Annotated in this window: 49 protein-coding genes (1 of these 49 running past the window's edge); 15 read left to right on the forward strand and 34 right to left on the reverse strand. The window is 72.1% G+C overall.

The features are described 5' to 3' along the window. The 4 genes from FJ657_RS14860 to FJ657_RS14875 form a co-directional block, all read right to left on the reverse strand. Window positions 1-741, reverse strand: partial view of a class II fructose-bisphosphate aldolase gene (locus tag FJ657_RS14860; protein ID WP_141164479.1) — the 5' portion only. The gene continues 138 nt to the left of window position 1, outside the view; 741 of the gene's 879 nt are visible here — the first part of the coding sequence; its start codon is at window positions 739-741; its stop codon lies beyond the left edge, outside the window. 136 nt (window positions 742-877) lie between these two features. Next, window positions 878-2,290, reverse strand: coding sequence for an iron-containing alcohol dehydrogenase (locus FJ657_RS14865; RefSeq protein ID WP_181408998.1), 1,413 nt, complete (start codon window positions 2,288-2,290; stop codon window positions 878-880). After that, window positions 2,287-3,126 (reverse strand): HAD-IIA family hydrolase, encoded by an 840-nt coding sequence (locus FJ657_RS14870; protein ID WP_141164481.1) that lies wholly within the window; start codon window positions 3,124-3,126, stop codon window positions 2,287-2,289. The genes FJ657_RS14865 and FJ657_RS14870 overlap by 4 nt, the downstream gene beginning before the upstream one ends. Continuing rightward, window positions 3,126-4,682: an FGGY-family carbohydrate kinase gene (locus FJ657_RS14875; protein WP_141164482.1), complete on the reverse strand. Its 1,557-nt coding sequence runs from the start codon at window positions 4,680-4,682 to the stop codon at window positions 3,126-3,128. Before FJ657_RS14875 ends, FJ657_RS14870 begins: the two co-directional genes overlap by 1 nt. Window positions 4,683-4,809: 127 nt before the next feature. Here FJ657_RS14875 and FJ657_RS14880 point away from each other — a divergent pair, with 127 nt between their 5' ends. Beyond that, on the forward strand, window positions 4,810-5,892 hold the full coding sequence (locus tag FJ657_RS14880; protein WP_181408999.1) for a zinc-binding dehydrogenase: 1,083 nt from the start codon (window positions 4,810-4,812) through the stop codon (window positions 5,890-5,892). On the opposite strand, the gene FJ657_RS14885 is transcribed toward FJ657_RS14880, so the two are convergent. Continuing rightward, window positions 5,850-7,340, reverse strand: a complete 1,491-nt coding sequence (locus tag FJ657_RS14885) for an FGGY family carbohydrate kinase (RefSeq protein ID WP_141164484.1) — start codon at window positions 7,338-7,340, stop codon at window positions 5,850-5,852. The genes FJ657_RS14880 and FJ657_RS14885 overlap by 43 nt on opposite strands. A 113-nt stretch (window positions 7,341-7,453) precedes the next feature. Then, window positions 7,454-8,953: an FGGY family carbohydrate kinase gene (locus FJ657_RS14890; RefSeq protein ID WP_141164485.1), complete on the reverse strand. Its 1,500-nt coding sequence runs from the start codon at window positions 8,951-8,953 to the stop codon at window positions 7,454-7,456. Between the two features lie 258 nt (window positions 8,954-9,211). Between FJ657_RS14890 and FJ657_RS14895 the strand changes: the two genes are divergently transcribed. The 3 genes from FJ657_RS14895 (at window position 9,212) to FJ657_RS14905 (ending at window position 12,416) form a co-directional block, all read left to right on the forward strand. Continuing rightward, on the forward strand, window positions 9,212-10,159 hold the full coding sequence (locus tag FJ657_RS14895) for a DUF7973 family transport facilitator (protein ID WP_141164486.1): 948 nt from the start codon (window positions 9,212-9,214) through the stop codon (window positions 10,157-10,159). 79 nt (window positions 10,160-10,238) lie between these two features. Then, the gene (locus tag FJ657_RS14900) at window positions 10,239-11,069 is read left to right on the forward strand and encodes an HAD family hydrolase (RefSeq protein ID WP_141164487.1); all 831 of its coding nucleotides are present in this window, start codon (window positions 10,239-10,241) and stop codon (window positions 11,067-11,069) included. A 66-nt stretch (window positions 11,070-11,135) separates the two neighbouring features. Continuing rightward, window positions 11,136-12,416: a RuBisCO large subunit C-terminal-like domain-containing protein gene (locus tag FJ657_RS14905; protein WP_141164488.1), complete on the forward strand. Its 1,281-nt coding sequence runs from the start codon at window positions 11,136-11,138 to the stop codon at window positions 12,414-12,416. Window positions 12,417-12,551: 135 nt separating this feature from the next. Here the strand turns inward: FJ657_RS14905 and FJ657_RS14910 are convergent, their stop codons facing one another. Next, the gene (locus FJ657_RS14910) at window positions 12,552-12,827 is read right to left on the reverse strand and encodes a hypothetical protein (RefSeq protein WP_141164489.1); all 276 of its coding nucleotides are present in this window, start codon (window positions 12,825-12,827) and stop codon (window positions 12,552-12,554) included. A gap of 101 nt (window positions 12,828-12,928) precedes the next feature. Here FJ657_RS14910 and FJ657_RS14915 point away from each other — a divergent pair, with 101 nt between their 5' ends. Further along, on the forward strand, window positions 12,929-13,546 hold the full coding sequence (locus FJ657_RS14915; RefSeq protein WP_141164490.1) for a TetR/AcrR family transcriptional regulator: 618 nt from the start codon (window positions 12,929-12,931) through the stop codon (window positions 13,544-13,546). Window positions 13,547-13,699: 153 nt separating this feature from the next. Here the strand turns inward: FJ657_RS14915 and FJ657_RS14920 are convergent, their stop codons facing one another. Beyond that, the gene (locus tag FJ657_RS14920; RefSeq protein ID WP_141164491.1) at window positions 13,700-14,515 is read right to left on the reverse strand and encodes a triose-phosphate isomerase family protein; all 816 of its coding nucleotides are present in this window, start codon (window positions 14,513-14,515) and stop codon (window positions 13,700-13,702) included. Between the two features lie 171 nt (window positions 14,516-14,686). Between FJ657_RS14920 and FJ657_RS14925 the strand changes: the two genes are divergently transcribed. Together FJ657_RS14925 and lpdA are read left to right on the forward strand one after the other, a co-directional pair. After that, the gene (locus FJ657_RS14925; protein WP_141164492.1) at window positions 14,687-16,429 is read left to right on the forward strand and encodes a glycerol-3-phosphate dehydrogenase/oxidase; all 1,743 of its coding nucleotides are present in this window, start codon (window positions 14,687-14,689) and stop codon (window positions 16,427-16,429) included. 13 nt (window positions 16,430-16,442) lie between these two features. Next, on the forward strand, window positions 16,443-17,843 hold the full coding sequence (gene lpdA, locus FJ657_RS14930; protein WP_141164493.1) for a dihydrolipoyl dehydrogenase: 1,401 nt from the start codon (window positions 16,443-16,445) through the stop codon (window positions 17,841-17,843). Between the two features lie 3 nt (window positions 17,844-17,846). Here lpdA and FJ657_RS14935 read toward each other — a convergent pair whose 3' ends face one another. Genes FJ657_RS14935 through FJ657_RS14950 form a run of 4 tightly spaced genes read right to left on the reverse strand, consistent with a single transcriptional unit; the run spans window position 17,847 to window position 21,757 of the window. Next, a complete protein-coding gene (locus tag FJ657_RS14935) occupies window positions 17,847-19,403 on the reverse strand; it encodes a GMC family oxidoreductase (protein ID WP_141164494.1) in 1,557 nt (518 codons plus the stop codon). Continuing rightward, a complete protein-coding gene (locus FJ657_RS17445; protein WP_369407411.1) occupies window positions 19,400-20,878 on the reverse strand; it encodes an alpha/beta fold hydrolase in 1,479 nt (492 codons plus the stop codon). The genes FJ657_RS14935 and FJ657_RS17445 overlap by 4 nt, the downstream gene beginning before the upstream one ends. Then, a complete protein-coding gene (locus tag FJ657_RS14945) occupies window positions 20,875-21,156 on the reverse strand; it encodes a hypothetical protein (protein WP_255447365.1) in 282 nt (93 codons plus the stop codon). The genes FJ657_RS17445 and FJ657_RS14945 overlap by 4 nt, the downstream gene beginning before the upstream one ends. Window positions 21,157-21,190: 34 nt before the next feature. Then, window positions 21,191-21,757, reverse strand: a complete 567-nt coding sequence (locus FJ657_RS14950; protein WP_141164496.1) for a type 1 glutamine amidotransferase domain-containing protein — start codon at window positions 21,755-21,757, stop codon at window positions 21,191-21,193. A gap of 280 nt (window positions 21,758-22,037) precedes the next feature. Between FJ657_RS14950 and FJ657_RS14955 the strand changes: the two genes are divergently transcribed. Beyond that, entirely contained in the window at window positions 22,038-22,277 is a 240-nt protein-coding gene (locus tag FJ657_RS14955) for a hypothetical protein (protein WP_141164497.1), read from the forward strand. A 68-nt stretch (window positions 22,278-22,345) separates the two neighbouring features. On the opposite strand, the gene FJ657_RS14960 is transcribed toward FJ657_RS14955, so the two are convergent. From FJ657_RS14960 to FJ657_RS14975, 4 genes are read right to left on the reverse strand one after another with little or no spacing between them, the layout of a single operon-like run. After that, window positions 22,346-23,242, reverse strand: a complete 897-nt coding sequence (locus FJ657_RS14960; protein ID WP_141164498.1) for an SDR family oxidoreductase — start codon at window positions 23,240-23,242, stop codon at window positions 22,346-22,348. A 40-nt stretch (window positions 23,243-23,282) separates the two neighbouring features. Continuing rightward, complete coding sequence (locus FJ657_RS14965; RefSeq protein WP_181409000.1) at window positions 23,283-25,130, reverse strand: glycoside hydrolase family 15 protein; 1,848 nt, start codon at window positions 25,128-25,130, stop codon at window positions 23,283-23,285. Then, window positions 25,127-26,320, reverse strand: coding sequence for an NAD(P)/FAD-dependent oxidoreductase (locus FJ657_RS14970; RefSeq protein WP_141164499.1), 1,194 nt, complete (start codon window positions 26,318-26,320; stop codon window positions 25,127-25,129). The genes FJ657_RS14965 and FJ657_RS14970 overlap by 4 nt, the downstream gene beginning before the upstream one ends. 7 nt (window positions 26,321-26,327) lie before the next feature. Beyond that, entirely contained in the window at window positions 26,328-26,894 is a 567-nt protein-coding gene (locus FJ657_RS14975) for a Dps family protein (protein ID WP_141164500.1), read from the reverse strand. A 212-nt stretch (window positions 26,895-27,106) separates the two neighbouring features. On the opposite strand from FJ657_RS14975, the gene FJ657_RS14980 reads away from it, so the two are divergent. Continuing rightward, window positions 27,107-28,039 carry an SDR family oxidoreductase gene (locus FJ657_RS14980; protein ID WP_141164501.1) on the forward strand — a complete coding sequence of 311 codons (933 nt, stop codon included), beginning with the start codon at window positions 27,107-27,109 and terminating at the stop codon, window positions 28,037-28,039. Between the two features lie 34 nt (window positions 28,040-28,073). Here FJ657_RS14980 and FJ657_RS14985 read toward each other — a convergent pair whose 3' ends face one another. The 3 genes from FJ657_RS14985 to FJ657_RS14995 form a co-directional block, all read right to left on the reverse strand. After that, the gene (locus FJ657_RS14985; RefSeq protein WP_141164502.1) at window positions 28,074-28,733 is read right to left on the reverse strand and encodes an HAD family hydrolase; all 660 of its coding nucleotides are present in this window, start codon (window positions 28,731-28,733) and stop codon (window positions 28,074-28,076) included. Continuing rightward, on the reverse strand, window positions 28,726-29,577 hold the full coding sequence (locus tag FJ657_RS14990) for an SDR family oxidoreductase (RefSeq protein ID WP_141164503.1): 852 nt from the start codon (window positions 29,575-29,577) through the stop codon (window positions 28,726-28,728). The genes FJ657_RS14985 and FJ657_RS14990 overlap by 8 nt, the downstream gene beginning before the upstream one ends. A gap of 107 nt (window positions 29,578-29,684) precedes the next feature. Beyond that, entirely contained in the window at window positions 29,685-30,068 is a 384-nt protein-coding gene (locus tag FJ657_RS14995; RefSeq protein WP_255447366.1) for a DUF7882 family protein, read from the reverse strand. A 249-nt stretch (window positions 30,069-30,317) separates the two neighbouring features. Here FJ657_RS14995 and FJ657_RS15000 point away from each other — a divergent pair, with 249 nt between their 5' ends. Together FJ657_RS15000 and FJ657_RS15005 are read left to right on the forward strand one after the other, a co-directional pair. After that, window positions 30,318-30,650: a DUF7882 family protein gene (locus FJ657_RS15000; RefSeq protein WP_141164504.1), complete on the forward strand. Its 333-nt coding sequence runs from the start codon at window positions 30,318-30,320 to the stop codon at window positions 30,648-30,650. Between the two features lie 54 nt (window positions 30,651-30,704). Then, window positions 30,705-31,265, forward strand: a complete 561-nt coding sequence (locus FJ657_RS15005; RefSeq protein WP_141164505.1) for a 2'-5' RNA ligase family protein — start codon at window positions 30,705-30,707, stop codon at window positions 31,263-31,265. 85 nt (window positions 31,266-31,350) lie between these two features. Here the strand turns inward: FJ657_RS15005 and FJ657_RS15010 are convergent, their stop codons facing one another. The 6 genes from FJ657_RS15010 to FJ657_RS15035 form a co-directional block, all read right to left on the reverse strand. Next, the gene (locus FJ657_RS15010) at window positions 31,351-32,112 is read right to left on the reverse strand and encodes a hypothetical protein (RefSeq protein ID WP_141164506.1); all 762 of its coding nucleotides are present in this window, start codon (window positions 32,110-32,112) and stop codon (window positions 31,351-31,353) included. 58 nt (window positions 32,113-32,170) lie between these two features. Beyond that, window positions 32,171-33,136, reverse strand: a complete 966-nt coding sequence (locus tag FJ657_RS15015; RefSeq protein ID WP_141164507.1) for a hypothetical protein — start codon at window positions 33,134-33,136, stop codon at window positions 32,171-32,173. A 52-nt stretch (window positions 33,137-33,188) separates the two neighbouring features. Continuing rightward, window positions 33,189-33,509: a DMT family transporter gene (locus tag FJ657_RS15020; protein ID WP_141164508.1), complete on the reverse strand. Its 321-nt coding sequence runs from the start codon at window positions 33,507-33,509 to the stop codon at window positions 33,189-33,191. Beyond that, complete coding sequence (locus FJ657_RS15025) at window positions 33,506-33,907, reverse strand: DMT family transporter (RefSeq protein ID WP_141164509.1); 402 nt, start codon at window positions 33,905-33,907, stop codon at window positions 33,506-33,508. The genes FJ657_RS15020 and FJ657_RS15025 overlap by 4 nt, the downstream gene beginning before the upstream one ends. Before the next feature lie 109 nt (window positions 33,908-34,016). After that, entirely contained in the window at window positions 34,017-34,415 is a 399-nt protein-coding gene (locus FJ657_RS15030; protein WP_141164510.1) for a VOC family protein, read from the reverse strand. 144 nt (window positions 34,416-34,559) lie between these two features. Next, on the reverse strand, window positions 34,560-35,399 hold the full coding sequence (locus FJ657_RS15035; protein WP_219995937.1) for a TIGR03620 family F420-dependent LLM class oxidoreductase: 840 nt from the start codon (window positions 35,397-35,399) through the stop codon (window positions 34,560-34,562). 206 nt (window positions 35,400-35,605) lie between these two features. Between FJ657_RS15035 and FJ657_RS15040 the strand changes: the two genes are divergently transcribed. The 3 genes from FJ657_RS15040 to FJ657_RS15050 are packed head-to-tail and all read left to right on the forward strand — an operon-like array spanning window position 35,606 to window position 36,521. After that, complete coding sequence (locus FJ657_RS15040; protein ID WP_141164512.1) at window positions 35,606-35,794, forward strand: hypothetical protein; 189 nt, start codon at window positions 35,606-35,608, stop codon at window positions 35,792-35,794. After that, the gene (locus tag FJ657_RS15045; protein ID WP_141164513.1) at window positions 35,794-36,204 is read left to right on the forward strand and encodes a hypothetical protein; all 411 of its coding nucleotides are present in this window, start codon (window positions 35,794-35,796) and stop codon (window positions 36,202-36,204) included. The genes FJ657_RS15040 and FJ657_RS15045 overlap by 1 nt, the downstream gene beginning before the upstream one ends. A gap of 47 nt (window positions 36,205-36,251) precedes the next feature. Further along, entirely contained in the window at window positions 36,252-36,521 is a 270-nt protein-coding gene (locus FJ657_RS15050; protein ID WP_141162048.1) for a GlsB/YeaQ/YmgE family stress response membrane protein, read from the forward strand. Window positions 36,522-36,727: 206 nt separating this feature from the next. Here FJ657_RS15050 and FJ657_RS15055 read toward each other — a convergent pair whose 3' ends face one another. The 9 genes from FJ657_RS15055 to FJ657_RS15095 form a co-directional block, all read right to left on the reverse strand. After that, a complete protein-coding gene (locus FJ657_RS15055) occupies window positions 36,728-37,726 on the reverse strand; it encodes a site-specific tyrosine recombinase XerD (protein ID WP_141164514.1) in 999 nt (332 codons plus the stop codon). After that, window positions 37,710-38,312, reverse strand: coding sequence for an NUDIX domain-containing protein (locus FJ657_RS15060; protein ID WP_141164515.1), 603 nt, complete (start codon window positions 38,310-38,312; stop codon window positions 37,710-37,712). The genes FJ657_RS15055 and FJ657_RS15060 overlap by 17 nt, the downstream gene beginning before the upstream one ends. A 112-nt stretch (window positions 38,313-38,424) precedes the next feature. Continuing rightward, window positions 38,425-40,179, reverse strand: coding sequence for a CTP synthase (gene pyrG / locus FJ657_RS15065; protein ID WP_141164516.1), 1,755 nt, complete (start codon window positions 40,177-40,179; stop codon window positions 38,425-38,427). A gap of 120 nt (window positions 40,180-40,299) precedes the next feature. Next, complete coding sequence (recN, locus tag FJ657_RS15070) at window positions 40,300-42,015, reverse strand: DNA repair protein RecN (RefSeq protein WP_141164517.1); 1,716 nt, start codon at window positions 42,013-42,015, stop codon at window positions 40,300-40,302. Beyond that, window positions 42,012-42,932: an NAD kinase gene (locus FJ657_RS15075; RefSeq protein WP_141164518.1), complete on the reverse strand. Its 921-nt coding sequence runs from the start codon at window positions 42,930-42,932 to the stop codon at window positions 42,012-42,014. Before FJ657_RS15075 ends, recN begins: the two co-directional genes overlap by 4 nt. 64 nt (window positions 42,933-42,996) lie before the next feature. Next, window positions 42,997-43,836 carry a TlyA family RNA methyltransferase gene (locus FJ657_RS15080; RefSeq protein ID WP_255447367.1) on the reverse strand — a complete coding sequence of 280 codons (840 nt, stop codon included), beginning with the start codon at window positions 43,834-43,836 and terminating at the stop codon, window positions 42,997-42,999. 17 nt (window positions 43,837-43,853) lie between these two features. Further along, entirely contained in the window at window positions 43,854-44,198 is a 345-nt protein-coding gene (locus FJ657_RS15085) for a hypothetical protein (protein WP_141164520.1), read from the reverse strand. 37 nt (window positions 44,199-44,235) lie between these two features. Further along, the gene (locus FJ657_RS15090) at window positions 44,236-45,252 is read right to left on the reverse strand and encodes an HAD-IIA family hydrolase (protein ID WP_141164521.1); all 1,017 of its coding nucleotides are present in this window, start codon (window positions 45,250-45,252) and stop codon (window positions 44,236-44,238) included. Next, complete coding sequence (locus tag FJ657_RS15095) at window positions 45,249-46,667, reverse strand: tetratricopeptide repeat protein (RefSeq protein ID WP_141164522.1); 1,419 nt, start codon at window positions 46,665-46,667, stop codon at window positions 45,249-45,251. The genes FJ657_RS15090 and FJ657_RS15095 overlap by 4 nt, the downstream gene beginning before the upstream one ends. On the opposite strand from FJ657_RS15095, the gene FJ657_RS15100 reads away from it, so the two are divergent. Next, window positions 46,626-47,471: a hypothetical protein gene (locus tag FJ657_RS15100; RefSeq protein WP_141164523.1), complete on the forward strand. Its 846-nt coding sequence runs from the start codon at window positions 46,626-46,628 to the stop codon at window positions 47,469-47,471. The genes FJ657_RS15095 and FJ657_RS15100 overlap by 42 nt on opposite strands. The last annotated feature ends 633 nt before the right edge of the window (window positions 47,472-48,104 follow it).

A 48,104-nucleotide genomic window follows, 5' to 3' on the forward strand; every position in this document is an offset into this window, starting at 1 on the left:
GAGGTGATCGCGCGCGGAGTGCATGTAGGCGAGCTTGAGCTGGGTCGAGATGTTGATCTTCGACACGCCCGCGTCGATGAACGCGGCGAACTCCTCGGGCGACAGCCCGGTTCCGCCGTGCAGCACGATCGGGATGTCGGTGAGCGCGGCGAGCGAGCGCACCCGGTCGACGAGCAGCACCGGCGAGGCCTTGTAGAGGCCGTGGGCGGTGCCGAGCGCCGGCGCGATGAGGTCGGTCTGCGTCTCGGCGGCGACGCCGACGAGCGCCTCGTCGGAGTAGTAGTGCACGTTCGGGTCGTCGCTGCCGACGCCGTCTTCGACGCCGACGATGTTCTCGATCTCGCTCTCGACATCCACGCCCGCGGCGTGCGCCTCGGCGGTGACCTCGGCGGTCTCGGCGCGGGCGGTCTCGAAGTCGCGGTCGCTCGCGTCGAAGAGCACCGACGACCAGCCGTGGGCGATGGCCTCGGTGATGACGGCGCGATCGGGGCAGTGGTCGAGGTGCAGCGCGACCGGCACCGAGGCCTCGTCGGCGGCGGCGCGGGCCGCGTCGGCGAGGGTGCGGGCGCCGAAGTACTTCACGGTCTTGACCGAGGTCTGCAGGATGATGGGCGACCCGGCGGCGTCCGCGGCGCGCACGGCGGCGGCGATGGAGATGCCGTCGACGATGTTGACGGCGGGAACGGCGTATCCCCCGGCCCGCGCATCGAGCGCGAGCTGCTTGGTGCTGGCGAAAGCCATGAGCGGCTCCCCTTCTGTGATCGGCACGGCCGGGCGACTCTGCCCGATCTCGTTCTGTACAAGTGTTAGCAAGTGTATACGTCTTAAGACAAGTTGGATGACGCGGCGCGGCGAGCGCGGCCGACGTCCTCCGACGTCACACGCCGCCGCCCGCCTCGGCCGCGACCGTCAGCACGCGGTCGAACAGCGCGTCATTCCAGCGGCCGGCGAGCAGCAGCAGGTCGGCGAGCGTCATGCGATCGCGCATGAACGGCAGCGCCGACAGCGCCCACCGGGCCCGGGGCGGCAGCACGGGCGGATCCAGCAGCGCGAAGCGGGTGCTCGCACCCCAGAGCTCGAGCGCATCCACCGCCTGCTCCGGCGTGCCGAGCAGCCGTTCGATCGCCGCACGGTGCTCCTCGCGATCGGCGAAGAAGCCCGACACCGACCACTGCGCCGCGTGCCAGCGCTCGAACTTGCGCTCGACGGCGCGCAGGCACTCCTCGCCCAGCGCACCGCTCGGATCGACCGGAAGCCAGGCGGCGAGCACGCGCTCGCGCAGATCGTCGGGCACGCGCAGCGACGCCGGGTCGACGTCGAGGATGCGCACCTCGTCGAGGGCGACCCGCCAGAGCGCGGCCGAGACGACCGTGGCGACGCCGACCTGGGCGCCGTGCAGGTCGTGCTCCACACCCTCGGCCATCGCGGCCATGTCGAGCACGTGACTGAACAGGTGCTCGCAGCCGGAGAGCGGGGCCGTCGAACCGGCGTCGCCGAGCACGAGCCCGCCGATCGTCAGCGTCTCGATCAGACCGTCGACGCGGTCCGCCTCGCTCGCGGCCGGGTCGGCCATGCGCGGGGCGGCGTCGATCGTCGGCCGCACGAACTCGTCGTGGAACCCGCCGTTGTCGAGGCCGAGCGCGCAGGCCAGGTACCAGTCGGCCGGAGCCGTGTAGACGGCCACGGCATCCCCGACGCCCGAGCGGGCGAGACGCGACGGCGCGGCGGCCACCACCTCGGTGTCGATCACGAGCACGCTCGGCCACGTCGTCGGCAGGGTGCGCTTGGCGCCGCCCTGCACGAGCACCGAGAGCGGGTCGGCGAAGCCGTTCACCGACAGCGCCGTCTGCACGGCGACGAGCGGCACGCCCAGCTCGTGGGCGACGGCCTTGCCGAGGTCGGTGATCGTGCCCGAGCCGAGCGAGAGGATGAGCGCCGCACCCTGCGAGCGCCGCACGGCATCCGCCAGGGTCGGCTCGTCGAGTGCGATGCCGTGCGCGCCCTCGGGCACGAGCACGGTCCAGCGCGGGTTCTCAACGGCGAGCGCGCCGAGCACGACCTCGAGCGCGTCACGGTCGGAGCGGCCGGTCGCCGCGGCGTCGCCGGCCACGACCGCCTTGCGCGGCGGATCGGTCAGCACGGCGACCCGCCCGCCGGGTGCGAGCTCGGCGACGAGCGCGCCGACCCCGTCGAGCACCCCGGCGCCGACGACGAGCCGCATGGCGCCGCGCGACAGCCGCTCGGCCGCCTCGGGCAGCGCGTGGATGCCGGCGGGCGAGGTTCCGGTCACGCCAGGCATTCTGCGCCGTCCTTCACTCGGGTCCCCGCTGTTCCCAGCGGCGACAGAAGATCGTCGATGCGGTCGAGCACGAGATGCGGGCGCTGCTCGACCGGCGCCTCGGCCAGCATCCGCTCGTCCGTCTCGCCGGTCAGCACGAGCGCCGCCGTCGTGCCGGTGTTGTGGGCGAACATGATGTCGGTCGCGAGGCGATCGCCGACCATCACGGTCGTCGCCGGGTCGAGCCCGGTCTCGGCGCTGATGATCTCGAGCAGGTCTTTCGAGGGCTTGCCGAAGACGGCCTCGCACTCGATCTGGGTGCCCGCCGTGATCGCGGCGGTGATGCACGCGGCGTCGGGCTCACCGCGCCCGCCGGGGAACGGACAGAACCGGTCGGGGTTCGTCGTCACCAGGCGGGCGCGGTGGTGGAACCACAGCGCGTCGAACGCGATCTGCAGCTTGCGGTAGTCGAAGGTCCGATCGTAGGAGCTGACGACGAGGTCGATCCGCTCCGGGTCGTCCGAGATCTCGATGCCGGCAGCGCGGAGGGCGTCGTGCAGCGGCGCCTCCCCGATGGGGAAGACGGCCGCGTCGGGCATCGTGCGGCGGATCCAGCTCACGGTCGCGACGAGGCTCGTGTAGACCTCCTCGGGCGGCGTGGGCAGGCCCAGCCGGGTGAGCTTCTGCGCGTAGTCGTCGGGCGACTTGGTCGGGTTGTTGCTGCAGAACAGCACCCGCTTGCCCGCCGCGCGCAGCCCCCGGATGAGACGCTCCGCACCCGGCAGCAGCGCCTCACCCAGGTAGATCGTGCCGTCGAGATCGAAGACGTACGAATCGAACTCCCGCATCACGCCGCTCCGGCAGCCGCTCTGGTCGCGCTCTGCAGGCGGTCCCACACGGGCGACATCGACGAGCGGATGTCGCGGTAGACGCCGAAGAACTCGTCGTAGAGGGCGGTCTTCTTCAGGTCGGGCTCGTACTCGCGCACGACGTGCACGGTCGCGTCCGCGCCCTCCTCGTAGGAGTTGTAGACGCCCGCGCCGACTCCGGCGACGATCGCCGCGCCCTTCGCGCCGAACTCGGTTCCGGCGGGCACCTCGATGCGGCGTCCGAGCACGTCGGCGAAGATCTGGCTCCACACGGCGCTGTTCGCGCCGCCGCCCGCCATGCGCACCGTCTCGACATTCGTCGGGATGGCATCCAGGCAGTCGCGGATGCCGTAGGCGACGCCCTCGTAGACCGCGCGCAGCAGGTCGGCGCGGTCGTGCGTGCCCGAGATGCCGCTGAAGGAGCCGCGGGCGCTGGGACGCACGAAGGGCGCCCGCTCGCCGCCGGGGGCGAGGTAGCCGTGGAAGATCACGCCGCGCGAGCCGACCGGGGTCTTGAGCACGCGCTGGTCGAGGTGGTCGAACACGTTCGCGGAGTTGGCGGCCTCGGCCTCCTCACGGAACGGGGCGCCGAACTCGCGCAGGTACCAGTCGAGGTTCGGCGTGCACGAGTTCATGCCCATGGCGCGGATCCAGGTGTCGGGGCCGTGCGGGATCATCCAGCCCACGTCGTCGGGCAGGTAGCCTGCCGAGAGGTCGTCGGTGCAGACCGTGACGATGCCGGCCGTGCCGATGACGGCCATGCTGTCGCCGGAGCGGGCGACGCCGACGCCGAGCGACGAGGCCGTGATGTCCATCTGGCCCTTGTAGACCGGGGTGCCCTCCTTGAGGCCGGTCACGCCGGCCGCGGCCTTGGTGATCGTGCCGGAGAGGTCGGTGGGCTTGCGGATCTCGGGCAGCACCGAGGCGATGCCGTCGATCCCCCAGATCCTGTTGACGTCATCCGACCAGGCGCGCTTCGCGACGTCGATGCCCGAGAGGCTCGCGTCGGAGGGGTCGGTGGAGAGGTCGCCGGTGAGGTTGAACTCGATCCAGTCCTTGCACCAGAGGTTCACGGCGCCGTCGACGAGCTCGGGCTGGTTGAGGGCGCGCCAGCGCAGCAGCGCCGAGGCGGTGCCGGCGTAGGGGCCGGTGCCCGAGATGCCGAACTGGCTCGAGACGGTGCCGTTCGCGTACCAGTCGTCGATGATCTCGCCGGCGCGGCCGTCGGTCCAGAGGATGGCGGGGCCGCGGGGCTTGCCGGTGCGGGCGTCGACGAGCCAGCTGCCGTCGCCCTGGCCGGTGACCGAGATGGCGACGATCTGCTCGGCGCGCACCGGTCCGTTGGTGAGCGCGTCGCGGATGGCCGCCGCGGCGGCCTGCCAGACCTCGTCCATGTTCTCTTCGGCGAGGTGCGGCTGGGGGTTGGTGATCGGCACGTTGCGAGCCCCGCGGCTCAACTCATTGCCGGCCTCGTCGAACACGGCGGCCTTCAGAACCGAAGTGCCGGCGTCGATACCGAGGATGTATGCGGTCACGTGCGAATTCCTCTCCGTTGAGGTCGCGCGGGTCGGGAACCCGCGACAGTGGAGACAACTATATACAGGTATGTACTCTGGGGAAGAGGGCTAGAGAAGTTTCCTCCGCGCGATGAAGGGCGAACCCATGCGAGCACTCGTGAAGCACGACTCCTCCCCCGGCGCCGTGGGCGTTCAGGACGTGGCGGAGCCCGCACTGCAGCCGGGTCAGGTGCTCATCGAGATCGCCTTCGCCGCCATCTGCGGCACCGATCGCCAGGCCCTCGACGGATCGCACGACTTCGGCGTCGTGCCGCGCATCCTCGGGCACGAGGCCTCGGGCATCGTGCGCGCGCTCGCGCCCGACGTCGACCGCGCCGACCTCGCGATCGGCACCCGGGTGACGGTCGAGACGGATGCCGTCATCTGCGGCCGCTGCGAGTACTGCCGCGGCGAGCAGTACAACCGCTGCCCGAACCGGCGGGGCATCGGCACGACCGCCGACGGCGCGATCGCCGAGCTGCTCGCGATGCCCCAGCGGGCCGTGCACCCCCTCCCCGACGAGGTCGGGCTGCTCGAGGGCGCGCTGACCGAGCCCCTCGCGATCGCCGTGCACGCCGTCGTCGAGCAGAGTCCGTCTCTCGCCGGCCAGGTCGTCGTCGTGATCGGACCCGGCGCGATCGGCCAGCTCTGCGCGCAGGTCGCCCGCGCCGCCGGCGCCACGGTCGTGCTCGTCGGCCGCAGCCGCCACGCCGACGCCCTGCGCCGCGGCGCCGCGGCCGGGGCGCGGACGGTCGACGCGGAGAGCGAGGACCTCGCGGCCGTGATCCACGAGCTGACCGGCGGCCTCGGCGCCCACACCGTGTTCGAGTGCAGCGGCGCCCCCGAGACCGTGGACGAGAGCGCGCAGCTGCTGCGCCGCGGCGGACGCCTGGTGCTCGTCGCCTTCTTCCGCGGCGCGCCGCCGGTCGATCTCGAGCTGGTGATCAACCGCGAGCTCGAGATCGTCGGCTCCCGCGGAAAGCGCCCGTCGAGCTACCGCACCGCGCTGCGTCTGATGAGCGAGGGCCAGGTGGATGTCGGCTCGCTCGTGACCGCCGTGCTCCCGCTCGAGCAGTGGGAGGCGGGCCTCGGCCGCGTCGGCGGCGGCGAGAAGGTCGTCTTCCGCATCGCCGCCGACGCCGACGATCAGCTGGCCTTGGCCCAGCCGCGGGTCAGCTCGCGCGCCTGACGCCACCCGGCGTAGAGCGAGTCGGCCTCGTCGCGGCTCATCTGCGGCTCGAAGACACGGTCGGCCTTCCACATGCCCTCGAGCTCGTCGAGGTCCTTGTAGATGCCGGTCGACAGCCCCGCGAGCAGCATGGCGCCGAAGATCGTCGCCTCCGAGTTCTTCGGGCGGGCGACCGGGATGCCGAGGATGTCGGCCTGCAGCTGGCACAGCAGGTTGTTCTTCACCGCTCCCCCGTCGACGCGCAGCTCGGGGATCTCGAACTTCGAGCCCTGCACCGCCGCATCCACCAGGTCGCGGGTCTGGTAGACCATCGACTCGAGCGCCGCGCGGATGACGTGCAGGCGGTTCGTGGCGTTCGACATGCCCACGATCACGGCGCGCGCGCTCGGATCCCAGGTCGGCGCCGCGAGCCCGGTGAACGCCGGCACGAGGTAGACGCCGTCGGAGTCGTGCACCTGGTCGGCGTACCACTCGCTGTCGGGCGCGGCGTGAATGAGCTGCAGGTCGTCGCGCAGCCACTGCATCGTCTTGCCCATGGCGTAGACGACGCCCTCGGTCTCGTAGGCGAGCTGCCCCTGGATGTTCCAGGCGGCGCTCGGCGTGAGCCCCTCGGGCCGGAACGGGGTGGCGCCGTTGTTGATGTTGAGCACGCCCGCGGTGCCGTAGGTCATCTTGACTTGGCCCTGCTTGAACGCCGCCTGCCCGAAGAGACCGGCCTGCTGGTCGCCGAGGTTCGCCGCGATCGGAACGGGCGCGCCGAACGTCGCCTCGATCGTGCCGAAGTGGGCGTCGGAGGGCAGGATCTCTGGCAGCATGTGGCGCGGGATGCGCATCTCGCGCAGCAGGTCGTCGTCCCAGTCGACCGTGTCGAGGTTCATGAGCATGGTCTGCGAGGCGTTCGACGGCTCGGTCACGAACGACTGGCGGCCCGTGAGGTTCCAGATCAGCCAGGTGTCGACGGTGCCGGCGAGCAGCTCGCCCTTCTCGGCCCGCTCCTGCGCGCCGGGAACGTTGTCGAGGATCCAGCGGATCTTGCTGGCGGCGTAGAAGGCGTCGGGCACGAGGCCGGTGCGCTGCTGGATGAGCTCGCCGAATTCGGAGTCGACCCACTGCTGCACGATGCCGTCGGAGTGCCGCGAGGCCCACACGATGAGGTTGAAGATCGGGCGGCCGGTCGCCTTCTCCCAGACCATGGCGCTCTCGCGCTGGTTGGTGAGGCCGACCGCGGTGAGCTGGTCGGGCGTGATGCCGGCTTCGCGCAGCGCGGCGCGCATGACCTCGAGCTGGGTGTTCCAGATCTGCATGGGATCGTGCTCGAGCCAGCCCGGGCGGGGGTAGATCTGGGTGAGCTCGCTCTGGCCGAAGCCGAGCACGTTCGCGTTCTCGTCGATGACGAACGCGCGGGCGCTGGTCGTGCCCTCGTCGATGCCCAGGATGTACTGCGTCATGTCGTGTCACTCCATCGTGTCGGGTGCGGTCGGGGAGGCCGCGGGTGTCCGTCCCTGGTCATGCCGCGGGGCGGGTGCCGTGTGTGTCGGCGCCCGCCCCGCGGTTCGTGGTGTCAGGCCACTCCGGCCTTCTTGGTCCAGCCCTTCGTCAGCTCACGAGCGGCCTGCCATCCGGCGTACATCGAGTCGGCCTCGTCGCGGCTCATGTGCGGCTCGAAGACGCGGTCGACGGCCCACTTCGACTCGAGCTCCTCGAGGCTGGCGTAGACGCCGGTCGAGAGTCCGGCCAGCAGCATCGCGCCGAAGATCGTCGCCTCGGAGTTCTTGGGACGGATGACGGGGATGCCGAGCAGGTCGGCCTGCAGCTGGCAGAGCAGGTTGTTCTTGACGGCTCCGCCGTCGACGCGCAGCTCGGGGATCGTGAGGTCGCTGCCGGCGAGCGCCGCCTCGACCACGTCGCGGGTCTGGTAGACCATCGACTCGACGGCGGCGCGGATGACGTGCAGGCGGTTGGTCGCGTTCGACATGCCGATGAGCGCGGCACGCGCGTGCGGGTCCCAGGTCGGCGCCGCGAGGCCGGTGAAGGCCGGCACGAGGTACACGCCCTCGGTGCTGGCGACCTGCCCGGCGTACCACTCGCTGTCGGGCGCGGCGTGGATGAGCTGCAGGTCGTCGCGCAGCCACTGCATCGTCTTGCCCATCGCGAAGAGCACGCCTTCGATCTCGTAAGCGGTCTGCCCCTGCACGCCCCAGGCGAGGCTGGGGGTGAGTCCCTCGATGCGCTGCGGCGTCGGTCCGCAGTTGATGTTGAGCACGCCGGCGGTGCCGTAGGTCATCTTGACCTGGCCCTGCTTGAACGCCGCCTGGCCGAAGAGCCCGGCCTGCTGGTCGCCGAGGTTCGAGCCGATCGGCACGTCCGCGCCGAACGTCGCCTCGAGGCTGCCGAAGTTCGAGTCGCTGGGCACGATCTCGGCGAGCATCCGCTTCGGGATGCCGTAGTGCCCGAGCAGCTCGTCGTCCCACTGCAGCGTCTCGAGGTTCATCATCATCGTGCGCGAGGCGTTCGAGTAGTCGGTGACGAACGACTTGCGGCCGGTGAGGTTCCAGATCAGCCAGGTGTCGACCGTGCCGGCGAGCAGCTCGCCGGCCTCGGCCCGCGCCTGCGCTCCGGGCACCTGGTCGAGGATCCACCGGATCTTCGAGGCCGTGTAGTAGGCGTCGGGGATGAGGCCGGTGCGCTGCTGGATCAGGTCGCCGAGACCCTGGTCGACCCAGCCCTGCACGACATCCACCGAGTGGCGCGAGGCCCACACGACGGCGTTGTAGATGGGGCGGCCGGTTTCCTTCTCCCAGACGATGCCGGTCTCGCGCTGGTTGGTGAGCCCGGCGGCCGAGAGCTGGTTCGGCTCGATGCCGGCGTCGCGGAGCGCGGCGCGGATGACCTCGAGCTGCACGTTGAGGATCTGCATCGGGTCGTGCTCGATCCAGCCGTTGCGCGGGTAGATCTGCGTGAGCTCGGCCTGCGCGAAGCCCTTCACATCGGTGTTCTCGTCGATCACGAAGGCTCGGGCGCTCGTGGTTCCCTCGTCGATTCCGAGGATGTAGCTGACCATGTCTCTCACTTCGTCGTGGTTGAGGCGGAATCGTCGTCGATTCCAGTCGGGCTGGCGGGGTCGTCGTCGACCCCGCGGGGAGTGCTGAGCACACCGTAGGGCGAGTGTGCCTGTATAGGCAAGTATTGCTGAGTACAACCAAGCGAGGCTAGGCTCCCTCGCAATCGGCCCCGGCTCCCCGCCGCGGGCCTGCTCTGCGCCGCCGGTCACCCGTCCGGCAACGGCACCACAACGACGTGATGTTTCAGGAGTTCTTCAATGGAGATCAGTCTCATCGGTATCCTCGCCGCCGCCGGCGGCGGGTTCTTCGGCGCCGCGATCGGCGCCCTTCAAGCCTTCATCTTCACCGGGTTCATGGTGCTGGCCGGGGTCGTCGCTCTGATCGCCGACCCGAAGTCGAGCGTGCTGGGCGACATCGCCTTCGGCCCGGCCTTCGGACCGCACATCGCCTTCGCCGGCGGCGTCGCGGCGGCCGCCTACGCGGCCCGCAAGGCGCGGATCGACATGGTCGGCAAGGACATCGTCACGCCGCTCGCGAAGTGGGCCAGCCCCGACGTGCTCGCGATCGGCGCGATCTTCGGCGTCGGCGGCTACTTCGTGCAGAAGCTGATCGCGATCATCCCGTGGTTCGGCTCGCACACCGACTCGGTCGCCGTGACCGTCGTCATCTCGGCCCTCGTCGTGCGTCTCGTCTTCGGCAAGAAGGGCCTGTTCGCGAAGAACGGCAGCGGATCCTCCGGCTGGGCCGCCTACTCGCCCACCGACGAGGGCCGCTGGATCGAGGGCCAAGAGCGCTTCGTGCCGAACACGGTGCTCGGCATCTTCGTCGGCCTGCTGGCCGCCTTCGTCTCGCTGTCGCTGCTGCAGGCCCTGCCTCAGCTCGCCGGCAACGCGCAGGTCTTCATCTTCGGCATCTCCGCGGTCTCGCTGACCTTCCTGGCGATGGGCCTGCCCGTCCCGGTCACGCACCACATCACGCTGCCCGCCGGTCTCGCCGCCGTCACCTTCCTGCCGATCGTCGGCGACCCGGCGATCGCCATGATCATCGGCATGGTCGCCGGCGTTCTGGGAGCCTGGGCAGCGGAGTTCTTCTCCCGCCTGTGGCTGGCCCACGGCGACACGCACATCGATCCGCCGGCTGCGGCGATCTGGCCGGTCAGCACCCTCGTGCTGGCGCTCGGCTCGGTCTTCGCCGCCACGAGCTGAGCAGCACCGCACGAACCACAGCACCACCGCACCACCCGCACCACCCGCAAGGAGCAACGCACACGATGGGGATGCCCGCATGCTGAACGCCGAAGGACTCGACCGCGTCCGTCTCGTCGCCCTCGACGTCGACGGCACGATCGCCGGAGGCGATCACTCGGTCAGCGACCGGACCGCCGCCGCGATCCGCTCGCTGGTCGACCTGGGCATCCCCGTCGTGCTGCTCACCGGCCGCTCGAAGCCGAACACCCTCGCCGTCGCCCGCGAGGTCGGTCTCGAGGCGACCGTGGCCGCCAACAACGGCTCGGTCATGTTCGACACGGTCACCGGCGAGAACGTGCGGGTCGCGCTCATGGACCCCGAGCAGGTCGGCCGGGTCGCCGACCTCGCCGCCGAGCTCGACCTCGAGCTCACCTGGTGGACGACCGACGAGATCTTCGTCGACGCCGACGGACCCGTGAAGAAGCAGCTGCACGAGCTCGGCGAAGACGACATCCTCATCGGCGACCCGGCGAGCTTCGACCGCGAGGGCATCGCGAAGATCATGCTCTTCGGCCCGGCCGACCGGCTGGATGCGGCGAGCGCCCGCATCGACGCGGTCGCGCCGGGCGGAACCCGGTCGATGGACGTCTTCTACGAGTTCGTCGACCCGGCCGCCAACAAGTGGGCCGCCCTGCAGGTGCTGCTCGAGCGCTTCGATGTCGACCCGCAGGACGTGCTCGGGCTCGGCGACGGCGGCAACGACGTCGTGTGGCTGAGCCGCATCGGGCATCCGGTCGCGATGGGCAACGCCCGACCCGAGGTCGTCGACGTGGCGCGCTGGCGCACCGGACACCACGCCGAGGACGGCGCCGCCGAAGCGCTCGAGCTCACGGCCCAGCGCATCGCCGAAGCCCGCGCGCGACACTGACCCGGTCGGCCCCGCGCCGCATCCGCCTCGCGCTTCCGCAGTAGAGAGAACAGGAACACCACCGCCATGCCGAACGACCTGCACGCCCTGCCCGAGGCGATCGACCGCGACGACTACCTCATCGCCAGCTACGCGCTGCGCATGCCGGCCGGCGCCGACGTGCTGAAGAAGGTCGAGGGCTTCGCGGTCGGGCAGACGATCGGCACCTGGCTGCCGGTGCCCGGCGTGACCGCCGAGATGCGGGCGCGGCACGAGGGCCGCGTGGTCGGCATCCTCAGCGCCCCCGCACCCGACATGGTCGGCGGCGCCGACAGCCACGACGGCTACACCCACTGGATCGTGCGCATCGCGCTGCCGCTCATCAACTTCGGGCCCTCGATCCCGATGATGCTCACCACCCTGCTCGGCAACGACTCCTCCACCTCGGTCGAGGCGAAGCTCGTCGACCTCGAGCTGCCCGAGTCGTTCGTGCGCCGCTTCGCGGGGCCGAAGTTCGGCATCGCGGGCCTGCGCGAGCTGACCGGCGTGCACGACCGCCCCCTGCTGCTCAACATGATCAAGCCGTGCGCGGGTCTGCCGCCCGAGGCCGGCGCCGAGATCTTCCACCAGACCGCGCTGGGCGGCATCGACCTGATCAAAGACGACGAGCTGATCGCGAACCCCGAGTACTCCCCCGTCGTCGAGCGTGTGCGGCTCTTCACCGAGCGCGCCCGTCAGGCCGCCGAGGTCACCGGCGTCGAGACCCTCTACATCCCCAACGTCACCGACCGGCCCGATCGGATGCTCGACACGGCCCGCCGGGCCGTCGATGCGGGCGCGCGGGCGGTCATGGTGACCTACGCGACCGCGGGATACGGCTCGCTCGAAGCCCTGGCCGAGTCGGTCGACGTGCCCGTGCTCGCCCACTTCGCCGGCGCCGCACCGTACTTCGAGGGCGAGACCTCGGGCATGAGCGCGCCGATCGCGACCGGACTGCTGCCGCGCCTCGCGGGCGCCGACCTCGCGCTCGTGCTGAGCCCGTACAGCGGCTACCCGATCCGGCAGCTGCAGTACCTGCGCATCACGCAGCAGCTGCAGCTCGCGCGCCCCGGCCTCAACCCCACGATGCCGATCATCGGCGGCGGCGTGCATCCGGGCACCGTCGAGCGCTACCTGCGCGAGCTGGGGAACGACATCATCCTCGGCGCCGGCGGAGCGATGCAGGGCCATGCGGGCGGACCCGCCGCGGGCGTGCGCGCGATGCGCCAGGCGATCGACGCGGCCGTCGCGGGCGTGCCGATCGCGACCGCCGCCGCCGAGCACGAGGAGCTGGGCGCGGCGATCGCCGCCTGGGGCGTGCTCGACTGAGCCGCCGCTGAGCGCGGTGGATGCGGGCGGGCGCCGCCCGCGCATCCGCCTCGCCCCTTCGAGCCCGGGCCGGGCGCGCGAGTCCAGATCGTGCGCCCGGCCCGTCCTCGCGCACCGATGCCCGTGACTGCGCGCTCAGGACGTGAGCGGCACCTCGGCGATCACCACGTCCGAGTCCATCGGGATGGCGCCGAGGATGCGCGGATCGCCATCGTGCCACTCGACCGCGACACCGGCGGACCGCAAGCCGCTCACGCTGAGATCGACGCGCAGCAGTGGCAGGGTGAGGTCGGCGTAGCGCGCCGCGACGACCTCGGCGACCCGCTCGGCCACGACGGCGCGGATGTAGCCGACCGCGTCGATCGGCACCCCGCGGGTCGAGACCTCGTACTCGCCGAATCCGCGGCTCATCTCCCAATCGTCGGCGATGGCCACGTGGCAGATCACATCGGGTTGCATGACACCTCGCAATTATTGATACGGCCTAGTATCAATAACGCTAGCATCGCAGCATGACCCAGCGTTCGATCGGCAAACGCGGCCGCCCGACCCCCGCCGAGCGCCGGGCGCGCGACGCCCGCATCCTCGACGCCGCATGGGAGCTCCTCCTCGAGCGCGGCTTCGCGGAGGTCAGCCTGGATGCGGTGGCCGCGCGGGCGGGAGTCACCAAGCGCACGCTCTACACCGCATTCGGCGACAAGCTCGCCCTGCTGCACGCAGTCGTGCGCCGGCAGCACAGCTACGCCGGAGCGGGCGACGAGACGGGTCAGGCGGACGCGCTGCCGCCGGCCGACGCCGCCGCTCCGGATCCGGTGGAGACCGCTGTCGCCATCGGCGGCGCGCTGCTCTCGGACGAGGCCGTCGCCCTCCATCGGCTCATGATCTCCGAGGCCGGCCGCTCCCCCGAGCTCGCCGCCGAGTTCCACGAGGCCGGCCCGCTCGCCGCGCAACAGCACCTCGTCACGGCGGGGCTGACCCCGGACCAGGCCGAGACGGCCTTCACGCTGCTGCTCGGCGAACTGCACCGGCGTCGACTGCTCGGCCTCGACGCGGCGCCCTCGCCATCCTCGATCCGCACCCGAGCCGCCCATGCGGTCGCCACGGCCCTCGCCGCGCACCCGCACCCCTGACGCGACCGCATCCCCGACGTGTCCGCACCGCCTGACGCGACCCCGCTCCTCGCGCACCCCGTCGGCGCACCCAGGATCGATCGGTAGCAACGCGCCGATCGACCGGCACGAGAGTCGCGAGCGGGACGGGATGCGCCGCGGGCAGGAGTGCGGTCAGGCGCGGTGCTCGCGCACCTCGGCGATCGTCGCGAGGAAGCCGTGCGGGTCGACGCCCGCGCGCCCGAGGAACACCCCAGCGGGGATGCCGTCGAGACGCCCCGACGCGCGCCCCTCCGCGGCGATCGCGGCGAAGGTGCCCGGCCCGGCGCTGCCGCCGTAGAGCACGCGCGACTCGCCGCTGCGCTGCGCGAGCAGGGCGCGGATGCCGGCGACGACGCCGACGATGTGGTCGGCCGGGGCCGGCTCGGCGGCGCCGATCACCCAGGTCGGCTCGTAGGCGACGACGACCGGGGCGTCGTCCGAGACGTCGCCGAAGGCGGCATCCAGCTGGGGTCCGATCACGCCGGCCGGGTCGTGGCCGCGCTCGGGCTCGCCGACGACGAGGATCGGCGCGATGCCGTGCTCCGCTGCGGCGCGCGACTTGGCGCCGAAGTCGTCGGGCGTCTCGCCGAAGTACTTCACCCGCTCGGGGTGCCCGACCATCGCGAAGCGCGAGCCGAGGCCGCTGAGCAGCTCGGCGCTGACCTCGCCGGTGAAGGCGCCGACGGGATGCCGCGACACGTCCTGGCTGCCGATCAGCACGCCGAGCGGGCCGAGCGCGCGGATCGCGTCGGGGATGATCGGGAACGGGAGGCAGGCGAAGACGCCGTCGCCGCGCTCGGGGTGGGCGGCGAGTCCTTCGCCGACGATGCGGATCCACTCGACCGCGGCGGGCGCCGTGAGGTAGCTCTTCGGGCTCGCTCCGACGAGGGTCGTCGGCAGGCTCGAATGCTGAGTCGCGGGCTGAGCAGCGGGCGTCGTTCCGGGCATCGTCGGCCTCCTCGCCGGGTCGGATCGCTGGGGAGCCTAACAGTCGGACGGCCGCTTGTGTAATGCTGTATATACATCTTGGGTGCACCGCCGTTCCCGACGGCGCCACCACCGCGACGCCGCACTCGGCGCCGCCGCACACACAGTCGACCTCGACGAGGAGAGAGACCGATGAACGCCTTCGCCCGAGCCGGCGCCGAGCGCCTGACCGCCGAGACCTACGACCTGCTCGTCGTCGGCGGCGGCATCAACGGCGTCGCCATCGCCCGCGACGCCGCCCTGCGCGGCCTGCGCACCGCGCTGATCGAACGGGGCGACTTCGCGATCGGCACCAGCTCGTGGAACAGCCGCCTCATCCACGGCGGGCTGCGCTACCTCGAGCACGGCGAGATCCCGCTCGTCTACGAATCGCTGCACGACCGCGAGCGCCTGCTGCGCATCGCGCCGCACCTGGTGCAGCCGCTCGAGTTCGTCGTGCCGCTCTACCAGCACAATCACCTGCCCGGATGGATGTTCCGTGCCGGCGTGCTGCTGTTCGACGTGCTGTCGACGGGCAAGTCGGTTCCCGGCCACCGCGGCATGAACCTCAAGTCGGTCGCGGCCGAGCTGCCCGGCCTCAGCCGCGACGGACTCGGCGGCGCGGTGCACTACTACGACGGCCAGGTCGACTTCCCCGAGCGGCTCGTGCTCGAGACGGTGCTCTCAGCGGCGCGCGCCGGCGCCGACGTGGCCAACTACGTCGAGGCCGTGGCGATCACCCGCGGCGCCGACGGGCGCACCGTCACCGGTGTGACCGCCCGCGACATCCACGCCGACCAGACCTTCGACATCTCGGCGAAGGTCGTCGTCAACGCGGCGGGGCCCTGGGTGGATGACCTCGGCGAGGCCGTCGGGCTCGGTCGCCAGATCGGCGGCACGACCGGCACCCACATCGTGGTCGACGCCTTCCCCGGCGCGCCCGACGCGTGCATCTACTTCGAGGCGCGCGCCGACAACCGCGCGATCCTGGTGATCCCGTGGAACGGCCGCTACCTCATCGGCACGACCGACGACCGCTTCGAGGGCGACCCCGGCGAGGTGCGCGGCACGGTCGAGGAGGCCGCCTATCTGATCAGCGAGACGAACCTGCTGATCCCCGAGGCCGCGCTCACGGTCGACGACGTGCTGTTCAGCTACACCGGCGTGCGCCCGCTGCCCTACCGCCCCGGTGTGAAGCCGGGGGCGATCCCGCGCAGCCACCTGCTGGTCACGCATCCCGAGGCGCCGCAGCTGGTGTCGGTCGTCGGCGGCAAGCTGACCCCGCACCTCAGCCTGGGCCGGCAGACGGTCGACATCGTCGCGAAGCTGCTGAAGCGCACCCTCGGCACGTCGCCCGCTGCGGGCCAGCAGCTGCCCGGCGCCTTCGCGGGAGCCTGGGATGACGCGGCGAGCGCCGCGGCCGCCGTGCGCGCGAGCCTCCCCTGGCGCGGCGCCGTCGCCGCCCGCCTGGTCAAGGTCTACGGGGCGCGGGCCGCGGAGATCGCCGCGCTGGCCGCGTCCGATCCGGCCCTGGCCGAGACGATCGGCGAGGGCCGCAGCGAGATACCCGTCGCCGAGGTCGTCTTCGCGATCCGCGAAGAGGGCGCGACGACGCTGACCGACATCGTGCAGCGCCGCACCATGGTGGGCCTCGAGCCGGGGCTCGGCCTCGACGTCGAGCACGCCGTCGCGCGCGCCGCCGCCGAGGAGCTCGGCTGGGACGACGACCGCGTCGCCCGCGAGATCGCCGAGCACCACGTCTACGTCACGCGCCTGCAGGGCGGCGTCGCCCGCTACGCGAGCGCTCCCGCGGCGAACGACCCCGGGCCTGGCGCGACCGGCGGCTCGACCGACGGCGCGACGTCGAAGAACGACCCGGCCTCGGCCGCGGCCTGATCGGAAGGACCCCATGCCCCACTACGACGTCGTCATCCTCGGCGCCGGTCCCGGCGGCTACGTCGCCGCCGTGCGCGCCGCGCAGCTCGGCCTCACGGTCGGCATCGTCGAGCAGCGCTACTGGGGCGGGGTCTGCCTCAACGTCGGCTGCATCCCCTCGAAGGCGCTGCTCACGAACGCGAAGCTCGCGCACACCCTCGCGCACGAGAAGAAGCTCTTCGGCATCACGGGCGAGGTGACCTTCGACTACGGCGTCGCCTTCGACCGCAGCCGGGATGTCTCGGGCGGCCGCGTCAAGGGCATCCACTATCTGATGAAGAAGAACAAGGTCGCCGAGCATGAGGGCCGCGGCGAGTTCACGGATGCGCACACGCTGCGCGTGACCGCCGCCGACGGCGCGACCTCGACGATCACCTTCGACAACGCGATCATCGCGACCGGTGCGCGGGTGCGCTCGCTGCCGGGCGTCGCGCTCCGCGGGCGCATCGTCAGCTACGAGGAGCAGATCCTCGACCGCGACCTGCCGCGCTCGATCGTGATCGTCGGCGCGGGCGCGATCGGCATGGAGTTCGCGTACGTGCTGAACAGCTACGGCGTCGAGGTCACCGTGGTCGAGTACTTCGACCGGGTGCTGCCGAACGAGGACGCCGACGTCTCGAAGGAGCTGGCGAAGCAGTATGCCGGCTACGGCATCCAGGTCGTGACCTCGGCCACGGTGCAGAGCGTCGACGATCTCGGCGACCGCGCCCGGGTCGTGGCGGAGGTCGGCGGCGAGACCCGCACCTTCGAGGCCGACCGCGTGCTGGTCTCGGTCGGCTTCGCCCCGAACGTCGAGGGCTACGGCCTCGAGTCGACGGGCGTGGCGCTGACCGAGCGCGGTGCGATCGACATCGACGAGCGGATGCGCACGAGCGTTCCGCACATCTTCGCGATCGGCGACGTGACCGCGAAGCTGCAGCTCGCCCACGTGGCCGAGGCGCAGGGGATCGTCGCGGCCGAGACCATCGGAGGGGCGGAGACCGTGCTGCTGGGCGACTACCGCGACATGCCGCGCGCGACCTTCACCTCGCCGCAGGTCGCGAGCTTCGGGGCCACCGAGGCGCAGGCCCGCGCCGAGGCCGAGGGCCGCGAGGTCGTCGTCTCGACCTTCCCCTTCGTCGCGAACGGCAAGGCGCACGGCCTCGGCGAGCCGGTCGGCTTCGTCAAGCTGATCGCGGACGCCGAGACGCTCGAGCTGCTCGGCGGGCACCTCATCGGTCCCGACGTCTCGGAGCTGCTGCCCGAGCTGACGCTCGCGAAGAAGTGGGAGCTGACCGGATGGGAGCTCGCGCGCAACGTGCACACGCATCCCACCCTCTCCGAGGCGCTGCAGGAGGCGTTCCACGGCCTGACCGGCCACATGATCAACCTCTGAGTGTCAGCGCCCCGCCGAGCGTCGCAGCGCGTCGGCGGTGCGCAGGCTCAGCGCCATGATCGTCAGTGCCGGGTTCGCGGCGAGGGCGCTCGGGAAGACGGAGTTGTCGCAGATCCAGAGGTTCGGCACCTCCCAGCTGCGACCCTCGGCATCCACGACCGAGTCGCCTGGGTCGGAGCCCATGCGCGCGGTGCCGATCGTGTGGGCCGTGCGGTCGAGCACGATCGTCTCGCGTGCCCCCGCCGCCTCGACGAGCGCGACCATGGTGCGGATCGCGTGGGCGCGGAGGCGCTTCTCGTTCTCGCCGGCGCTGAAATCGACGCGCACGCGCGGCAGACCGTCGGCGGCGATCTCGTCGCTCAGCGTGAGGCGGTTGTCGTCGCCAGGCAGGCACTCGGCGTTGATGCCGACGCCGGCGAGGTGACGGTAGTCGCGCATCCACCGCATCAGCTCGGCGCCGCGCAGGCCGCCTCCGCGCGCGAGCGTCGTCGCGAGGGTCTGGGGCTGCACGCCGAGGCTCTGGATGAGGTACCCGCCGGCGAAGTCGGCATCGGACGGGCGCAGCAGATCCTCGGTGATGATCGACGAGGGATACCCGCGGTAGGCGCGCATGTCCTCGTCGTAGCGCCCCCACACCTGAGTGGCGCCGTGGGCGAGGAAGTTGCGGCCCACCTGCCCGCTGCCGTTCGCGAGACCGGTGTGCAGCAGCAGGCGCGGCGTCTCAACGCCTCCCGCCGCCAGCACGAGAGCAGCCGTGCGCTGGCGGCGCAGCTCGCCATCGCGACGGTAGACGACCGCACTGACGCGGCCCCGCGCATCCGTCTCGATGTCGACCACCATCGCGCCGGCGCGGATCTCGGCGCCGCGGGCGACCGCGAGCGGCAGGTAGCTCGTGTCCATCGTGACCTTCGCCCCGGTGCGGCAGCCCTGGTGGCAGGTGCCGGCATTGACGCAGGCGTGCCGGAGACCCCAGTGCTCCTGGTCGCGGTCGCGGGTGGCGACCGCGACGGGTCCGTCGGTCGCCGTGATGCCGAGGGCCTCGGCCCCGCGCAGCATCGCCGTGGATGAGGCGTTGCGCGCGACCGGCGGCATCTCGTAGCGGCGCGAGGGATCCCAGGGGTAGCGCTCGGGGCCGGAGATGCCGACGAAGCGCTCGACCTGCTCGATCCAGCGGGTCAGCTCGGCGTGGGCGATCGGCCAGTCGCGGCCGACGCCGCTCTCGCCGCGCAGCCGCAGATCTCGCGCATCCGGCCGCGGGGCGAAGGCGCCCCAGTGCAGCATCGAGCCGCCGACTCCGCGCCCCGAGTTGTTCGGACCGAAGGCTGTGGCGTCGGCGCCGCCGCTGAGTCGGTCGTCCATCCAGTTGATCTGCTGGGCAGCGAGCATCTCGTCCGGGGTGTGGTCACGCGGCTCGGTGTTGTCGCCGGCTTCGAGGGCGACGACGCGGAGACCGTGCGCGGCGAGGGAGGCGAGCAGCGGAGCACCGCCGGCCCCCGTGCCGACGACAACGACATCCGCGATCTCGTCATCGGAGTAGGTGCGCTGGTGGTCGAGCCTCATGCCTCGGCTTCCGTCGTCGATCGGCTCGCGCCGTTGGTGATGCCGGGCGGCTGCACGCCAGGGGATGACACGGCGGGGTCCGGCAGCGGCTCCCAACTCTCGGCGCGATCCGCGCGCAGCTCGGCGAAGCCCGACTGCCGGCCGGTGTCGCCGCCGGTGGCGACGCCGTCGAATCCGATGAGCGCCATGGTGGCGGGGTGCGCGAGCCACTGTCGCGCCAGGTCGACCGCCGCGTCCTCCAGCCAGGCTTCGAGGTCGCCGTCGCCCAGCCGGTCGAGTGCCTCCCCGCGGGCGTCGGCATCCGGGATGCGGGCCCAGTCGGCGAGCGCGTCGAGCCCGCGACGGTAGGCCTCGGGATCGGAGGGCGCGTCCGCCGGACGCCAGCCGTCGCCCACGCCGGTCGCCAGCTGAGCATCCACGCGGGCGGCGAGGTCGATCGCCGGACCGGGCTGCGGCACGAGGTGGTCGGCGAGCAGCCGGAGACGGCCGAGCTGCTCGGTGTCGAGCACGGTCGGCGCGTAGTCGGGGTCGTCGGCGAGGGCGCGTGCGGCGAGCGCCGCACGCGTGCGCGAGGTCGTCCTGGCCGAAGCGAGCACGCGCCCGAAGTCGCTCGGGACGGTCGGGCCGAGCCCGGCGCGTTCACGCCAGAAACGGCGCACCTCGGCGGCAAGCGCCGCGGGCTGCTCGATCGGGATGAGGTGGGCGGCGTCGGCGATCTCCCGCACCTCGGCGTGGGCGAAGTGCGGAGCCGTGAGCCGGCGCTGCGCATCGGCGTCGAGATCGCCGTCGGCGGCGCCGGCGAGGATCAGCGCGGGAACCGGCAGCGGGCTCTTGAAGTCGGACCCCGAGACGGCGACCGACCAGTCCTCCTGGCTTCCGCGATCGAGCCACGCCCGCCAGGCTTCGGGATTCGCTCGGTGCACATCGTCGGTCGCGCGGTCGAGTTCGGGGCGCGGCAGGGCGTCGTGATCGGCGGCGTCGGAGTCGGCCAGATCCGCCAGCACGAAGCTGCGGGCATGCAGTTCGCTGACCGCGCCGGCCCCGGCCCAGCCCTGCATCGCGAGGCGCCGTCCCTCATCCATGGGCTCCGGAGACGGCGGGGACGACGCCACGAGCACCACACCGGCGAGTCCGAACAGCGGGGTCTCGCCGCGGAGCGTCCGCGCGGCGACGACGGTCGCGATCTTGCCGCCCATGCTGTGGCCGAGCAGCATCCACCGTGCCGGGGCGATCGTCGCGATGCGCTCGACGACCGAACGCGCCATCGCATCCACGTCGGTGCCGACAGCGGTCCCCTCCGCATCGGAGAGATCGCCGAAGCCCGGCAGGTCGAGGCCGACGACGTCGATCTCGTCGGCCAGCTCGGCTCGCAGCGCGTCGAACTCGCGAGCGCTCGAGCCGAGCGAGTGCAGCGCGAACAGAGCAGGGCGCCCGGGGTCGGCGTCCGCCGACGGTCCGGGCGCCGTGGCGTTCAGTGACGCTCCTCAGAGCGCAGGGCGAGCCCGAGCGCGAAGAAGGTCGGCGCCCAGTGACCCACGAACAGTCCCCAGCGGTCGGACTGCGCACGGTCGTCGCCGGGCTTGGCCCGTGACGCGAGCCAGGCGAGGAGGCTCAGCGCGATCGATCCGAACCCGGCGGCAAACGCCCACTCGCTGCGGATGCCGCCGCGGTGCAGAGCGCCGATGGGGTCGAGCGGTCCGGCCTGGGCGGCTTTCTTGAGACGCTTCTTGGCGTCACGCTGGATGCTGCTCATGGTTGTCCTCTTCTCGTCGTTCGATGGATGCGGCTCAGGCCGCCGCGAAGGCGGTCACGAGCTCGCGGGTGAAGTCGTCCAGGTCGTCGGGATCGCGTGAGGTGACGAGCGTCCACCCGGCTTCGCGGTCGACGTGCACGCTCTCATCGACCCAGGTGGCGCCGGCGTTCGTCAGGTCGGTGCGCAGCGAGGCGTAGCTGGTAAGGGTCTTGCCGCTCACCCTGCCCGCCTCGACGAGCGCCCAGGGCCCGTGACAGATCGCGGCGACCGGCTTGCCGGCCTCGACGAAGTCCGACACGAAGGCGATCGCGTCGCTCTCGAGACGGAGCGAATCGGCGTTGATGGTTCCTCCGGGGATGATCAGCGCGTCGAAGTCGACGGCGTCGGCTGCGCTGACGGTCAGATCGGCGGTGAGGGTCTGGCCGGGGTCCTTATCGCCGACGAGCGTCGCGACGTCGCCGGAATCGACGGCGACGATGACGGCCTGGCCGCCCGCGTCGATGACCGCCTGACGGGGGCGGACCAGCTCGTCCTGTTCGATGCCGTAGTTGGTCACGACGATCGCGATCTTCTTGCCGTGCAGCTGCGAGGAGTCGGTCATGGAAGCCTCCGATGGGTCGAGATCATCCGGGTGGCGATGCGGATCGCACCAGTCCGGGGAGTCGCGAGCGACGCTACGAGCGCTGCGGCGGTGCCGGTGCTCGTTCCCAGCGGGCGCGCATCCGACGGCCACCTGACACGCACCCGGTGCCGCTGCACCGCGCGGAACCCGACCGTGACCCGACCGCCGCCTGTGCGCGGGCAGGGATCCCGCCCGCGCCCTGGCGCGGAGGCGTGGGATGACTTCCACGACCTGCAGACGACAACGGAAGGAGCGACTCATGAGCGACCAGAACCTGCCCGCCGGAGCGAGCGAAGGACCGGACGAGGAGCTGGAGAACAGCGAAATCGCACCGCATGGCACGCCGAGCTCGGTGCCGGGTGACGACGGCAGCAGCGGGGTGCCCGGCGCGGACGGCGACGGTGTGCAGGGCACCGACCCCGATGTCGTACCGGACGGCTCGGCGCCCGACACCGAGGGTGACGACGACCCGACCTCGGGCGGCGCCCCGCAGAGCTGAACTCGCCCCATCGCGACAGACGAACGTCCCGGTCGGATCGGCCGGGGCGTTCGTCTGTCGTCGAGCATTCAGGGCGTGATCATGCCGCCGTTCACATTGAGCGTGGCGCCGACCGTGAAGCTCGACTCCCCCGATGCCAGGTAGACGTAGGCGGGCGCGATCTCGGCCGGTTGCCCGGCGCGGCCGATCGGCGCCTCGCTCGATCCGAACTCGGGCAGGCTCTCGGGGTCGACGCCCTGGGTGACCTGCAGCACCGACCAGGTCGGCCCGGGAGCGACCACGTTGACGCGGATGCCGCGCTCGATCAGCTGCTGCGCCATCCCTTTCGAGAGGTTGTTGATGGCGCCCTTCGTGGCGGCGTAGTCGAGCCGGTCGGGTGCCGGCGAGTAGGCCTCCGCGGACGCCGTGTTGACGATCGTCGATCCGGGCGCGAGATGCGGCAGGGCGGCCTTGACGATCGCGAAGGCGGCGAAGACGTTGGTACGGAACGTCGCCTCGAACTGCTCTTCGCTGAGGTCGGCGATGTCGGGCACCCACAGCTGGCGTCCGGCGACGTTGACCACCGCATCCAGACCGCCGAGCTCCTCGACGGCGCGCGCGACGAGCTCGGCCGGAAAGCCGCGCTCGCTGAGATCGCCCGGCACGCCGACGCCGATGCGTCCGGCGGCGCGGATCTGCTCGAGCACGTGATCGGCGTCGCTCTGCTCCTCCGGCAGATAGCTGATCACGACGTCGGCGCCCTCGCGCGCGTAGGCGATCGCCACCGCCCCGCCGATGCCCGAGTCGCCGCCGGTGATCAGGGCCTTGCGGCCCGCGAGCCGTCCGGTGCCGCGGTAGGTCTCCTCGCCGAGGTCGGGAACCGGATCGGCCTGCGACTGCAACCCCGGCTCGGGCTGCTGCTGCACGGGCGGCGAGATCACCGGGTAGGCGTGACGCGGGTCGATGAAGCGGTACTGGTCGGACATGCGGGTCTCCTTCACTCGCGGGCGGGATGCGACGGCGTGATCAGCCCAGATCACGGATCTTGATGGCGGCGTCGATCAGCGCGAGATGGCTCAGCGCCTGGGGGAAGTTGCCGCGGAACGCGCCGTCGACCGTCACCATCTCGGCGAGCAGGCCGACGTCGTTCGCGTCGCCGACGAGCGAGTCCATGCGCCCGCGCGCCTCCGGCACCCGGCCGACGCAGGCGAGGGCCGCCGTCGCCCAGAAGCCGCAGGCGACGAAGGGATGCTCCTCCTCGCGCATGCCGGTGTAGCGCCAGAGCCGACCGCCGCCGGCGCCGAGCTCGGCGTCGATCGCGTCGATCGTGCGCGACATCCGCTCGCCGCGGTCGAAGCCGCTCGGCGCGTGCAGCAGCACCGACGCGTCGAGCTCGCTCGAGCCCGGCCACATGGTGTACGCGCCGCGGCGCTCGTCCCAGCCGTGCTCGTCGATCCAGCAGCGGATGCGCTCACGCTCCGGCTCCCAGCGGTCGCGACGGTCGACGATCTGGCCGCGCGCGGCGAGGTCGATCGCGGCGTCGAGCGCCTGCCAGCAGCCCATCTTCGACGAGGTGTAGTGCCGCGTCTCGGGCAGCTCCCACATGCCGCTGTCGCGGCTGCGCCAGCGGTCGCAGACCCGGTCGGCGATGTCGGCGAGCAGCTCGCCCGTGGCGATGTCGAGCGAGTTGCCTTCGGCCTCGGCGATGTAGGAGCGCACGATGCCGAAGAGGTCGCCGTAGACGCCGAGCTGCAGCTGCGCGCCGGCCGGGTTGCCGGTCACGACGGGACCGATGCCGTTCCATCCTGCGGTGTCCTCGTGCTCGGTTACCTCGCCATCCACGCGCCCGTCGAGCCGGTAGAAGATGTGCAGATCGGGCGCGGAGGCCTTGATCGAGCGCAGCAGCCACGACAGGGCGGCGTGCGTCTCCTCGCGCAGGCCGAACTGCACGAGCGCGCCGACCGTATACGCGAGATCTCGCACCCACGCGAGGCGGTAGTCCCAGTTCTTCTCCCCGGCATCCCGCTCCGGCAGCGAGGTCGTGGCCGCGGCGGCGATGGCGCCGGAGGGCGAGTGGATGAGCAGCTTCAGCGCCAGCGCGCTGCGTTGCACGGCATCACGCCAGGGCCCCTCGTAGGCGAACTCCGTCGACCAGGCGCGCCACGCGGCGATCGTGCGATCGATCGCGTCCCCCGCACGCAACGGGTCCGGCTGGTGCAGCGGCTCGTCGTCGGTGGCCGAGAGGCCGAGCACGTGCACCGATCCCGGCGAAGTGCGGAAACGAGCTCCGATGGCGTCGGTCGGCGAATGATCGACCGGATCCGGTGCGCCGACGTTGCCTGTCACGATGCCGACCGACAGGTCGCCGGCACGGATGATGCCCCGCTCGGCGTCGCGGTCGTCGATCCACGGTGAGCGCGTGCCGAAGGCGATGCCCGGCGCGACGCGCCACTGCATGACCACGCGACCCTCCACACCTTCGACCCGCCGCACGAGCTCGGCCCAGGGCAGGCGTCCGGCGACGCCGGTCACGAGGGCGTCGCGCACCCGCACGACCCCGTGCTCGGTCTCGTAGCGGGTCTCGAGCACGTTCGTGTCGGGAACGTAGCGGCGCGTCATCCGGTGCTCGGCCACGGGGGCGAGCTCGACGCATCCGCCGTTCTGCTCGTCGAGCAGCCGCGCGAAGAGGGGCGCATCGTCGAGGCCGGGCAATGGCAGCCAGTCGATCGTGCCGTGACGGTCGACCAGCGCAACGGTGCGGCCGTCGCCGAGCGCGGCGTGATCCTCGATCGGGGCGGATGGCGGCGGTGCGGACTCCGATGCCGGGCCTGTCGCCCCGGCACCGTGTCGTCGCGCGTCCCGGCTCGCGCTCACGGGCGGATCGCGCCGATGAGCTGATCACGCGTGGCGGGTGGATCGGCGAGCAGGGCCCGCGCCGCGTCTGTCCGGTCCTCGACCGCCCAGAGCAGCACGCCGACCGGCTTGCCACCGTCGTCGAGGTAGTAGACGACCGCCTGCTCGTCTGGCGTGATCCAGTCCTCGACGGTGTCGAGTTGGGCGTCGAGCGCACCGACGGCCTCCCAGCGCACCCCGAACACCTGCGAGTACAGGAACGGCGTGTGCTGATACGTCTCGTCGGCGCCCGCCATCGCACGCCCGGCGGCGCGGCCGGACTCGGTGGCGTGGTCGACGTGCTCGACGCGCGTGCGACCGAGGATCGCGTCGGGGTAGAGCGCGATGTCGCCGGCCGCCCACACGCTCTCATCGGCGGTGCGGAGGCGCGCGTCTACCACGACGCCGTCGTCCACCTCGAGTCCCGATTCCTCGGCGAGCGCGATCGCCGGCGCGACGCCGAGTCCCGCCACCACGAGGTCGGCGCCGAGAGCGCTGCCGTCGTCGAGGTGCACGGCCAGCGCATCGCCGTCGAGGGCCACCTGCTCGACGCGGCGTCCGCCGCGCAGCGATACGCCGCCGTCGACGAACAGCTTCTCGTAGATCGTCGCGACGGCGGACGGGAACGTCGATCCGCCCAGCACCTCGTCGGGGTGCACGAGCGTGACCCGCGCCTGGTTCTGCACGAGCGCAGCCGCCAGCTCGGCGCCGATGTAGCCGCCGCCGACCACCACGACGCGCGCACCCGGCGAGAGCTCGCCGCGTAGGCGCAGGTAGTCCTCCGCCGAGCGGAAGTGGATGATCCGCTCGTCATCCGGCGCATCCAGTTCGTGAGGCACACTGCCGGTCGCGAGCAGCAGCCGGCCGTAGCCGAACGAGGTGCCGTCATCGGCGGTCACGGTCTTCTCGGCGCGATCGAGGCCCGTGACCCGTATGTTCAGGCGCAGCGTGGCACCGGTGTCCTCGACGGTGTTGAGAGGAACCTGGTCCCACTCGAAATCGGGGTCCGTCCACAGTTTCTTCGAGAGCGCCGGGCGCGTGTAGGGCGGGTCGACATCGGCGCTGAGGATCCCGATCGAGCCGTCGTCGTCCAACTCGCGGATGCCGCGGGCGGCGGCATCCGCGACCATCCCGCCGCCGACGATGAGGTAGTCGAAGCGCGTGTCAGCCATGCGCGCCTCAGGCCGACGGCGTGCGGTTCTCGGCGCTGACCATCCAGGCCAGCTGCTCGAGGCGTTCGATGATGCCGTGCAGGATGTCGGCGCTGGTCGGGTCGGCATCATCGACCGTGTCGTGCACCTCGCGCATCGTGGCGACCGTGGCCTCGAGGCGCTGCGTGATCAGGTCGACGGTGTCGGCCGTGTCCACCTCGCCGTGCGGGTAGTTCGGCAGCGAAGTGGTCGCCGCGATCGTGTCGCTGCGCCCGTCGGGCACGGCGTGCAGCGCGCGGAGGCGCTCGGCGACGGTGTCGCTGAACTCGCGGGCGTCCTCGACGATCTCGTCGAGCTGCAGGTGCAGGTCGCGGAAGTTCTTGCCGACCACGTTCCAGTGCGCCTGCTTGCCCTGCAGGTGCAGCTCGATCAGGTCGACGTGCACGCGCTGCAACGAGGCGATCAGCTCGTCCGAGGCGGTGAAGCCGTGCTCGGCGTTCTCGCGCCGGCTGCTGCGGGCGCCGGCGTCACCGGGGGCTTTCGCCGAGTGGGCGTTGTCCTGGGTCTGCGTGGTCTTGTCGAGGGTGTCGGTCATGATGACACGCTCCTTCCGAGGTCGATAGCGGCCACGTTAGGAACCTGTCGACGTCTCGAAGCCGGTCGGCCAGCGGGCACACAGTCGGCGCGCATCCCGTGTTGTGGTTCGGCCGCGGTGGTCCGGCGAGTCGCCGTGCCAGGTGACCGGCGGTCGTGCGTCCGCTGGGAGTAGATGCGCGGCCGCGGGCGCTGCCGCCTACCGTCGCCGCCATGACCGACCCCACTCCGACCTCCGCCGGCGCGAGCTCGACCCGCACCCAGTTCACCTTCACCGACCCCACGAAGCTCTACGCCGACATCGACACCCCCGAGCAGTATCAGGAAGGCGCCGGCCTCGACCGCGACCTCGTGCAGAAGGCCGACCTCGGCGAGGAGAGCTACCGCGGCAGCGGGCGCCTCACCGGGCGCAAGGCGCTCATCACGGGCGGCGACTCGGGCATCGGCGCCGCGACGGCGATCGCCTTCGCCCGCGAGGGTGCCGACGTCGCCATCTCCTACCTGCCCGAGGAGCAGCCGGACGCCGAGCGCATCGCCGGCCTCATCCGCGAGGCGGGACGCACCGCCGTCACGATCCCCGGCGACATCAAGGAGCTCGAGTTCTGCCGCGAGCTCGTCGAGCGCTCGGTCGCGCGGCTGGGCGGGCTGGACATCCTCGTCAACAACGCCGGCAAGCAGCAGAACCGCCCCGACCTCGAGGACATCAGCGATGAGCAGCTCGACGAGACCTTCCGCACGAACATCTACTCGATGTTCCGCATCACCAAGGCGGCGCTGAAGCACCTGCCCGCGGGCGCGACGATCGTGAACACGACCTCGATCCAGGCCTACTCGCCGTCGCCGAACCTGCTCGACTACGCGTCGACGAAGGGCGCGATCAACAACTTCACCAAGGGTCTCGCCGCCTCGCTCGCGCCGAAGGGCATCCGCGTCAACGCCGTCGCCCCCGGTCCGATCTGGACACCGTTGCAGACGGCTGGCGGCCAGCCGCCCGAAAAGCTGCCCACGGTCGGCGAGGGAACCGGACTCGGCCGCTGGGGCCAGCCCGCCGAGCTCGCGCCCGCCTTCGTCTTCCTCGCCTCGCCGGAATCGAGCTACGTCGTCGGCGAGACCCTCAATGTCAACGGCGGGATGACCACGCCGTGATCGTCGGGCGCCGGGCGACCCGACGCCAGGTGCCTCAGCCCAGGAGCTCGTCGCGCAGGTCGGCCACCGAGTCGGCCACGCGGCGAGCTCCCGCCTCCGTCAGCTCGTCGCCGCCGATGCCGCCCGTGCGCACCGCGAGCGCCGGAACCCCCACGCGGCCGGCCGCGATCACGTCCCACACCGCGTCCCCGACCATGACCGAGTCGGCGGCGCTCGCGCCGCCGCGCTCGAGCGCGACCTGGATGATGCCCGGATGCGGCTTCGCGGTGTCGACGTCGTCGGCGTTCGTGGTCGAGATCACGCCGGTGTCGACGAGGCCGGTCAGGTCGAGCACGTCGACGAGGATGCCGAGCTCGTCCTCCGGCGCGGAGGTCGCCAGCACGACGCGGACCCCCGCGTCGAGCAGTTCGAGCACCGTCTCGCGCGCACCCGGCAGCGGGCGCAGCCGGTCGACGCTCGCGAGGTAGGCGCGCTTGTGCCCGGCGGTCGCGGCATCCCGTCCCGCCTGGTCGACACCGGGCAGCAGGTCGTCGAGCAGAGCTTCCGAATCCATGCCGATCGACCGGTGCACGCGCCACGCGGCGGCCGGGTGCCCGACCGCCTCGAGGCCGCGCATCCACGCGTCGACGTGCAGGTAGTTGGAGTCGACGAGGGTGCCGTCGATGTCGAAGAGCACCGCGCGCGGCTCAGACACGACGCCACCCGTGCGACGCGAGGTGCGAACCCGCCTGCGGGCCCATCTGGTTCATCCCTCCGTCGACCGTCCACGATGCGCCCGTGACATACGACGCGGCGGGTGAGGCGAGGAAGGCGACCACGGCGGCGATCTCGTCCACGTGCCCGGGGCGGCCGAGCGGGATGCCGGGGCGGGCGACCTCGTAGGGGTTCTCCCCGCCCGACTGCGACATGTCGGTGGCGATCTCGCCCGGCGCGACCGAGTTCGCGGTGATGCCGTGCTCGCCGAGTTCGAGGGCGAGCGTCTTCATCAGCCCGCCGAGCCCGTGCTTCGCGGCGTCGTAGGCCGAGCTGCCGACGCGCGGCTGGGTCTCGTGCACGCTCGTGATCGCGATGAGCCGACCGGGCACGCGGTGGTCGGCCATGTGCCGCGCCGCCCGTTGCAGCACCGAGAAGGCGCCGTCGAGGTCGGTCGCGATCGTCGTGCGCCACTCGTCCCAGTCCATGTCGAGGAAGGGCGTGCCGCCGCCGGCCCCGGCGTTGTTGACGAGCACGTCGACGCCGCCGAGCTGATCGATCAGACGGTCGATCGTCGCCAGCGCCGACTCGCGATCGGTCACATCGAGCCGCTCCACGATCGCGCTCGACCCGGCCTCCTCGACCTGTCGGGCGGTCTCGAGGGCGCCCTCCTCATCGCTGTGCCACGTCACGCCGACCCGCATCCCCGCTCGAGCGAGGTGCACGGCGACCGCTCGGCCGATCCCCGAGTCCGATGCCGTGACGATCGCCGTAGTCGGACGGAACTCGCGGTGGTCGATGCGGAAGGAGTCGGGTGCGTCGGAGCGCTGGGGGCTGTCGGTCATGCGGGTGACGGTAGGCACCGGCCGCCGCCGAGCGCCGCCACGCGCGGGCGCCTCTCAGGCGATGACCGGGCGGCACAGAGGCGGCGGCACGTGATGTCGGACGACGGTCAGCTCAGGCCGGCGGCGTCCCGTCGCTCGAACGGGGCCGCGGCGGGCGTCGTCACTTTGATGCGCTCGATCGTGCGTCCGCCGCCGCGCGGTTCGGGCAGCAGCTGCAGACCCGAGGCCGACGTGGCGTGCTGGCTCAGCAGATCGACCCAGCGCGGATTGATCTGCGGCTCGCGCGCGCCGTAGAACTCGAAGCGCAGCGGAATCGACGGGTGAAGCCAGACCGAGGTGTGGCCGCTTCCAGCACCGGCCGAGTATTCCCAGGTGAAGAGGAAGCTCTCATTGCGGCGCAGCTTCGCCACCATCACGGTACGCAGATGCGCCAGCACCCGGTCTTCGAACTCGACGGTCAGGGGCGGTGCACCGTACAGAAACCGCCCCACCCACGTCCCCTCGACACCGTGCCCGCCAACCGAACCCCCTGACTGTGCCAGCCGCCGCCGCGACACGGCAGGCCGTAGCGAGCGACAGCGGTCCGCGATTAAAATCCGCCCTGCGCACTCGCTGGCAGTCGTGCGGACGTCGAATCGCCCGCGCCACGCTGGAGTCACGGACGCGTCGCGATCCCGACCGTCTCGGCGGAGGATCGACGAGCGCACCGACCTCGTCACCCTGCGAACGGAGGTTCACAGATGGGTCGCTTCAGCTACGACAACTCGCTCAGCGTCGATTTCGACGACCGGGTGCTCGCTCACCTGCAGGTGGTGATCGGAGCGAAGCTGCGCCGCGGAGAGTCGTTCCACTTCACCTGGATCGACGATGAGGCCTCGGGCGACGGCCGCACCACGGTCTGGGTCCACCCGCACGCCAATCTGGTCTACAAGTACTTCGGCAAGCGCGCCGCGGTGCTGAACCGGGCCTGGATCGACGCGCTCATGTTCACCGCGAACTCCGTCAGCGGGCTTCATCTCATGGCCGAGCCGCCCGACCGCGAGACGCGGGATCGCGGCGACGACCTGGGCTGACTCCGGGCGCTCCCGAGCCTGCCGCCGTCGCACGGGTCCGGCTAGCGTCGAAGCATGGTGCAGAGCCTCGAGCTGACGCTGGACGCCGCGAGCGACGCCGCCGTGAGAGTCGAGTGGGATGCGCTGGCCGCCGCCGGCCTGCCGAGCCAGGCCGCGCACCGTCATCCCGGCAACCGCCCGCACGTGACGCTGCTCGTGCGGCCCGCGTTCGACCGGCCGCCGCTCGCCGATCCCGCCCTCGCGCCGGTTCTCGCCGGGCTGCCGCTGCCGCTCCGGCTCGGTGCCCCGGTGCTGTTCGGCCGCGGCGAACGCCGCGTACTCGCTCGCCTCGTCGTGCCGAGCGCCGAGCTGCTCGGACTGCACGGCGCCCTCCATCACGCCATGGGGCCGGGCGATGACGCACCGAACACGACGCCGGGCGAGTGGACGCCGCATGTGACGCTCGCCCGCCGCATCCCGCTCGACCGGCTCGGCGAAGCCCTCGCGGTGCTCACCCGGCTCGATGAGCACGTCGAGGGCGGGAGCGAGCCCATCACCGCCGAGCCGATCGCCGCCGTGGCCGAGTCGCTGCGCCATTGGGACGGCGACGCGCGGGTCGTTACCCCGCTCGACTGACGCGGTCCGCTCGGGGTGCCCACGACGCCTGCGACGTCCGAGCCGCCCGCGCCACCACGACCCGCCCGGGCCCTCCGCCGTGGGCTCAGGTCTCCTCGATGCTGATGCCGTCGGACCGCACCGCGATGCGGTAGCTCGGCAGCCGCAGCTCGGCGACATCCACGCCGACAAGCGGCCGTCCGCAGCGGGTCGCCGCCGTCGTGGCCTGACCGACCGCGAGCTCCACGGCCATGTAGCAGTCCCCGCCCGACGCCGTGGTCGTCATCCAGAGCCGCCAGGCCGGGGCAGCAGCGCCTCGCTGCGGATCGGGCTGGGACGAACCGATCAGCGACCAGTCGTTGCCGACCTCCGCGACGATCCGGCCGGTGGTCGGGTCGACATCGACCGACGACCCGACGCCGTCGAGGCGCACGACCGCGGGATCGTCCGCGTGTCCGCCGCGCGTCGACGAGCCCGGGCTCGGGCTTCCCGCATCCCGCACCGCCGAGTTCTCCGCGTCTGAGTTCGCGGACGCGGACGACGCGCCGGACGGATCACCGCTGTCGACCGGGCCCGAACGTGGGGCCAGCGTGACGAACGCGATCGCGACGAGAGCGGCGGCCCCGGCCCCGCCGAGCATCCCGAGCCAGAACGGCCCGCCGATCCGCATCCGCCTCGATGGGACGAGCTCGGCGTCGATGTCGGCGTCGATCTCGGCCTCGCTCGGAGGCCGTCCGGCGGTCGCGGGGTCCCGTCGCTGCGCCTCGAACGCCGCGCGCAGCGCCTCGACGTCGGCCGCGGTCGCGTCGCGGCGGAACGCTGCAGCGGTCAGCTCGTCGAGTGGGGTCGCGGCGCGGGACTGTCTCACACCGGCAAGCATGCCCGGATCCCGACACGACGCAAGGTTCAGCCCCGCTCGGCTGAGATCAGCCCTGCGGCCCCGGCACCGCCGGCGCGACTCCGATCTCCGACCCGGACGAGTTGGCCTTCACGGTGACGATGTACGCCGGCAGATTCAGCTGCACCTTCTCGTCGACCCGGGATCCCGAAACGCAGCTCGTCACCGCCGTATCGACGTCGTCGTGCTTCTCGACGGCCATGTAGCAGCGAGCGGCGCCGCGGGTGGTGGTCGCCCACACCGCCCACGCGGGGCCTCCGGGCACCGGGCCGTGCTGGTCATCAGCGATGCCGTAGCTGAGCAGCTGCCAGGTGTTCTCGATGCGGGCCGCGTATCCCGAGGTGCTCGGGCCGGGGATCACGCCGACGCCGTCCGCCTGGTGCGGCAGGGCGCCCGGCGGAGTGCCGACGTAGGCGTCGAGCGGCGGGGCGCTCGGCGAGGTGTCGGGCACGACGGCAGGGTCGGCGCCGTGCCCGCTCGGCGCGCCGTCGCCCTCCGAGGCATCGTCATCCGCAGCACGCGGCCCCGACGTGCTGCCGCCGGTCGCCGGCGCGGAGGAGGCGCCGTCGGCCGGCGTTGCGCCGGCCAGCGACACGAGGGGATGCCCGGCGACCGCCGGCACCACGAGCGCACCTCCCGCCGCGATCACTGTGAGAGCAGCCCCGCCCGCGACGCCGAACCAGAACCGGCGCGAGCGGAGACCGGCTCGGATGCCGCCGCTCGGCTCCGCAGCGGCCGTGCTCGTCGCGTCCCCGGAGGACGCGCCCACCGGGCCGCGCCCGCTGGACTCGGCGCTTTCGCTGACCTGGCCGCCCTCGCTGCCCCGGTCGCCCGCGCCGCCGCTCTCCGGCCCGGCGCTGCTGGCCCGCTTCGACGCCCCCTGCCCGATCGCCGACCTCAGCGCCGCCACATCCTCGGCCGTCGCGTCGCGGCGGAACGCCGCTGCCGTCAGAGCCTCGATCTCATCGCGTCGCCGCCCTCGCGCATCTCCCATTCCGCGAGACTGCCTCACGATCGATGCCGCGACAAGCTCCTCGGCCGTGTCGTCAGTGGTGCGCGCCGAGCTCCACGAGCAGCACGCCGCCGATGATGAGTGCGACGCCGAGGCCCATGACCCAGGAGAAGGGCTCCTTGAACAGGATGCGGCCGGCGAGTGCCGTCAGCGCGACCCCGACGGCCGTCCAGATGCCGTAGGCCACACCGACAGTCATGCCCGACTGCAGCGTGAGCGACAGCATCGTGAACGCGAGCGCGTAGCCGACGACGACCGGCGGGATCCACTTCCAGCCGTGGTGCGCGGCCATGCGCAGCGACAGCGTGCCGCCCACCTCGAGCACGATCGCCAGGGCCAGGAAGAGAAAGCTCACGACTCCGCCCCGGCGATCTCATCGGGCGACGTCGCCGCCGCGCCGCTCGCCCGCTCGCGCTCCGCACGCTGCCGTTCCGCGCGCTGCGACCCGATCTCGACCACCAGCACGCCCGCGATGATGAGCGCGATGCCGCCGAGCATGGTCGGCGTCAGCGGGTCGCCGAACAGCACCGCGCTGAGCACGGCGGTGAGGGCGACGCCCGAAGCACCCCACAGTCCGTAGGCGACGCCGAGCGGCACACCGCGGCGGAGCACCTGCGGCAGCAGCAGGAAGGCGCCGAGGTAGCCGGCGGCGACGAGCACGAACCATCCCGGATTCCGCTGTGCCGCATCCAGCGCGAGGGTCGCCGAGACCTCGCAGACGATGGCGCCGGCGAGCAGCAGCCAGCGCGTCATCGGGTCGGGGTGGACGGGTCGAGCACCCGCCGATCATAGTGACGCCCGGCGACGCGGAATCGACGCCGCCCTGCGCGCCGCCGCCGAGTCGAGGCCGCCGATCGGACGCCTACAACGCGCCGCCGACCGCCTGGACGAGCTGGATCAGGTTGCCGCAGCCGTCATCGAGCACGGCGATGCGCACCGGCCCGGCGTCCATCGGCGGCGTCGGGAACTCGACCCCGAGCGCCGTCAGCCGCGCGTGCTCGGCGTCGAGGTCGTCGACGGCGAGCTGCAGCAGCGGGATGCCGTCGGCCTTGAGCGCGTCGCGGTAGGGCTTGACGGCGGGGTGCCCCGCGGGCTCGAGCAGCAGCTCGGGCCCGTCGGGACGCTCGGGGGACGCGACGGTGAGCCACGCGTCGGTCCCGATCGGCACATCCTGTCGCTTCTCGAAGCCGAGCACCTCGGTGTAGAACCGCAGCGCGGCCCGCTGGTCGTCGACGAACACGCTGGTCAGCTCGATGCGCACGGGCCATCACTCCTCAGGTCGATGGCCCCAGGCAAACACGAACCGCCGACGTGCGCCAGACCCGGCGGACGGGTCGGCCGACCCGGCGGGTGGGCGGGTCGGCCGAGCCGGCGGGCGGGCGGGCGGGCGGCAGCAGGCCGCGCCTCAGCCGCGCAGCCCGAGCACCCCCGCGATCGCCCGCAGCGTCTCGAGCGGCTCGGCGACCGGCTGAACCTGCACGCACACGTGGTCGGCGCCGGCCTCGAGGTGCGCGCGCACCGCCGTCGCGATCCGCGCGGTCGAGCCATGCACGACGATCTCGTCGACGAGCCGGTCACTGCCTGCCCCGTCGGTGTCGGCCCCCGTGAACCCGGCACGCTGCATCGAGGCGACGTAGTTGGCCTTGTTCAGGTAGCCGGCGAGGAACCGGCGAGCGGTCTCACGGGCGCGCGCGGCATCCTCGTCGAGCACGACCGTCTGTTCCGGGGCGATGAGCGCGCCCGCGCCGAGCGCGGCCCGCTGCTCGGCCGACTGGCTCGGCACGGTCAGATAAGGATGCGTGCCCGCGCTGCGCTCGGCGGCGAGCGTGAGCGACTTCGGTCCCATCGCGGAGAGCACGCGGGCCCCGACCGGAACGCCGCCCGCGTCGAGCACGTCGAGGTAGGCGCCCATCGCCGCGAGCGGACGCACGCGCTCGGGCGTCGCCTCGCGGTGGCCCGAGCCGATGCCGAGCAGCAGACGCCCCGGATGCCGCGCCTCGATGCGCTGCCACGACGCGGCCAGCTCCTCGGCCGACGACTTCCAGATGTTCACGATCCCGGTGGCGACGACGATGCGCTCGGTCGCGTCGAGCAGCGCCTCTGCCGCCCGCAGATCGGAGGGCGGCGAACCGCCCAGCCAGATCGCGCCGAAGCCGAGGCCCTCGATCTCGGCGGCGAGCGCCGCATCCACGTCGGCGGCGCCCCGCCAGACTCCGACCTCGCCGATGCGCTCGCTCCAGCTCACGATGTACCCCCTCCGGCCGCCTGCATCCGGGTGCGCAGGGGCCTCTTCCACGTTAGGGCGACAGCGCATCGCGCCGCTGTGAGCGGAAGGCGAGCCCGCGAGCCGACGACCGGCCGTACCTTCACGAAACCTGAATCAGCTAGTTAGCCGTTTGACTAGTTTGTCTAGCTACTTATATCGTCGACCCCGTCGAAAGGACGACGACCATGACTCTCGCCACCGAGCGCACCTTCGCAGCGCCGACACGGCTCACGCAGCACGTCGGGCGCAGCACCACCCCCGCGACCCTCGTTCCCCGCCGCAGCGGCGACACCGGCATGATCATCGCGAGTGCGATCGCCGGTCTCGCGGCCGCCACCTCGGCCATCGTCGGCCTGATCCTCATGGTCGGCTGATGAGCAGCACCGACTCGCGCACCGCGACCGCCCGCGTCGCCGCCGACCGCACCACGCTCAGCGCCATCGGCCGGCTCACGGTCGCCGCCTGGCAGCTCGAGACCCTGCAGGCGAACGCGCTCGCCGCCCACTCCACCGAGAACGCCGCCGCCTGGCGCGGCTGGGACGAGAAGGTGCGCCAGAGCCTCGATCACTTCGACCGCATCCGCGGCTCCATCGCCCGGGCCCGCCAGGTCGGCAACAGCGTTCCGGTGCAGCTCGACAACGGCGCCGTGGTGCCCGCCGACGCCGCCTACTTCGACCGGATGACCGACCGCCTCGCCAAGCTGCACCGCATCGGACTCCTGCACGGCTACTCGGTCGTGCCGGTCGCTTCCGACTCCCCCTCCGCCTACGCCACCGCGGTCTGACCGCGGACGCCCCCGATCACCACCCCGCACGAAAGGACCCCCTTCCCATGAGCTTCATCGCCTTCCTCATCCTCGGCCTCATCGCCGGAGCCATCGCCAAGCTGATCCTTCCCGGCAAGCAGCCCGGCGGCATCCTGCTCACCCTCGTGCTCGGCGTCATCGGCGCCATGGTCGGCGGCTGGATCGCCGGCTTCTTCGACGCGAACGTCTACACCAGCTTCTTCTCGCTCAGCGCCTGGATCGCCGCCATCGTCGGCGCGATCGTCGTGCTGCTGGTCTACGGCCTCATCACCGGCCGCAAGGGCGCCCGCGCCTGATGAGCGCCGCCGAGACCATCGGCGCCCTGCCGCCCACCGAGCCGATCGACATCAGCGAGCTCCTCGCTGCCGAGGCCGGTACGACAGCGCTCCAGCACTGACCGCCGGCGAACGGCCCGGTGGATGACGGATCCCGTCGTCCACCGGGCCGTTCGCCGTTCGCGGTCACGGCGCCGCGAGAGCGTCCGCGGATCGGATGCGCCGGCTCAGCGCGCCCGCGGATGCGCTGTCACGTAGGCGTCACGCAGGCTGTCGGCCGTGACGAGCGTGTAGATCTGGGTGGTCGCGACGTTCGCGTGGCCGAGCAGCTCCTGCACGACGCGCACATCGGCGCCGCCCTCGAGCAGGTGCGTGGCGAAGGAGTGCCGCAGCGAATGCGGAGAGAGCTCCACGTCGAGCTGCGCACGCTCCGCCGTCGCCCGGATGATCAGCCACGCGCTCTGCCGCGACACCCGCGCGCCGCGCGCGCCGAGGAACAGCGCCGGGGTCGCCGCTCCACGCCGAGCCAGCTCGGGCCGGGCCCGCACGAGGTAGGCCTCGATCGCCGACCGCGCCATCGAGCCCACCGGCACGACCCGCTGCTTGCCGCCCTTGCCGAACAGGCGCACCGCATCCGCCGCGCCGTCCGGCCCGACCAGGTCGTCGACATCCAGCCCGACTGCCTCGCTCACCCGGGCGCCCGTCGCGTAGAGCAGCTCGAGCAGAGCGCGGTCGCGCATCCGCACCGGATCCTCGCCTTCCGCCGCGGCGAGCAGGCGCTCGATCTGCGCGTAGGCCAGCGCCTTGGGCAGCCGCGAGGGCAGTTTCGGCGCGGGCACGTCGCGTGCCGGGTCGTCGTCGAGCACGCCCTCGTCGACCAGGAAGCGGGCGAAGCCGCGGATCGACGAGAGGATGCGGGCGAGCGATGACGCCGCGGGCGCGGGCGTGCGCTCCCGCAGCGCGAGACTGTGCGCCGAGATCGCGGCGGCCGTCAGCAGCTCGGCCGGATCCCCCTCCCCCAGCGCGTCGAGAAACGGCGTCAGGTCGCGGCGGTAGGCGGCGACGGTGTGCTCCGAGCGGCCCCGCTCGATCGTGAGGTGACGCAGGTAGCGCTCGAGCTGCCGCTCCAGCGCGGTCGGGCGACGCGGCGGGGCGTCGGCGGCCACGGCAGCGGGGCTGTCGTCGGTGGCACCGTCGGCCTCGGGTTCGTCAGCCGCGGCGGGCATGGGCGGTCAGCACCGCGATCTGCAGGATCGAGTTGCTGAGGCGCCCGGCCAGGATCGCCTGCACGACCTCATCCATCGGCACCCAGCGCCGCACGATCTGCGCCTCCTCCTCGCCGCGGTCGAAAGCTGCGATCGAGCTCAGCCCGCGCGCCAGGTACACGCGCAGCAGCTCGTCGCTGCCGCCCGGCGTCGTGTGGAAGGTCGCAAGCGGCTCCCACTCGGCGGCCGCGAGATCCGTCTCCTCGGCGAGTTCACGGGCAGCCGCCGTCTGCGGCTCCTCGCCCTCGATGTCGAGCAGGCCGGCGGGCAGCTCCCAGTCGCGGGTGCGGATCGGATGCCGGTACTGGTTGATCAGCAGCACCCGGTCCTGCTCGTCGAGCGCCAGCACCGCGACGGCGCCGGTGTGGGCGACGAACTCGCGCGTCAGCTCGCCGTCGCCGAAGGCGAAGCGCTCGCGCTTCACATCCCAGATGTGCCCGTCGAACACGGTCTCGCTCGACACGATGCGCGCCGGGTCGGGCAGGTCGGCCAGCTCGCCGGTCTCGAGGCGGGTGCGCAGCGCATCCAGGTCGGTCGAGTCGCTCATCGTGCCTCCGTGCTGTTCGCGAGCCGCGCGTCGTGTCGCGCGGAGTTCGGGCGGTGGATGCCGACGGCCCGCTCCCGGTTCACCCGAGGCGGGCCGTCGACGTGATCTCAGGTCAGGCGTCGACCTCAGCGGTCTGGGCCTCGCCGGTCTGGCCCTGCGCGGCGGCGGCGCCGTTCTCGGCCTCGGCGACCTCGAACAGCCGCGAGGCGCGCTGGCGCTCGAGCGCCGCGCCGACCAGCCCGCGGAACAGCGGGTGCGGACGGTTCGGGCGCGAACGCAGCTCGGGATGCGCCTGCGTGGCGACGTAGAAGGGGTGTACCTCGCGCGGCAGCTCGACGTACTCGACCAGGGTGCGGTCGGGCGAGATACCCGAGAACACGAGGCCGGCCTCGGCGATGCGGTCGCGGTAGGCGTTGTTGACCTCGTAGCGGTGGCGGTGGCGCTCGGCCGCGGTGGTCGCACCGTACAGCTCCGACACGATCGATCCCTCGGTGAGGTCGGCGTTGTAGAGGCCGAGGCGCATGGTGCCGCCCAGGTCGCCGCCGGCGATGATGTCGACCTGCTCGGCCATGGTCGCGATCACCGGGAACTCGGTGTCGGGGTCGAACTCGGTCGACGAGGCGCCGGGCAGCTCCGCCTTGTGACGGGCGTACTCGATGACCATGCACTGCAGTCCGAGGCAGAGACCGAGGGTCGGGATGCCGTTCTCGCGGGCGAAGCGCAGCGCGCCGAGCTTGCCCTCGATGCCGCGCACGCCGAATCCGCCGGGCACGCAGATGCCGTCGACGTCGCCCAGCAGGCGCTCGGCGCCCTCGGGCGTCTCGCATTCGTCGGACGGGACCCAGCGGATGCTGACCTTCGCCTCGTGCGCGAAGCCGCCGGCGCGCAGCGCCTCGGTGACCGAGAGGTAGGCGTCGGGCAGGTCGATGTACTTGCCGACGAGGGCGATCGTGACCTCGTGCTTGGGCTCGTGCACGGCCTTGAGCACGCCCGACCAGTGGCTCCAGTCGACCGCGGTCGCCGTCGAGAGGCCGAGCTGCTCGATGATGTAGCCGTCGAGGCCCTGGTCGGTCAGCATCGTGGGGATGTCGTAGATCGACGGCACGTCGATCGCGTTGACGACGGCGTGCTCCTCGACGTCGCACATGAGCGCGATCTTGCGCTTGTTCGACTCGCTGACCGGGCGGTCGCTGCGCAGCACGAGCGCATCCGGCTGGATGCCGATCGAGCGCAGCGCGGCGACGGAGTGCTGGGTGGGCTTGGTCTTCTGCTCGCCCGAGGCGCCCATGTAGGGCACGAGCGACACGTGCACGAAGAAGACGTTGCGGCGGGTGAGCTCGTGGCGGATCTGGCGGGCGGCCTCGATGAAGGGCTGCGACTCGATGTCGCCGACGGTGCCGCCGATCTCGGTGATGATCACGTCGGGGGCGGGGGTGCCGTCCTCCGGCGGCACGGCCTGCAGGCGCATGCGGCGCTTGATCTCGTCGGTGATGTGCGGGATGACCTGCACGGTGTCGCCGAGGTACTCTCCGCGACGCTCCTTGGCGATCACGTTCGAGTAGATCTGGCCGGTGGTGACGTTCGCGGCCTGATCGAGGTCGATCCCGAGGAAGCGCTCGTAGTGACCGATGTCGAGGTCGGTCTCGGCGCCGTCGTCGGTCACGAAGACCTCGCCGTGCTGGAAGGGGTTCATGGTGCCGGGATCCACGTTCAGATAGGGATCCAGCTTCTGCATCACGACGCGCAGTCCGCGCGCGGTGAGCAGATTGCCCAGACTCGCGGCGGTGAGGCCCTTCCCGAGGGACGAGACGACACCTCCGGTCACGAAGATGTGCTTGGTCGTCTGCCGCTCCGAGTTGTTCACCACGGGTTCTCAGCGTATCCCACTGCGCGGCTTCGCACTCGCCCGGATGCGGTCGGTCTCGATCACGATCCGGTCGCGACGCCGCGCGCTCGGTCTTCCGGCGCGCTCGGTCTTCCGGCGCGCTCAGCGTTCCTGTGCCGCCGCCTCGGCGACCTCGAGCAGCTCGCGCGCGTGCGCGAGCCCCGAGTCGGAGTCGGCGAGTCCGCTGAGCAGGCGCGCCATCTCCGAGAGCCGCTCTTCGCCGTCGAGGGCGCGCACGTCGCTCGCCGTGATGGCGCCGTCGGTGCTCTTGACGACCGCGAGGTGGTTCGTGGCGAAGGCGGCGACCTGCGCGAGGTGCGTGACCACGATCACCTGCGCCGAGGTCGCGAGCCGCTGCAGGCGGCGCCCGATCTCGATCGCCGAGGCGCCGCCGACGCCGGCATCCACCTCGTCGAAGACGAAGGTCGGAACCGGGTCGCTGCCGGCGAGCACGACCTCGATCGCGAGCATCACGCGCGAGAGCTCGCCGCCTGACGCGCCCTTGGCGATCGACCGCGGCTCGGTTCCGGGATGCGGCTGCAGCAGGATCGCGACAGCGTCGCGTCCGCTCGTGCCCAGCTCGCGCTCGGTCACCTCGATGTGCAGTCGCGCATCGGGCATCGCGAGCGCGGCGAGCTCGGTGGTGACGGCGGCAGCGAGCTGCTCGGCGGCCGTGCGGCGCAGCGCGCTGATCGCGTCGGCGAGCGCCTCGACCTCGGCGAGGCCCTCCTCGGCCTCGCGCCCGAGCTCGGCGATGCGGTCCTCGTCGCCGTCGAGCTCGAGCAGGCGCGTGCCGCCGGTCTCGGCGAAGTCGACGACGTCGTCCACGGTCGGGCCGAAGCGGCGGGCGAGTCCGCCGAGCGCCGCACGCCGCTCCTGGATCGCCTCGAGCTCGCGCGCCGAGTCGCCCTCGAGCGAGGCGAGGTAGGTCGAGAGCCGCGCCGACAGGTCGCTCAGGCCGAAGGACAACTCGGCCGCCGACTCGCCGATCGCGGCGAGCTCGGGGTCGTGAGCGCCGCCGCGTTCGAGCGCACGTCGCGCCGCCTCGATCAGCGCGACGGCATCCGTCCCGCCGTCGATCTCCTGCGAGGAGATGGCCTGCTGCGCCTCGCTCGCGGCGAGTCGCAGCTCCTCGTGATTGGTCAGCCGCTCGGCCGTCTCGGCCAGCTCCTGGTCCTCCCCGCGCTGCGGGGCGAGCGTCTCGATCTCGTCGAGCGCCGCACGCAGGTCGACGGCTTCGCGGATGCGGCGATCCCGCTCGGTGGTCAGCACGTCGAGCTCGGCGCGGGCGCGCTGCCAGCGATCGAATCCCGCACGGTAGTCGTCGAGCTTCGCGGCCAGCTCCGGGCCTGCGTGACGGTCGAGCGCCTCGCGCTGCGCGGTCGCCGACGTGAGCCGCAGCTGATCCGACTGGCCGTGCACGACGACCAGCCGTTCGCCCAGCTCGCCCAGCACGCCGACGGGAGCCGAGCGGCCGCCGACGGTCGCGCGACTGCGTCCCTCGCTCGACACCGAGCGGCTCAGCAGCAGCTCGCCGCGGCCGTCGATGACCTCGTCGAGGTCGCCGCCGGCGTCGCGCACGCGCTCGGCGACCGGGCTCGGATCGGCGACGCTCCAGCGCCCCTCGACCACGGCCGCGCCGGCGCCGCTGCGCACACTGCCGGCATCCGAGCGGGCGCCGAGCAGCAGCCCGAGGGCGGTCACGACCATCGTCTTGCCCGCGCCGGTCTCGCCGGTGAGCGCGGTGAACCCGGGACCGAGTGGCAGCACGGCCTCGCGGATCACCCCGAGGTCGCGGATGGAGATCTCCTCGATCACGCCGGCGCCTCCTCGCTGTCGGGTCCGCGCCATCCGGTCACCGGCAGGGCGAACTTGCCCACCAGGCGATCGGTGAACACACTGTCGGAGAGGCGCGCCAGACGCACGGGCTCGGGCGAGCGCTTGACGACGACGCGCGCGCCCGGCGGCAGGTCGAAGGTGCGGCGCCCGTCGGCCCAGATCACGCCGGCGCCCGCCGAGCGCTCGAGCAGCTCGACCGCGAGCGCCGAATCCGGCCCGACCACGAGCGGACGCGCGAACAGCGCGTGCGCCGACAGCGGCACCATGAGCAGCGCGTCGACGCTCGGCCAGACCACGGGCCCGCCCGCCGAGAAGGAGTAGGCGGTCGACCCCGTCGGCGTCGACATCACGACGCCGTCGCAGCCGAAGGTCGAGAGCGGACGCCCGTCGACCTCGACGGCGACCTCCAGCGAGCGCTCGCGGCTGGCCTTCTCGACCGAGACCTCGTTGAGCGCCCATGTCTCGTAGACCACCTGGTCCGACTTCTTCACCCGCACCCAGACCGTCATGCGCTCCTCGACCGTGTAGTCACGCGCGAGCGCGCGCCGCACGGTCTCGGTCAGGTCTTCGCGCTCGGCCTCGGCGAGGAAGCCGACGTGCCCGAGATTCACACCCAGCAGCGGCGCCGAGCCTCCCCGCGCGATCTCGGCCGCGCGCAGGATCGTGCCGTCGCCGCCGAGCACGATCACCAGCTCGAGGTCGCCGATCGCGACGTCGCGACCGAGCAGCGCGAGCTGGGTGAGCGTCGGATCCGCGGCACGCAGATCCGCCTGCTCGTCGTCGGACACCACCGGCGTGATCCCCGCATCGATCAGCTGTCGGCAGACGAGCAGGCCCGCTTCGAGCGAGTCGGCACGCCCCGTGTGAGCGACGACGAGGATGTGGCGGTCGGGCATCCGGGCTCCCTCCGGCTTCGGCGGTGTCAGTCTGAGGAGGCGCGCGCCGCCCCGAGGGAGAGGCCTACGGGAGAAGCGCGATCGCCTCGTCCCATTCTGTCGGATCGGCACCCGCTCCCGCGGTCCAGTGCACGAGGTACTCCTGATTTCCCGACGAACCCACGACTGGGGAGGAGAGGACTCCGCGCGCGTCGAGACCTGTCTGCGCGGCGCTCGCGAGCACGGCGCGCAGCGCCGCGTGACGGGCCCCGCGATCGCGGACGATCCCCTCTTTCACCCCGCCCTTGCCGACCTCGAACTGCGGCTTCACGAGCAGCAGCAGGTCGGCGTCGGGATGTGCGACCGCGCGCAGGGCGGGCAGCACGAGCGCGAGCGAGATGAAGGACAGATCGCCCACGATGAGGTCGGGGCGCTCGGGTCCACCGGTCAGCTCGGCGAGCCGCGCCGCGGTCAGCTCCCGGGCGTTCTCGCCCTCGACCACGACGACGCGCTCGTCGGCGCGCAGCGCGTTGACCAGCTGCCCGTGACCGACGTCGAGCGCGGCGACGCGCCGCGCCCCGCGTTCGAGCAGCACCTGCGTGAAGCCGCCCGTCGACGCGCCGACGTCGAGCGCGTCACGTCCGCCGGCATCCACGCCGAAGCCGTCGAGCGCCGCGAGGAGCTTGTGCGCCGCCCGGCTCACGTAGCCGTCGTCGCCCTCGACCTCGAGGGCGGATGCCGCATCCACCTTCAGCGAGGACTTGTCGGCCGGCCGCCCGTCGACCCGCACCCGCCCCTCGGCGATCGCCGTCTGCGCGGCGCCGCGCGAGCGGGCGAGACCGCGGCGCACGAGCTCGGCATCGAGACGGATCGGCGCAGCAGGCGGTGTGCCGTCATCACCGGCGCCGTCCCGGCCGTCATCCACGCGGGCGTCGCCGACCATCAGTGACCGCGCGGGGTGTCACTCGCTTCGAGGCGCGTGCGCAGCTCGTCGTGGATCTGCGTCAGCGCCGCAGCCCGGCTCTCGAGCGGCTGGTCCTCGATGACCCGCAGGCGCGACAGCAGGCCGTCGCCGCTTCCGGTCACCTCGTCGGCATCGCGATCCGCACTCTGCCGGGTCGCGTCGGGCTCCGAGGAGTCGGGCACGGCCAGCTCGGGCGATGCGGAATCCGGACGATCCGCGCCCGCATCCTGTACGCCAGGCGAGTCCGGGGCGTCCGCTGTGCTCGACGCCGCCGCACCGTCGCGGGTGTCGGCGCCGGTCGCCTGCTCGTCGGAGTCGCTCATCATGCCGAATATAGCCGCGAGTGCCGGATTCGCCGGGTCAGCTGTAGAGCGCCGCGTCGACGTCGAGCGCGTAGATCGGCTTGCCCGATCCCCACACCGCCGCCGTGCCGGCGCGGATGTTGTCGACCTCGCTGCCGCGCTTCGTCAGCGTGACCGCGCTGCCGTCGAGCACGACCTCCGCGTCGCCGCTGCGGTGCTTGACGACGCCGCCGAGTCCCTTCTTCACGATCTGCTCGGGATACGGCTGCGCGAGCTCGCGCAGGTCGCCGAGGATGAAGTCGGGGCGCGAGTCGGCATCCGCGGGCAGCAGCTGCTTCGCCCGGTCGATGCCCGTGAGGACGTGCACCGAGCGCAGCCCCGCGCGGTTCGCGCCGATGATGTCGGTGTCGAGACGGTCGCCGATGAACAGAGCCGACGTCGAGCCGAAACGCTGGATGGCGGCGTCGAAGATCGCGCGCTCCGGCTTGCCCGCGACGACGGGCAGACGCCCGACCGCCGTGTGCACGGCCGACACGAGCGTGCCGTTGCCCGGGGCGATGCCGCGCGCGACGGGGATCGTCCAGTCGGTGTTCGTGGCGACCCACGGGATGCCGCCCTCGGCCTCCGGCGTCTTCAGCGCGAAGGCGGCCTCGGCGAGGTCCTTCCAGCCGACCTCGGGCGCGAAGCCCTGGATGACCGCCGCGGGCGCGTCGTCGGCCGACCGCGTGACGGTGAACCCGGCCGCCTCGACGACGCTGGTCAGCCCCTCCCCGCCGATCACGAGGATCGTGGATCCGGCGGGCGCGAGCTGCTGCAGCAGCACGATGGCCGCCTGCGGCGAGGTCACGACGTCGTCGGTCGCGACCGTCAGCCCGAGCTCGCTCAGGTGACCGGCGACGCTCTCGGCCGTGCGCGAGGCGTTGTTCGTGACGTAGCCGACCTTGACGCTCGCCTGCGCCGCGTTCAGCGACTCGACTGCGTGCGGGATCGCTCCCGCGCCCTTGTAGACGACTCCGTCGAGGTCGGCCAGCACCAGATCGATGCCGTCGAGCGGCGTGGTGGATGCGCGGCTCACGCCGTCTCCCCCGTCGCGTCATCGGCCCTCGCCGACGCGCGCTTGCGCGTGGACTTCTTCACGGGGGTCGCTTCAGCGGTCGCGCCCGCTTTCGCCGCGGCCTTGGCCCTGGTCGTGGTCGTGGCCCGAGTGCGGGGCTTCGCCGCCGGCGTCGTCGGCTCGTCCGCCTCGGCAGCCGTCGCCTTCGGCGCGGCCTTCGCGCGGGCCGGCTTGGAGGCAGGTGCCGACTCCGCAGTCTCCTCGACCGCGGACGCCTTCTTCGCGCGGCTGCGCGGCTTGCTCGCCGGCTTCGCTTCCACGGTGCCCTCGACCGAAGATGCCTTCTTCGCCCGGGCACGGGGCTTCGCCGCCACCGGCTCCGCCTCGGTCGCCTCGTCGGCCGTCGCCGTCGCGCGGGCACGGGTCTTGGCCGCCGGCTTCGGCTCCGCAGCGGGATCGGCCGCCTCGTCGCTCACCGCAGCGGCCTTGGCTCGGGTCCGCGGCTTCGGCGTCACGGTCTCGGCGTCAGCCGCATCGGCCGCCTTCGTCTTCCGCGTGCGCGCAGCAGCGGCAGGCTTCGCCTCCGCGTCGGCAGAGGTCTCCTCCTCCGTCGCCACGGCAGCCTTTCCGCGCGAGCGCTTGGCCGTCGGAGTGGATTCGACCTCTTCCTCGACCGGCGTCGCGGTATCCGCGTCGATGCCCTGCACCGCAGACCGGGAGTCGATCTCTGCGACCGCCTCGCCGCTCACCGGCTCGCCGTCGACGACGTCGGCGCCCGTGGTCGGCACGACGTCATCCGAATCGGTCTGGTTCGCCACGTCATCGTCAGCCGGTCCAGCCGCCTCGACAGCATCCGACTCGTCGTCGTCGGACGGCCACTCGATCTCCTCTTCGACGATCTCGACCGTGCCGTCGTCCGCTGCTTCTTCGAGTGCTTCGCTGGCGTAGGCCGAGCGCTGGTACCACTCCTCCGCCTCCTGGCTGCGGCCGAGTTCCTCGAGCACGATCGCATAGGCGTCGAAGAGGTCGGGGCTCCAGCTGAACGCGCGCCGCGGGTCGAGCTGAGGGATCTCGAGCTCTTCGAGCGCCTGCTCGGCCTGACCGAGATCGAGGCGTGCGCCCGACATGGCGATGGCCAGGCTGACCTGAACCGGCACGCTCAGCTCGGAGCGCTCGACCGACCGACCGAGTTCGAGCGCACGCTCGGGGCGGCCGACTCCACGCTCGCTGTCGACCATGAGGGCGATCTGGTCGTTGCTGCCGCTCAGCCGGCGGTAGGTGCGCAGCTCGCGCAGCGCGAGAGCGAAGTCGCCGATCGCGTATGCCGTGATCGCCACCGACTCGCGGACGACGGCGATGCGTCCGGCTCGACGACCGGCCGACAGGGCGTGCTTGTGCGCCAGTTCGGCGTCGTCGTCGATCAGACGGCCGGCCATGACGAGGTGCTTCGCCACCCAGTCGGCGTTGTCCTTGCTGAGGGTCTTGAGCTCAGCACGCGCGACCTTGTCGAGTTGGTTGGCCGCGACGTCCTCGGGGATGAACGGATCGTCGTGGCGCGTCGTGCCGTCCTCGCCGATCCCCCCGCGGAATCCGCGACGGTCGTCGTCGCGGCGCGGGCGGTCGCCGGAGTCCGGACGTCCGCGATCCCAGCGCTGACCACCGTCACCATCGCGACGCGGGCGGTCGCCGTCGCGGCCGTACGTCCGCCCACCGCGATCGCCGCCGCGGTCGAAGCTGCGGCCACCACGGTCGCCGGAACCCGAGCGATCGAAGCCGCGACGCTCGCCGTCGCCCGAGCCGCCGCGATCGAAACTCCGTCGCTCACGATCGCCCGAGCCACCCCGGTCGAAGGTACGACCGCCACGATCACCGGATGCACCGCGGTCGAAACCGCGCGATCCGCGACCACCGTCGCGACGGTCGAAAGAACGGCCGCCACGGTCGTCAGCGCCGTTTCGATCGAACCCGCGGGCTCCGCGGTCACTCGCGTCCCGTCGGTCGAAACCACTACCACCGCGGTCACCGCCCGAGGGACGGTCGAAGGAGCGCCCGCCTCGATCACTCGAGCCGGCGCGACCGAACCCGCGCCCACCACGCTCACCGGAGCCACCGCGATCGAAACCACGGCCACCGCGGTCGCCACCGCCGCTGCGGTCGAAACCACGCCCTCCGCGATCGCCACCGGCCGCGCGGTCGAACGAGCGGCCGCCCCGATCGCCGGAGCCACCTCGCTCAGATGAACGGCCCTGCCCGTCACGACCGGCACCGCCGTCGAAGGCACGACGCGGTCGATCACCGTAGCCGTCACCAGAACGCCCACCACGATCGCCGCCAAAGGACCCACCGCCCCCAGAACCGTTGCGGTCGAAAGAACGTCCTGCGCGGTCGGCTGAGCCGCCGCGGTCGGAGCGACGAACGCCGCGACCGCCGTAGCCACCGCGCTCCGACGATCCGCGCGACCCCGATCCATCGCCACCACGGTAGGGACGACGATCGGAGCTGCCGCCGCGATCCCCACCGCCGGCACGATCATCACGTCCGTACCCGCGCGAGCCACTGCTGGCGCCACCGCGAGAAGAGCCGCCACGAGGCCCGCGATCCGCCGGCCGGTCGTTGCCGTAGCGCGAACCACGATCGCCGCTCGAACCGCGATCGCGATCGTTGTCGCGTCGCTCGCGACGCTGCTCGTCGCGGTCTCGGTCGTCCTGGTCGCTCATCTCGACTCCTTCTGGTGGGTACCGGCAGTCGACAACGAGCTTCCGGCGCGCTCCTTCAAGGAGCATGGTGCCTTAAACAGAAAATGGCCATCCAGAATCCTGGATGGCCATTTCCCGAAAGAAGTCCGGCGGTGTCCTACTCTCCCACGAGGTCCC

The sequence above is a fragment of the Schumannella soli genome, from assembly GCF_006517435.1.
Classification (GTDB): Bacteria; Actinomycetota; Actinomycetes; order Actinomycetales; family Microbacteriaceae; genus Schumannella; species Schumannella soli.

Coding starts and splice junctions, on each gene's coding strand:
- FJ657_RS14870 (WP_141164481.1), bottom strand. CDS start 3,126: ATGCGGGAGTTCGATTCGTACGTCTTCGATCTCGACGGCACGATCTAC.
- FJ657_RS14880 (WP_181408999.1), top strand. CDS start 4,810: ATGCGAGCACTCGTGAAGCACGACTCCTCCCCCGGCGCCGTGGGCGTT.
- FJ657_RS14885 (WP_141164484.1), bottom strand. CDS start 7,340: ATGACGCAGTACATCCTGGGCATCGACGAGGGCACGACCAGCGCCCGC.
- FJ657_RS14890 (WP_141164485.1), bottom strand. CDS start 8,953: ATGGTCAGCTACATCCTCGGAATCGACGAGGGAACCACGAGCGCCCGA.
- FJ657_RS14895 (WP_141164486.1), top strand. CDS start 9,212: ATGGAGATCAGTCTCATCGGTATCCTCGCCGCCGCCGGCGGCGGGTTC.
- FJ657_RS14900 (WP_141164487.1), top strand. CDS start 10,239: ATGCTGAACGCCGAAGGACTCGACCGCGTCCGTCTCGTCGCCCTCGAC.
- FJ657_RS14905 (WP_141164488.1), top strand. CDS start 11,136: ATGCCGAACGACCTGCACGCCCTGCCCGAGGCGATCGACCGCGACGAC.
- FJ657_RS14910 (WP_141164489.1), bottom strand. CDS start 12,827: ATGAGCCGCGGATTCGGCGAGTACGAGGTCTCGACCCGCGGGGTGCCG.
- FJ657_RS14915 (WP_141164490.1), top strand. CDS start 12,929: ATGACCCAGCGTTCGATCGGCAAACGCGGCCGCCCGACCCCCGCCGAG.
- FJ657_RS14920 (WP_141164491.1), bottom strand. CDS start 14,515: ATGCCCGGAACGACGCCCGCTGCTCAGCCCGCGACTCAGCATTCGAGC.
- FJ657_RS14925 (WP_141164492.1), top strand. CDS start 14,687: ATGAACGCCTTCGCCCGAGCCGGCGCCGAGCGCCTGACCGCCGAGACC.
- lpdA (WP_141164493.1), top strand. CDS start 16,443: ATGCCCCACTACGACGTCGTCATCCTCGGCGCCGGTCCCGGCGGCTAC.
- FJ657_RS14935 (WP_141164494.1), bottom strand. CDS start 19,403: ATGAGGCTCGACCACCAGCGCACCTACTCCGATGACGAGATCGCGGAT.
- FJ657_RS14945 (WP_255447365.1), bottom strand. CDS start 21,156: ATGAGCAGCATCCAGCGTGACGCCAAGAAGCGTCTCAAGAAAGCCGCC.
- FJ657_RS14950 (WP_141164496.1), bottom strand. CDS start 21,757: ATGACCGACTCCTCGCAGCTGCACGGCAAGAAGATCGCGATCGTCGTG.
- FJ657_RS14955 (WP_141164497.1), top strand. CDS start 22,038: ATGAGCGACCAGAACCTGCCCGCCGGAGCGAGCGAAGGACCGGACGAG.
- FJ657_RS14960 (WP_141164498.1), bottom strand. CDS start 23,242: ATGTCCGACCAGTACCGCTTCATCGACCCGCGTCACGCCTACCCGGTG.
- FJ657_RS14970 (WP_141164499.1), bottom strand. CDS start 26,320: ATGGCTGACACGCGCTTCGACTACCTCATCGTCGGCGGCGGGATGGTC.
- FJ657_RS14975 (WP_141164500.1), bottom strand. CDS start 26,894: ATGACCGACACCCTCGACAAGACCACGCAGACCCAGGACAACGCCCAC.
- FJ657_RS14980 (WP_141164501.1), top strand. CDS start 27,107: ATGACCGACCCCACTCCGACCTCCGCCGGCGCGAGCTCGACCCGCACC.
- FJ657_RS14990 (WP_141164503.1), bottom strand. CDS start 29,577: ATGACCGACAGCCCCCAGCGCTCCGACGCACCCGACTCCTTCCGCATC.
- FJ657_RS15000 (WP_141164504.1), top strand. CDS start 30,318: ATGGGTCGCTTCAGCTACGACAACTCGCTCAGCGTCGATTTCGACGAC.
- FJ657_RS15005 (WP_141164505.1), top strand. CDS start 30,705: ATGGTGCAGAGCCTCGAGCTGACGCTGGACGCCGCGAGCGACGCCGCC.
- FJ657_RS15015 (WP_141164507.1), bottom strand. CDS start 33,136: ATGGGAGATGCGCGAGGGCGGCGACGCGATGAGATCGAGGCTCTGACG.
- FJ657_RS15025 (WP_141164509.1), bottom strand. CDS start 33,907: ATGACGCGCTGGCTGCTGCTCGCCGGCGCCATCGTCTGCGAGGTCTCG.
- FJ657_RS15040 (WP_141164512.1), top strand. CDS start 35,606: ATGACTCTCGCCACCGAGCGCACCTTCGCAGCGCCGACACGGCTCACG.
- FJ657_RS15045 (WP_141164513.1), top strand. CDS start 35,794: ATGAGCAGCACCGACTCGCGCACCGCGACCGCCCGCGTCGCCGCCGAC.
- FJ657_RS15050 (WP_141162048.1), top strand. CDS start 36,252: ATGAGCTTCATCGCCTTCCTCATCCTCGGCCTCATCGCCGGAGCCATC.
- FJ657_RS15055 (WP_141164514.1), bottom strand. CDS start 37,726: ATGCCCGCCGCGGCTGACGAACCCGAGGCCGACGGTGCCACCGACGAC.
- FJ657_RS15060 (WP_141164515.1), bottom strand. CDS start 38,312: ATGAGCGACTCGACCGACCTGGATGCGCTGCGCACCCGCCTCGAGACC.
- FJ657_RS15075 (WP_141164518.1), bottom strand. CDS start 42,932: ATGCCCGACCGCCACATCCTCGTCGTCGCTCACACGGGGCGTGCCGAC.
- FJ657_RS15085 (WP_141164520.1), bottom strand. CDS start 44,198: ATGAGCGACTCCGACGAGCAGGCGACCGGCGCCGACACCCGCGACGGT.
- FJ657_RS15095 (WP_141164522.1), bottom strand. CDS start 46,667: ATGGCCGGCCGTCTGATCGACGACGACGCCGAACTGGCGCACAAGCAC.